56 protein-coding genes (2 of these 56 cut by a window edge) are annotated in these 55,184 nt (G+C 73.2%); 31 read left to right on the top strand and 25 right to left on the bottom strand.

Annotated elements, in window-relative coordinates; all coding sequences use genetic code 11:
- The 6 genes from AC0693_RS05170 to AC0693_RS05145 form a co-directional block, all read right to left on the bottom strand.
- Positions 1 to 1,516 carry the 5' portion of a P-loop NTPase family protein gene (locus AC0693_RS05170; protein WP_478800980.1) on the bottom strand. It extends 5 nt beyond the left edge of the window, so 1,516 of the gene's 1,521 nt are visible here — the first part of the coding sequence; it begins with the start codon at positions 1,514 to 1,516; the stop codon falls past the left edge of the window.
- 3 nt (positions 1,517 to 1,519) lie between these two features.
- Positions 1,520 to 2,944: an ATP-binding protein gene (locus AC0693_RS05165; protein WP_356413344.1), complete on the bottom strand. Its 1,425-nt coding sequence runs from the start codon at positions 2,942 to 2,944 to the stop codon at positions 1,520 to 1,522.
- 19 nt (positions 2,945 to 2,963) lie between these two features.
- On the bottom strand, positions 2,964 to 4,526 hold the full coding sequence (locus AC0693_RS05160) for an SCO6880 family protein (RefSeq protein ID WP_469318060.1): 1,563 nt from the start codon (positions 4,524 to 4,526) through the stop codon (positions 2,964 to 2,966).
- A complete protein-coding gene (locus AC0693_RS05155; protein ID WP_478800979.1) occupies positions 4,523 to 5,824 on the bottom strand; it encodes a hypothetical protein in 1,302 nt (433 codons plus the stop codon). Before AC0693_RS05155 ends, AC0693_RS05160 begins: the two co-directional genes overlap by 4 nt.
- 10 nt (positions 5,825 to 5,834) lie before the next feature.
- A complete protein-coding gene (locus tag AC0693_RS05150; RefSeq protein ID WP_356413338.1) occupies positions 5,835 to 6,674 on the bottom strand; it encodes a DUF8175 domain-containg protein in 840 nt (279 codons plus the stop codon).
- A 93-nt stretch (positions 6,675 to 6,767) separates the two neighbouring features.
- Positions 6,768 to 7,076: a hypothetical protein gene (locus AC0693_RS05145; RefSeq protein ID WP_008742356.1), complete on the bottom strand. Its 309-nt coding sequence runs from the start codon at positions 7,074 to 7,076 to the stop codon at positions 6,768 to 6,770.
- A 413-nt stretch (positions 7,077 to 7,489) separates the two neighbouring features.
- Between AC0693_RS05145 and AC0693_RS05140 the strand changes: the two genes are divergently transcribed.
- Positions 7,490 to 8,176 carry a hypothetical protein gene (locus AC0693_RS05140; RefSeq protein WP_356413336.1) on the top strand — a complete coding sequence of 229 codons (687 nt, stop codon included), beginning with the start codon at positions 7,490 to 7,492 and terminating at the stop codon, positions 8,174 to 8,176.
- Between the two features lie 120 nt (positions 8,177 to 8,296).
- Positions 8,297 to 9,448 carry an alpha/beta fold hydrolase gene (locus tag AC0693_RS05135; RefSeq protein WP_478740514.1) on the top strand — a complete coding sequence of 384 codons (1,152 nt, stop codon included), beginning with the start codon at positions 8,297 to 8,299 and terminating at the stop codon, positions 9,446 to 9,448.
- 122 nt (positions 9,449 to 9,570) lie between these two features.
- On the opposite strand, the gene AC0693_RS05130 is transcribed toward AC0693_RS05135, so the two are convergent.
- Positions 9,571 to 10,368 (bottom strand): pentapeptide repeat-containing protein, encoded by a 798-nt coding sequence (locus AC0693_RS05130; protein WP_356413352.1) that lies wholly within the window; start codon positions 10,366 to 10,368, stop codon positions 9,571 to 9,573.
- 176 nt (positions 10,369 to 10,544) lie between these two features.
- Between AC0693_RS05130 and AC0693_RS05125 the strand changes: the two genes are divergently transcribed.
- The 4 genes from AC0693_RS05125 to AC0693_RS05110 all read left to right on the top strand — a co-directional run bounded on the left by AC0693_RS05125 (position 10,545) and on the right by AC0693_RS05110 (position 15,328).
- Positions 10,545 to 11,411, top strand: a complete 867-nt coding sequence (locus AC0693_RS05125) for a thioesterase family protein (protein ID WP_469332665.1) — start codon at positions 10,545 to 10,547, stop codon at positions 11,409 to 11,411.
- Positions 11,412 to 11,432: 21 nt separating this feature from the next.
- Positions 11,433 to 13,262 (top strand): serine/threonine-protein kinase, encoded by a 1,830-nt coding sequence (locus AC0693_RS05120; protein WP_478800978.1) that lies wholly within the window; start codon positions 11,433 to 11,435, stop codon positions 13,260 to 13,262.
- An 85-nt stretch (positions 13,263 to 13,347) separates the two neighbouring features.
- Entirely contained in the window at positions 13,348 to 14,358 is a 1,011-nt protein-coding gene (locus tag AC0693_RS05115; RefSeq protein ID WP_469318075.1) for a C40 family peptidase, read from the top strand.
- A 265-nt stretch (positions 14,359 to 14,623) separates the two neighbouring features.
- A complete protein-coding gene (locus tag AC0693_RS05110; RefSeq protein ID WP_356413329.1) occupies positions 14,624 to 15,328 on the top strand; it encodes a phosphatase PAP2 family protein in 705 nt (234 codons plus the stop codon).
- 66 nt (positions 15,329 to 15,394) lie between these two features.
- On the opposite strand, the gene AC0693_RS05105 is transcribed toward AC0693_RS05110, so the two are convergent.
- The 3 genes from AC0693_RS05105 to AC0693_RS05095 all read right to left on the bottom strand — a co-directional run bounded on the left by AC0693_RS05105 (position 15,395) and on the right by AC0693_RS05095 (position 16,316).
- Entirely contained in the window at positions 15,395 to 15,526 is a 132-nt protein-coding gene (locus tag AC0693_RS05105; protein WP_478800977.1) for a hypothetical protein, read from the bottom strand.
- Entirely contained in the window at positions 15,523 to 15,828 is a 306-nt protein-coding gene (locus tag AC0693_RS05100; protein WP_478800976.1) for a hypothetical protein, read from the bottom strand. Before AC0693_RS05100 ends, AC0693_RS05105 begins: the two co-directional genes overlap by 4 nt.
- A 314-nt stretch (positions 15,829 to 16,142) precedes the next feature.
- On the bottom strand, positions 16,143 to 16,316 hold the full coding sequence (locus AC0693_RS05095; protein ID WP_356413326.1) for a hypothetical protein: 174 nt from the start codon (positions 16,314 to 16,316) through the stop codon (positions 16,143 to 16,145).
- Positions 16,317 to 16,448: 132 nt separating this feature from the next.
- Here AC0693_RS05095 and AC0693_RS05090 point away from each other — a divergent pair, with 132 nt between their 5' ends.
- Both AC0693_RS05090 and AC0693_RS05085 read left to right on the top strand, forming a co-directional pair.
- Positions 16,449 to 17,273: an SCO4651 family lipoprotein gene (locus AC0693_RS05090; RefSeq protein WP_469318051.1), complete on the top strand. Its 825-nt coding sequence runs from the start codon at positions 16,449 to 16,451 to the stop codon at positions 17,271 to 17,273.
- Between the two features lie 147 nt (positions 17,274 to 17,420).
- Positions 17,421 to 17,576, top strand: coding sequence for a hypothetical protein (locus AC0693_RS05085; RefSeq protein ID WP_356413354.1), 156 nt, complete (start codon positions 17,421 to 17,423; stop codon positions 17,574 to 17,576).
- A 15-nt stretch (positions 17,577 to 17,591) separates the two neighbouring features.
- On the opposite strand, the gene AC0693_RS05080 is transcribed toward AC0693_RS05085, so the two are convergent.
- The gene (locus AC0693_RS05080) at positions 17,592 to 17,936 is read right to left on the bottom strand and encodes a metal-sensitive transcriptional regulator (protein ID WP_356413322.1); all 345 of its coding nucleotides are present in this window, start codon (positions 17,934 to 17,936) and stop codon (positions 17,592 to 17,594) included.
- A 216-nt stretch (positions 17,937 to 18,152) separates the two neighbouring features.
- Here AC0693_RS05080 and AC0693_RS05075 point away from each other — a divergent pair, with 216 nt between their 5' ends.
- Complete coding sequence (locus tag AC0693_RS05075) at positions 18,153 to 18,773, top strand: DUF47 domain-containing protein (protein ID WP_330331691.1); 621 nt, start codon at positions 18,153 to 18,155, stop codon at positions 18,771 to 18,773.
- Between the two features lie 5 nt (positions 18,774 to 18,778).
- Positions 18,779 to 19,777, top strand: a complete 999-nt coding sequence (locus AC0693_RS05070; RefSeq protein ID WP_356413320.1) for an inorganic phosphate transporter — start codon at positions 18,779 to 18,781, stop codon at positions 19,775 to 19,777.
- Positions 19,778 to 19,895: 118 nt separating this feature from the next.
- Here the strand turns inward: AC0693_RS05070 and pstB are convergent, their stop codons facing one another.
- The 7 genes from pstB to mshD form a co-directional block, all read right to left on the bottom strand.
- Positions 19,896 to 20,672 carry a phosphate ABC transporter ATP-binding protein PstB gene (pstB, locus tag AC0693_RS05065; protein WP_356413318.1) on the bottom strand — a complete coding sequence of 259 codons (777 nt, stop codon included), beginning with the start codon at positions 20,670 to 20,672 and terminating at the stop codon, positions 19,896 to 19,898.
- Between the two features lie 29 nt (positions 20,673 to 20,701).
- Positions 20,702 to 21,784, bottom strand: a complete 1,083-nt coding sequence (pstA, locus tag AC0693_RS05060) for a phosphate ABC transporter permease PstA (RefSeq protein ID WP_356413316.1) — start codon at positions 21,782 to 21,784, stop codon at positions 20,702 to 20,704.
- Positions 21,784 to 22,773 (bottom strand): phosphate ABC transporter permease subunit PstC, encoded by a 990-nt coding sequence (pstC, locus tag AC0693_RS05055; protein WP_356413314.1) that lies wholly within the window; start codon positions 22,771 to 22,773, stop codon positions 21,784 to 21,786. The genes pstA and pstC overlap by 1 nt, the downstream gene beginning before the upstream one ends.
- A gap of 129 nt (positions 22,774 to 22,902) precedes the next feature.
- Complete coding sequence (gene pstS / locus AC0693_RS05050; RefSeq protein WP_469318050.1) at positions 22,903 to 24,045, bottom strand: phosphate ABC transporter substrate-binding protein PstS; 1,143 nt, start codon at positions 24,043 to 24,045, stop codon at positions 22,903 to 22,905.
- 692 nt (positions 24,046 to 24,737) lie between these two features.
- Positions 24,738 to 25,709 (bottom strand): CHAD domain-containing protein, encoded by a 972-nt coding sequence (locus AC0693_RS05045; RefSeq protein ID WP_469318049.1) that lies wholly within the window; start codon positions 25,707 to 25,709, stop codon positions 24,738 to 24,740.
- Positions 25,690 to 27,921 (bottom strand): RNA degradosome polyphosphate kinase, encoded by a 2,232-nt coding sequence (locus AC0693_RS05040; protein WP_469332676.1) that lies wholly within the window; start codon positions 27,919 to 27,921, stop codon positions 25,690 to 25,692. The genes AC0693_RS05045 and AC0693_RS05040 overlap by 20 nt, the downstream gene beginning before the upstream one ends.
- Before the next feature lie 207 nt (positions 27,922 to 28,128).
- Positions 28,129 to 29,058 carry a mycothiol synthase gene (gene mshD / locus AC0693_RS05035; protein WP_356413307.1) on the bottom strand — a complete coding sequence of 310 codons (930 nt, stop codon included), beginning with the start codon at positions 29,056 to 29,058 and terminating at the stop codon, positions 28,129 to 28,131.
- 196 nt (positions 29,059 to 29,254) lie between these two features.
- On the opposite strand from mshD, the gene AC0693_RS05030 reads away from it, so the two are divergent.
- Positions 29,255 to 31,072, top strand: coding sequence for a bifunctional metallophosphatase/5'-nucleotidase (locus AC0693_RS05030; protein WP_478800975.1), 1,818 nt, complete (start codon positions 29,255 to 29,257; stop codon positions 31,070 to 31,072).
- Between the two features lie 144 nt (positions 31,073 to 31,216).
- Positions 31,217 to 32,119 carry a phosphatidylinositol-specific phospholipase C gene (locus AC0693_RS05025; protein ID WP_469332678.1) on the top strand — a complete coding sequence of 301 codons (903 nt, stop codon included), beginning with the start codon at positions 31,217 to 31,219 and terminating at the stop codon, positions 32,117 to 32,119.
- Here the strand turns inward: AC0693_RS05025 and AC0693_RS05020 are convergent.
- From AC0693_RS05020 to AC0693_RS05000, 5 genes are all read right to left on the bottom strand, one after another.
- Positions 32,093 to 33,580 (bottom strand): sensor histidine kinase, encoded by a 1,488-nt coding sequence (locus AC0693_RS05020; RefSeq protein ID WP_478800974.1) that lies wholly within the window; start codon positions 33,578 to 33,580, stop codon positions 32,093 to 32,095. The genes AC0693_RS05025 and AC0693_RS05020 overlap by 27 nt on opposite strands.
- Entirely contained in the window at positions 33,577 to 34,320 is a 744-nt protein-coding gene (locus AC0693_RS05015) for a response regulator transcription factor (protein ID WP_478800973.1), read from the bottom strand. Before AC0693_RS05015 ends, AC0693_RS05020 begins: the two co-directional genes overlap by 4 nt.
- A 93-nt stretch (positions 34,321 to 34,413) precedes the next feature.
- Complete coding sequence (locus tag AC0693_RS05010; protein ID WP_478800972.1) at positions 34,414 to 35,628, bottom strand: S1C family serine protease; 1,215 nt, start codon at positions 35,626 to 35,628, stop codon at positions 34,414 to 34,416.
- Positions 35,629 to 35,750: 122 nt separating this feature from the next.
- Positions 35,751 to 36,773: a LacI family DNA-binding transcriptional regulator gene (locus AC0693_RS05005; protein ID WP_356413296.1), complete on the bottom strand. Its 1,023-nt coding sequence runs from the start codon at positions 36,771 to 36,773 to the stop codon at positions 35,751 to 35,753.
- A 24-nt stretch (positions 36,774 to 36,797) separates the two neighbouring features.
- Positions 36,798 to 37,625, bottom strand: a complete 828-nt coding sequence (locus AC0693_RS05000; protein WP_356413294.1) for a response regulator transcription factor — start codon at positions 37,623 to 37,625, stop codon at positions 36,798 to 36,800.
- A 482-nt stretch (positions 37,626 to 38,107) separates the two neighbouring features.
- Between AC0693_RS05000 and AC0693_RS04995 the strand changes: the two genes are divergently transcribed.
- From AC0693_RS04995 to ygfZ, 13 genes are all read left to right on the top strand, one after another.
- Positions 38,108 to 38,362, top strand: coding sequence for a MoaD/ThiS family protein (locus tag AC0693_RS04995; protein WP_356413292.1), 255 nt, complete (start codon positions 38,108 to 38,110; stop codon positions 38,360 to 38,362).
- A gap of 4 nt (positions 38,363 to 38,366) precedes the next feature.
- The gene (locus AC0693_RS04990; RefSeq protein WP_478800971.1) at positions 38,367 to 40,064 is read left to right on the top strand and encodes a hypothetical protein; all 1,698 of its coding nucleotides are present in this window, start codon (positions 38,367 to 38,369) and stop codon (positions 40,062 to 40,064) included.
- 64 nt (positions 40,065 to 40,128) lie between these two features.
- Positions 40,129 to 40,830, top strand: coding sequence for an LmeA family phospholipid-binding protein (locus AC0693_RS04985; RefSeq protein ID WP_356413288.1), 702 nt, complete (start codon positions 40,129 to 40,131; stop codon positions 40,828 to 40,830).
- A gap of 166 nt (positions 40,831 to 40,996) precedes the next feature.
- Positions 40,997 to 41,086: an Ms5788A family Cys-rich leader peptide gene (locus AC0693_RS04980; protein ID WP_356413286.1), complete on the top strand. Its 90-nt coding sequence runs from the start codon at positions 40,997 to 40,999 to the stop codon at positions 41,084 to 41,086.
- Positions 41,087 to 41,282: 196 nt separating this feature from the next.
- Entirely contained in the window at positions 41,283 to 42,128 is an 846-nt protein-coding gene (locus AC0693_RS04975; protein ID WP_356413284.1) for a sulfurtransferase, read from the top strand.
- Between the two features lie 57 nt (positions 42,129 to 42,185).
- Positions 42,186 to 42,476 carry a DUF1416 domain-containing protein gene (locus AC0693_RS04970; RefSeq protein ID WP_330331710.1) on the top strand — a complete coding sequence of 97 codons (291 nt, stop codon included), beginning with the start codon at positions 42,186 to 42,188 and terminating at the stop codon, positions 42,474 to 42,476.
- Between the two features lie 128 nt (positions 42,477 to 42,604).
- Positions 42,605 to 42,874: a DUF3099 domain-containing protein gene (locus AC0693_RS04965; RefSeq protein ID WP_356413282.1), complete on the top strand. Its 270-nt coding sequence runs from the start codon at positions 42,605 to 42,607 to the stop codon at positions 42,872 to 42,874.
- A 144-nt stretch (positions 42,875 to 43,018) separates the two neighbouring features.
- On the top strand, positions 43,019 to 43,855 hold the full coding sequence (locus AC0693_RS04960) for a hypothetical protein (protein WP_478800970.1): 837 nt from the start codon (positions 43,019 to 43,021) through the stop codon (positions 43,853 to 43,855).
- Positions 43,852 to 44,727: a hypothetical protein gene (locus tag AC0693_RS04955; protein WP_478800969.1), complete on the top strand. Its 876-nt coding sequence runs from the start codon at positions 43,852 to 43,854 to the stop codon at positions 44,725 to 44,727. Before AC0693_RS04960 ends, AC0693_RS04955 begins: the two co-directional genes overlap by 4 nt.
- Positions 44,724 to 45,596, top strand: a complete 873-nt coding sequence (locus AC0693_RS04950) for a hypothetical protein (RefSeq protein ID WP_478800968.1) — start codon at positions 44,724 to 44,726, stop codon at positions 45,594 to 45,596. The genes AC0693_RS04955 and AC0693_RS04950 overlap by 4 nt, the downstream gene beginning before the upstream one ends.
- A 287-nt stretch (positions 45,597 to 45,883) precedes the next feature.
- Positions 45,884 to 46,456 carry a heme-binding beta-barrel domain-containing protein gene (locus AC0693_RS04945; RefSeq protein ID WP_469318039.1) on the top strand — a complete coding sequence of 191 codons (573 nt, stop codon included), beginning with the start codon at positions 45,884 to 45,886 and terminating at the stop codon, positions 46,454 to 46,456.
- A gap of 94 nt (positions 46,457 to 46,550) precedes the next feature.
- Entirely contained in the window at positions 46,551 to 46,988 is a 438-nt protein-coding gene (locus AC0693_RS04940) for a Fur family transcriptional regulator (protein WP_356413274.1), read from the top strand.
- 22 nt (positions 46,989 to 47,010) lie between these two features.
- On the top strand, positions 47,011 to 47,976 hold the full coding sequence (ygfZ, locus tag AC0693_RS04935) for a CAF17-like 4Fe-4S cluster assembly/insertion protein YgfZ (RefSeq protein ID WP_478800967.1): 966 nt from the start codon (positions 47,011 to 47,013) through the stop codon (positions 47,974 to 47,976).
- Positions 47,977 to 48,039: 63 nt separating this feature from the next.
- Here ygfZ and dtd read toward each other — a convergent pair whose 3' ends face one another.
- Entirely contained in the window at positions 48,040 to 48,465 is a 426-nt protein-coding gene (gene dtd, locus AC0693_RS04930; RefSeq protein ID WP_356413270.1) for a D-aminoacyl-tRNA deacylase, read from the bottom strand.
- Between the two features lie 133 nt (positions 48,466 to 48,598).
- Between dtd and AC0693_RS04925 the strand changes: the two genes are divergently transcribed.
- The 4 genes from AC0693_RS04925 (at position 48,599) to AC0693_RS04910 (ending at position 52,411) form a co-directional block, all read left to right on the top strand.
- Positions 48,599 to 49,189: an RsiG family protein gene (locus tag AC0693_RS04925; protein ID WP_478800966.1), complete on the top strand. Its 591-nt coding sequence runs from the start codon at positions 48,599 to 48,601 to the stop codon at positions 49,187 to 49,189.
- Positions 49,190 to 49,277: 88 nt separating this feature from the next.
- Entirely contained in the window at positions 49,278 to 50,534 is a 1,257-nt protein-coding gene (locus tag AC0693_RS04920) for a GNAT family N-acetyltransferase (protein ID WP_469332696.1), read from the top strand.
- A gap of 67 nt (positions 50,535 to 50,601) precedes the next feature.
- A complete protein-coding gene (locus tag AC0693_RS04915; protein ID WP_469318035.1) occupies positions 50,602 to 51,549 on the top strand; it encodes a sigma-70 family RNA polymerase sigma factor in 948 nt (315 codons plus the stop codon).
- The gene (locus tag AC0693_RS04910; protein ID WP_478800965.1) at positions 51,527 to 52,411 is read left to right on the top strand and encodes a putative protein N(5)-glutamine methyltransferase; all 885 of its coding nucleotides are present in this window, start codon (positions 51,527 to 51,529) and stop codon (positions 52,409 to 52,411) included. The genes AC0693_RS04915 and AC0693_RS04910 overlap by 23 nt, the downstream gene beginning before the upstream one ends.
- A 22-nt stretch (positions 52,412 to 52,433) precedes the next feature.
- On the opposite strand, the gene AC0693_RS04905 is transcribed toward AC0693_RS04910, so the two are convergent.
- Positions 52,434 to 53,879 (bottom strand): MFS transporter, encoded by a 1,446-nt coding sequence (locus AC0693_RS04905; RefSeq protein WP_478800964.1) that lies wholly within the window; start codon positions 53,877 to 53,879, stop codon positions 52,434 to 52,436.
- Between the two features lie 124 nt (positions 53,880 to 54,003).
- On the opposite strand from AC0693_RS04905, the gene AC0693_RS04900 reads away from it, so the two are divergent.
- Both AC0693_RS04900 and AC0693_RS04895 read left to right on the top strand, forming a co-directional pair.
- Entirely contained in the window at positions 54,004 to 54,690 is a 687-nt protein-coding gene (locus AC0693_RS04900; RefSeq protein WP_478740498.1) for a helix-turn-helix domain-containing protein, read from the top strand.
- A gap of 110 nt (positions 54,691 to 54,800) precedes the next feature.
- A protein-coding gene (locus AC0693_RS04895; protein ID WP_356413258.1) for a serine hydrolase domain-containing protein crosses the window boundary here: on the top strand, positions 54,801 to 55,184 show its 5' portion. It continues 813 nt past the right edge of the window; the window shows 384 of its 1,197 coding nt (coding positions 1-384); its start codon is at positions 54,801 to 54,803; its stop codon lies off the right edge, out of view.

Raw genomic sequence — 55,184 nt, 5'->3', positions numbered from 1 at the left:
GCGCGGGCAGCGGCAGGTCGGCTTCGGGCCAGCGGGAGCGGGCCTGTTCGCGGCTGCGGCACAGGGCCAGGACCGGCAGACCGGTGGGATCGGCCAGCAGCTCGGGGAGCTGCGGGATCGGAGCCACGGCGGCGATGTCGTCCAGGATCAGCGCGAGTGGTGGGTCGAGCCGACCGTGGGATGACCGTGCGGCCATGCGGCGGCCGTGCTCGACCACGCTCGCGGTGAGTGCGGTGAGGAGGGGCATCGCACCCGGGTGGGTGCGCGGGTCCTCCAGGGGCTCGCCCACCACGTACAGGCTGCCCCCTTCGGTCAGGAACGATGCCAACGTGAGGGAATCCGTTCGGTTCGGAGTGCACGCTTCCCGGACGTTGATGGAAGACAGGCAGCTCAGGGCACGGCTCGTCAGGTGCTGCGCCTGCTCGCGGCGTTCGGGGTGGGCGGTGAGGGCGCTTTCGAGTTCGCCGGCCGCGCCGGGGGCCGCGTGCGGGTGGGTGCGCAGGATGCGGACCGGTTCCTGGGCGTTGGCGCCCTGGGCCCAGCGGTGGAGCTGTTTGAACGGGCGGCTGTCGAGGGCGAGGGCGTGCAGCCAGCTGCGCAGGAGCGTTTCCGCCGTATCGGCGACGGCCGCGTCCATGCGGGCCTGGGGGCGTACGGGCGCCAGCAGGGCGACGGCGCGGGCCGCGGCGGTGTCGCGCTCGGCGCAGCCCTCGGCAGGGTTCCAGTGCATGCGGGCCGGGGTGTCGCAGAGGTGGCCGGGGTCGTAGAGCAGGACGGGTCCGAGTTTGGCGCGGGCGTCCTTGGTCTCGGCCCACAGGGCGGGCGAGGAGGTCACGATGAGGGCGGCGCCCTCGGCCATGGCGATGCGGTCGGCCGCGGCGCGGTGGCGTGCGGCCGGGTCGGCGTACCGCAGGGCGGTGGGGGCCGAGGGTGCCGCGACCGGGGCGGCGGGCGCGGGCTGCGGTGCGGTGGCCGTCGGCGGGTAGCCGAATCCGTACCGGTAGGCCTCGTCTTTGGGGGACGTGGGCGCGGGCGCGGGCCGGGCCGGTTCGGGTTCCGGGGGCGGGGGCGCGTACCGCGGGGTGGGCTGGAGCGGGACCGTGGCCGGGGCCGGCTCGTGGTTCGCGGCCTGGCGGGCCAGGGCGCGGCGGGACTTGGTGCGGGCGATGACGCCGATCACGAAGACGGTGGCGACGAAGAGCACCAGCAGCTGGCTGATGAAGGTGCCCCAGAACAGGCCCCAGCCCGAGAGGGCGGCCGGATCGGTGTCCGGCCAGGCGCCCGCCAGGTCGTGCGGTTGCGCTATCAGGGCGCGGACCGCCGAGGGGGTGTGGCCGAAGGTCACGGTGTCGGGCCAGCTGCCGCGGGTGATCCAGGCGGCGAGGCCGGTGGCGGACCACACCAGGACGGCCAGGCCGAGGAGGAAGGCGAGCAGGGCGAGCAGCAGCCCGTCGGGGATGCCGCCGCGCTGCTGTCCGGTGGGGTGCTGGGGTTCCGTACGGCGCGGGTCGGCCATGGCTCAGGCCACCGTGGTCGCCGAGCCGGGGCCGTGGCCGCCGTTGCGGTGCCGTTCCATGAGCAGGGCGCGTTCCTCCGCTTCCAGTTCGGCCGCGAGCAGCTCGTCGGGGAGCTGGTGCGCTGCCGAGGATTCCGTCATGGCGCGGTCTGTGTAGACGAGGGGGCGTTCGGACTCGGTGATCAGGTGTTTGACCACCTGGACGTTGCCGTTGACGTCCCAGACCGCGATGCCGGGGGTGAGGGTGGGGATGATCTCGACGGCCCAGCGCGGCAGGCCGAGGACGCGGCCGGTGGCGCGTGCCTCGTCGGCCTTCTGGGCGTAGATGGTGCGGGTGGAGGCCATTTTGAGGATGGCGGCGGCTTCGCGCGCGGCCGCGCCGTCGACGACGTCCGAGAGGTGGTGGACGACGGCGACGAAGGACAGGCCGAGGCGGCGGCCGAACTTCAGGAGGCGCTGGAAGAGCTGGGCGACGAAGGGGGAGTTGATGATGTGCCAGGCCTCTTCGACCAGGAAGATGCGCTTCTTGCGGTCCGGGCGGATCCAGGTGTGTTCGAGCCAGACGCCCACGATGGCCATGAGGATGGGCATGGCGATGGAGTTGCGGTCGATGTGGGAGAGGTCGAAGACGATCAGGGGCGCGTCGAGGTCGATGCCGACGGAGGTGGGTCCGTCGAACATGCCGCGGAGGTCGCCGTCGACGAGGCGGTCCAGGACGAGGGCGACGTCCAGGCCCCAGGCGCGCACGTCGTCTATGCCGACGTTCATGGCCTGGGCGGATTCGGGTTCCGGGTGGCGCAGTTGCTCGACGATGTCCGTCAGTACGGGCTGCCGGTCGGTGATCGTGTCGTTGACGTAGGCGTGCGCGACCTTGAGGGCGAAGCCGGAGCGTTCGTCCAGGCCGTGCCCCATCGCGACCTCGATGATCGTGCGGAGCAGCGCGAGCTGGCCGGTGGTGGTGATCGCCGGGTCGAGCGGGTTGAGCCGGATGCCGCCGTCGAGCGCGGCCACCGGGTCGAGCCGGATGGGCATTATCCCGAGCTGCTGGGCGATCAGGTTCCACTCACCGACGCCGTCCTCGCCCTGGGCGTCGAGGACGACGACCTGCCGGTCGCGGAAGCGGAGCTGGCGCAGGACGTAGGTCTTCTCCAGGGCGGACTTGCCGTTGCCGGATTCGCCGAGGACCAGCCAATGGGGGGCGGGGAGCTGCTGGCCGTACAGCTGGAAGGGGTCGTAGATGTAGCCCTTGCCGCTGTAGACCTCGCGGCCGATGATCACGCCGGAGTCGCCGAGGCCGGGGGCGGCGGTGGGCAGGTACACGGCCTGGGCCTGGCCGGTGGAGGTGCGTACGGGGAGTCGGGTCGTCTCGACCTTTCCGAAGAGGAAGCTGGTGAAGGCGTCCGACATCGCGGACAGCGGATCTCGCATGGCGGCTTCTTCCCTCCGGCTAGCGTCGGATGCCGGTCGCGAACGGCAGTGTGTTCACAAAGGCGCGGTGGTGCTCGCGGTCGCACCACTCCAGCTTGAGGTAGGACTTGCCGGCCGAGGCGCGGATGGTGCGCTTGTCCCGGGCGAGGGCCTCGGGTGATCTGGAGGACACGGTGATGTACCCGACGAGGTTGACTCCGGCGGCGCCGCTGGCGAGGTCTTCGCCCCGCTGGTCGAGGCGGCCGTGGGCGGCGATGTCGCGGGGGTCGACCGTGCGGTTCATCTTGGCGGCGCGGCTGGCGTCGGCCTCGTCGTTGGTCTTCTCCGTGAGCATCCGTTCGATGGCGACCTCGGTGGGTTCGAGGTCCATGGTGACGGCGACGGTGCGGATGACGTCCGGGGTGTGGACGAGGAGGGGGGCGAGGAAGTTGACGCCGACGGGGGTCATCGGCCACTCCTTCACCCACGCGGTGGCGTGGCACCAGGGGGCGCGGGTGGAGGACTCGCGGGTCTTGGCCTGGAGGTAGGTGGGTTCCATCGCGTCGAGTTCGGCGGGCCAGGCGTTGCGCTTGGTCATGGCCTGGATGTGGTCGATGGGGTGGTCGGGGTCGTACATGGAGTGCACGAGGGAGGACAGGCGGCCCTGGCCCAGCGGCTGGCGCACGCGGATGTCGGCTTCGGCGAGGCGGGCGCAGATGTCGGTCAGTTCGCGGGCCATGACGATGGCGAGGCCGGCGTCGCGGTCGAGCTTGCGGCCCTTGTGGGGGGTGGCGGCGCGGGCGATGGTGACGGCCTCGGCGGCGAGTTCCCGGGTGAAGTGCATGCAGGCGACGAGGTACGCGCGGTGCTGCTCGGAGGAGGTCGACACCATCGACTGGAGCTGGTCGTAGGAGTCGCGGAGCCAGCCGGGGGCGGTGGTGTCGCCGCGCTGGGCGACGTCCTTGGCGTGGGCGTCGGGGTCCGCGGGCAGCGTGCGGGCGAGCATCTGGAGGCGGGTGACGAAGCCGTCGCCGTTGGCGACGTGCTTGAGGAGGGTGCCGAAGCGGTCGACGAGGGCTTCCTGGTCCTCGCTGTCGCGCAGGCCGACGCCGGGGCCCTCGATCTCGATGGCGGCGGTGACGGTGCGGCGGTCGGCGTGCAGGAGGACGGCGATCTCGTCGGGGCCGAAGGGGGCGGCGAGCCAGTTGATCCGGCCGATGCCGGGGGGCGGGCCGACCTCGACCTCGCGGCCGTCGGAGGCGCGGACGCCCGCTTCCATGGCGGCCGAGCGGTACGTCGTGCCGCGCCGCAGGGTCCGCTTGAAGCTGCGGTTGATCTCGAACCACTTGTAGAAGGTGCGGCCCTTGTAGGGGACGTACACGGCGGCGAGGGCGAGGACCGGGAAGCCGGCGAGCATGGCGATGCGCGGGGCGATGCCGGGGACGAGCAGTCCGCTCATCATGCCGAGGAACGCACCGGCGATGATCAGCGCGATCTCGCCGGTCTCGCGGTTCTTGCCGACGATCGCGTTCGGCCGGGCCCGGCCGATGAGATACGTGCGGCGGGGCGCGACCGGGTGGATCTGGTGGGACTGGGTCGTCAACGCCCGTCACCTCCTGTGTTCTTCGTGCTGCTCGTGCCGGTGCTCGTGCGGGGCGGTGGGGCGGCGGGTCCGCCGCCGGATCCGCCGGTGGGGCGGCTGCTGTGGGCGGCCACTCCTCCGGAGAGGGGGTTGGCGGGGCGGGGGGCGGCGCCGCCGCCCCCTCCGCCGTCGCCGGCGCGGTGGGAGCCGCGGCTGCTGTGCGTTTTGATGCCCTGGGAGACGAGCGAGGCCGGGGAGCTGATGACGGCGGCCGCCTGGGCGCCGTCGGTGGCCTTGCTGCGGTTGGTGCGGGCGGAGGCGATCTCGTCGCCGAAGCCGGGAACGAAACGGTAGATCATCGCGGACGCGAAGATCGCCAGGAGGATGATGGCGAGGCCGGAGACGACCGCGGAGAAGGCGTTCGGCCCCTTTTCGCCGGCGAGGGCTCCGGCGAGGCCGAGGACGATGACGATGACCGGCTTCACGAGGATGACGGCGATCATGATGCCCGCCCAGCGGCGGACGTGGCCCCACAGGTTCCGGTCGACGAGCCCGGCGTAGACGACGACGCCGAGGAGGGCGCCGACGTAGAGCAGGGCGGCCCGGATGACGAGTTCGAGGCAGAGCACGCCCGCGGCGAGGACGGTGACGAGAGCGACGACGATCAGCATGATCGGGCCGCCGCCGATGTCGTCACCCTTCTTGAGGGCTTCGGCGAAGGAGCCGAAGAAGACGTCGCTCTGACCGCCGGTCGCGGTGGCGATGACCTGGGTGACGCCGTCGGTGGCGGAGACGACGGTGTAGAGGATCAGGGGGGTGAAGGCGGAGGCGAGGACGGTGAGCCAGAGGAAGCCGATGGCTTCGGACATGGCGGTGGTGAAGGGGACGCCGCGGATGGCTCGCTTGGCGACGGCGAAGAGCCACAGGACGAGGGTGAGGATGGTGGAGGCGGCGAAGACGACGGCGTACTGCTTGAGGAAGGCCGCGTTGGTGAAGTCGACGTTCGCGGTGCCGTTGACGGCGTGGCTGAGCTTGCCGACGATCCAGGCGGCGGCGTCGGCGCAGCCCTTGGAGAGGGAGGCGAGGGGGTTCAGGGCGTCTGCGGGGTCGGTGGGGGAGAGGCCGCGGGGGGCTCCGCCGGATGCGCCGTCGCCTCGTTCGCAGAATTCCTTGGCGGGTCCCCGGATCAGGTCACAGGGGTTGTTGCTCGCGGACGGCGTCGGGGTCGGTGTGGGTGTCGGCGCGGGGGCGGCGGCCACGCGCGCGGCCAGCAGCATCGCCGCGGCCTGCAGGCCCGCGACCGCGGAGGAGATCGCCATGAGGCGGCGGCTAGCGCGCATAGGTGAAACCTCCGAACTGCGACACGGCCTTGGCCATCTCCTCCGCGGTGGCGGCGTTCTGGTCGCGGCCCACCGGTGCCGGGCCGTCCTTCTGCGTGAAGGTGGAAACCTTCCAGTCCCCGTTGACCCACCTGAGCTCGAAGGTGTTCGTGTACCAGCTCTCCGAGACGGGGTTGGTGGAACCCTCACCGGCCAGACCGAAGAGGGACGAGTACCAGACCGACACGGTCGCGCTGTCGGTCTCGAACTTCTCGACCTTGGTTCCCACCGGGCTGGTGCGGGAGACGAACGTCAATCCCTTGGGGGCCTTTCCGGCGGGGTCTAGTCCGATGCGCGTGAGGAATTCCTGGCCCGAGTAGACACGGTCGAGCTCGGCTTGGCGGGCAGCGGCCGCGTCGGGCGGATACACGGCCTCGACGATGGCCTTGCGGCGCACAGGGTCGAACATCCCGTCCGAACTCAAGGCCACCGCGAAGTTGGCCGCCGCCGACTGGGCGCCCTGTTCGTCGTGGGCGAAGCCGCGCGGGATCGTCCCGTTCTTGCCGTCCACCGGCGCGGTGCCCGTGGGGGCCGTGGCGGTGGTGGTGGGGGGTTTGGGGGAGGACTGGGGGGAGGTCGGGGGCTGGTTCTGGTTCGCGAACGCGATGGCGGCGATCAGGAGGACCACCACGCCGACGACCGTGATCAGGCCGCGGGAGGGGCGGGGGCCGCGGCGGGGGCCCGGGTAGGGGTCCGAGGGGGAGTCCGGGAGGCGGGTGCGGGTCTGGCCGGTGCCGCCGACTTCGCCGTGGCCCGTGCCCGTGCCGCCGTACTGGTCGTCGTGGCTCATTCCCTGTCCGCCCCCTCGGCGTCGTACGACGGTGCTGGTGGCCGCGCGGACGCGGTGTGGTGAGTCGTCATCGGTCGGGAGCCGGCGGCGTGGCTAGACGGCCATTCCGTAGACGATGGTGAACAGGGTGCCGAGGGAGCCGATGATGAACACTCCCGTCAGCCCGGCCACGATCAGGCCCTTGCCCTGCTCGGCGCTGAAGGTGTCGCGCAGGGCGGTCGCGCCGATGCGCTGCTTGGCCGCGCCCCAGATCGCGATGCCCAGGCAGAGCAGGATCGCCACGGCCATGACCACCTCGATCATGACCTTCGCTTCGTTGCCGAGACTGCCGAACGGGCCCCAGTTCGGGGCGATTCCGCCGATGATGGTGGTGATGTCGCCCTTTTCGGCTGCCAGGATCATGTAACTCACCGCCCCTGTATGGGTAGTTCCGCTTGTCCCCGTGCCCGATGGCAGGGGGCACGTCCTATCTTCGCTGATGAAATCGCCGTCGTATGTCGACTTGACGGCTCTCTTTACCCGATCTCCCGGTTCGGGCCCCTCCCCCGTCCGCTGACCTGGTCACTCTGTGTATCACGGGGGGTGACCCCGGGCAATGATTGTCGTCCCGGCGTACGCGAGGCGAGGTGCGGGTCTGCTCGGGTGGCCGCCGTTCGGCGCAGTGGGGCCGCGTGTCGTTGGCCCAACCCGCTGACATATGAACAGACTGACGGAATGTCGGACCGTCGTCACGTCGGGACGCGGGTCATGCTCCACCTGCTTCCGGCCGGAGCGCGCAACGTTCCACGATGAGAGACGACGCAAGGAGCAAACGGATGGGTTCCGTATCTCAGGCTGGTCGCCGCACGAGGCGGGCCGCTGGGCTCGTACTGCCGCTGGCGCTCGCGTTCGCGGGGATCTCGGGTCCGGCGGTGGCCGCCGTGCAGGACGTGACCTCGCCCGCTCCGGGGGGCAAGTGCCACGCGGACGCGCGCATGGACGCCGCGGCGGTGAAGGCCGCCAAGGGTGCCAAGACCGCGAAGGGTGCGAAGGGCGCGAAGGCCGGGAAGGGCGCTGCGGTGACGAAGGCCGCGCCCGCCGGGTACGGGTCCGGCTGCACGGGGCCGCGCGGCTCGGCGGGGCCCAGGGGGCCCAAGGGTGACCGGGGACCCAAGGGAGACCGCGGTCCGGCCGGTCCGGCCGGGAACTGCACCGATGTGGACACGGCGAAGGGCGTGAGCAACCTGGAGTTCAGTGCCGCCCTGGTCCGCGGGCGCACGTTCATCGGGGTGCGGAAGATGGCGCCGACCGTGGGCGCGTACTACTGGCGCGACCTGACCGGTCCGCTCAACCCGGGACACCCGCAGAACGCGTGCAGCGTGTCCGTCGAGACCGAGAACCCCAACAGCGTCTACCTGAAGGTGCTGACCACCACGGGCGCCGTGTACGAGAACTCCTGCACCTACACGCCGATGGGGACCCTCACCTGCCCGTCCGGCTGGACGGCGCTGGTCAAGCCCTGACGTCCCCTCCCCCCGCCCGTCGTCGGCGCCGCGGCCGGAAGCACGAGCCGGTGCGCGGGGCCGGCGGGGGCGGCGGGGGCGGCGGGGCCGATTGTCAGTGGGGTGCGGCAGCCTGGGGGCATGACGACGACACCTTGGACCCTCGCGGACATCGAGGCGGCCGTCCGGGCCGGCTGGTCGGCCGATCTGGCCTGCCCCTCGGACATCACGCGCATTCCCTGGTCGGCCGACAATCCGGCCTGGGGGCACTGTGACATCACGGCGCTGGTCGTCCAGGACATAGCGGGCGGGGACCTGATGGTGGGCGAGGTCTTCCTCGACGGCCGCCAGGAGGGCTACCACTGCTGGAACCGGCTGGCCGGGGGCCTGCGGATCGATCTGACCCGGGAGCAGTTCCGGCGCGGGGAGACGGTGACGCCGGGGCGGGTCGTGCGGCGCCCGACGGACCGGCGGACCCGGCGGTGGGCGGAGTACCAGCTGCTGCGGCAGCGGGTGATGGACAAGCTGGGGCCGCTGCCGGGGGTGGTGGAGGTGGCCGGCCGGCAGCTGCGGTACACGGACTTCGGCGGCCCGGGGGAGCCACTGCTCGCGCTGCACGCGCACTTCATGGAGGGGCGGACCTTCGCGCGCCTGGCCCGGGAGCTGGCGCCGCGGTGGCGGGTCATCGCGCTGGACCAGCGCGGGCACGGGGATTCGGACCGGGCGCCCGAGTACTCCCGGGAGGGTTACGTGGCGGACGCCGCGGCCGTACTGGACCACCTGATGGCGGGCCCCGCGGTGGTGCTGGGGCATTCGCTGGGCGGGGTGAACGCCTACCAGCTGGCCGCGCGGCGGCCGGATCTGGTGCGGGCGCTGGTGATCGAGGACGTCGGGGCGGTCGTGGAGGACGACCTGTCCTTCGTGCTCGACTGGCCGCGCCGGGCGCGCGGCCGCGAGGAGCTGCTGGCGGCGCTGGGGCGCGCGGCGGACTTCCTGACGGACTCGGTGCGGGAGTACGAGGACGGGTGGGGCCTGGCCTTCGAGGCGCAGGACATCTTGGCGTCCGGCGAGGCGATACAGGGGGACCACTGGGCGGACTGGCTGGCGGTGCGGCAGCCGACGCTGCTGGTGCGGGGGGACCGCAGCACGGTGCTGTCGGCGGGCCACGCGCGGGAGATGGCCGCCCGGCGGCCCGGGGTGCGGCTGGTCGAGCTGCCCGCCGGGCACGGGGTGCACACCGAGGACCCCGAGGGCTTCACCGTGGCGGTACGGGAGTTCCTCGCGCGGCTGTGACCCGCCCGCTCCCGGTCCCGGTCCCGTCGTTCCGGGGGCGGGCCCCGGGGTCCGGCCCGGCACGGGGGTGCGGGCCGGACCGGGGGTGCGGGCCGGACCGGGGGTGCGGGCCGCGGGGTGGCTCAGGACCAGTGGGGCGGGCGGGTCAGGGTGGGCGGGATGCGGGTGGCGGCGTCGCCGCGGGCCGCGTTCAGCTGGGCCTGGGTGAGGAAGATGGCGCCGGTGAGGTCGGCTCCGCCGAGGTTCGCGTCGCGCAGGTCCGCGCCGATCAGGTCGGCGGTGCGCAGGTCGGCGCGGCTGAGGTCGGCGGCGATCAGGTAGGCGCCGCGCAGGGTGGCGCCGCGCAGGTTCGCGCCGGAGAGGCGGGCGCCCATCAGGTCCGCGCCCCGGTGGTTCTTCTTGCGGCCGGGCACGGTGGCCCGTACCAGGTCGCTGGTCTTGAGCAGCAGGGTGTTCACGGCGGCGCGGCGGGCGCCGACGTCGGTGGCGGCCAGGGTCGCGGCGTCGGCGCGGGTCAGCTCCTCGGTCTCGGCCAGAGCGCGCCGCAGGTCGGCGTGGACCGGGCGGGCGGCCGGGAGGGTGAGGGCTTCGGCGAGGTAGAAGAGCAGCTCGTGGAGCTGGCGCATCACCGGGAAGACCTCGAACATCCGGCGCGAGGTGCCGGGGTGGGCGCGCCAGTCGCGGCCTTCGAAGGTGACCTGGGAGACCTGCTGGCCCGCGCCGAAGCAGTCGAAGACGGTGCAGCCCGGGAAGCCCTTGTCGCGCAGTTTCGTGTGGATGCCGCAGCGGAAGTCCTGCCGGAGGTTGGTGCACGGGGTGCCGGCGGGTTTGTTCACGGCGAAATCGGTGGACCGGGCGAAGGGCAGGGCGACGCAGCACAGGGCGAAGCAGTTCGCGCAGTCGGCCTGGAGCACGGGCAGCGCCGGACCGGTGCCGGGGCCGGTGGGGCTCGCAGGGCCGGCGGCTTCGGCCGGGCCGGTGGTGCCGGGGCCGGGCGCGGGATCGGGAGCGGGGTGAGAACGGGACACGGCTCCATTGTCCTCCGTCCCCGGCGGGGGCTGGTGCCCGCGGGTTACCTCTCGGTAGCGTGCGCGGCATGGACGACGCCGACGACCGTCACGCACGCGCCGCAGCGGACACCCGTGCCGCCGGAATCGAGGGGGCCGACGACGCCGCCGCGGTCGAGGGCTTCTACGAGCGGACCGGCGAGGGCCGGTTCCTGGCCTCCGCCTTCACGCGCGGCCCGTGGGACCGGCGCTCGCAGCACGCGGGACCGCCCGCAGCGCTGCTCGGGCGGGCCGTCGAGGAGCGCCCCGGGGCCCGCGAGGACATGCGGATCGCGCGCATCACGTACGAGATCCTGCGGCCGGTCCCGATCGGGCCCCTGGAGGTCACCACCTCGGTCCTGCGGGCCGGGCGCGGCACCGAGGTGGTCGAGGCGGCGCTCGCGCCCGCCGGGGCCGCGCCGGTGATGTTCGCCCGGGCGCTGCGGATCCGGGTGGCCGGGGAGTCCGTGCCGGCGGTGGCGCCGGGACCGGCCGTGCCGCCGCCCGGCGCGGTGGGGCGCACGCCGTTCTTCCCGGTGCCGTGGGCGACCGGCTACCACACGGCGATGGAGACCCGCTTCACCGAGGGCACCTTCGTGGAGCCCGGACCGGGGACCTGCTGGATGCGGATGCGGGTTCCGCTGATCGCCGGGGAGGAGGTCCGGCCGCTGGACCGGGTGCTGGTCGCGGCCGATTCCGGCAACGGCATCAGCGCGGTCATGGACTTCGCCAAGTACGTGTTCGTGAACGGGGATCTGACGGTCCACCTGCACCGCCATCCGGTGGGCGAGTGGGTGTGCGTGGAGGCGCGGACCAGTGTGGACGCGGCCGGGATCGGGCTCGCCGACGCGCGCCTGCACGACGAGGACGGGCCCATCGGGCGCGGTGCGCAGAGCCTGTACGTCGCTGCGCGCTGACGCTGTGACAGGCTCTCGCGCATGGACGCGCTGAGGGAGACCGATCCGACGCGGATCGGGGTGCACGTGCTGGTGGCCCGGCTGGGCGCCGGGGGGATGGGGCAGGTGTACCTGGGGCGCTCGCCCGGCGGGCGCCTGGTCGCCGTGAAGGTGGTCCGGGAGGAGATACTCGGCCACCCGCAGGCCCTGGCCCGCTTCCGGCGCGAGGCGAGCACCGTGCGGGAGGTGCGCTCCGCGTACACCGCGCGGCTGATCGACGCCTCGCTGGACGGGGCCCCGTACTGGCTGGCGACCGAGTACGTCGCCGGGCCCACCCTCGCGCACGCGGTGGGCGGCGGGGGCCCGTTGCCCGCGGACACCTGCCGGGCGCTGGGGGCGGCGCTGGCGGAGGGGCTGGCCGAGGTGCACGCGCAGGGGGTGACGCACCGGGACGTGAAGCCGCAGAACGTGATCCTGGGGGCGCAGGGCCCGCAGCTGATCGACTTCGGGATAGCGCGCGGGGTCGGGGTGACCGTGCTGACGCAGGAGGGGCAGGCGCCGGGGACGCCGGGGTTCACGGCGCCCGAGGTGCTGCTGGGCGCGCCGGGCGGGGCGGCGGCCGACGTCTTCGCCCTGGGCGCGACGCTGGCGTACGCGGCGACGGGGCGGCCTCCGTTCGGGTCCGGGGAGGCGGCGGGCGTCTGGTACCGGACGGTGCACGAGCCGGTGGACACGGCCGGGGTGGAGCCGCGGCTCGCGGCGCTGATCGAGGCGTGCGTGGCCAAGGACCCGGCGGCGCGGCCGGCCCCGGTGGAGGTGATCCGGCGGTGCGGGGTGGCGCGGGCGGTGGTGGACGACCCGGTGTACGCGCGGCTGTCGGCCCTGCGCGACGAGATCCCGGGCGCGGTACGGGAGCAGGTGCCGGAGGCGGTCCCGGGCGCGGTACGGGACGACGTCCCGGGCGGGGGACGGGACGCGGTACCGGCCGCGGAGCGCGAGGAGGTGCCGGGCGCGGGAACGGGCCCGCTCCCGGGCCCGGCCCCCGCGGCGCCCGACGCCGTCCCGGGCGCGGTGGAGCCCGTACGGATCCGGGTGCTGCCGGAGAAGGACACCGCGGAGTACGTCGCTCCCGCGTCCCCCCGGCGCGGCGGGCGGGCCGGGGTCCGGGTGGGCGTCGCGCTCGCGCTGGTGGTGGCGGGGTCGGTGGCCTCCTGGCAGTTCTCCCCGGACGGCGGGGGCGGGTCCGGCGGTTCCGGCGCGGCGGGGGCGGCGGGCGGCGGGGGCGCGACGGGCAGTGCGCCGCCGTCCGGGAGCCGGACGGGCGCCGCGGCTCCGGGCAAGGGCGGTCCGCCGGCCGGTCACATCGAGCAGAGCCGGACCTCGCGGGAGCGCTGGTCGCTCGACAAGGACCCGGCGATGGCGCAGTACGGCAGCGGGATGTGCAACGAGCTGGTGGGCGAGGAGTCGGCTCCGGGTAGCGGAATGGAGAGTTCCACGGTCTCCACGAACACCGACGGCGTGCCCGGCACGACCATGACGGTGAAGATGCGGGCCAAGGGCGCGGGCGACCCGGACCGGGGCCCCCGCCCGGCTCCCTACTACGTGTCGGTGGCCGTCAAACCGCCCGGGCAGGTGGCGGCCGGCGGGCTCGGGGCGACGAGCGTGCCCGTGGACCTCTACGGAACCTGGGACTCCGGTGAGTACCTGGACCTGAGCTATCCGGCGCAGTTCCGCACCTACCGGGACGGCAAGGGAACCGGGGCCCCGGCGCTGGGATCGGACCGGGGGGACTGGACGGTGGTCTTCTACCACGTCAAGGATGACCCGAAGAAGTACGCGCGTATCGCCTGTTCGGGCTTCCGGGTGGGATAACGGCCCGCGACACGGGGGAAACAGACGGAAACCGCCCCTGGAGGGGACCTGCATGGGGGAGGGTTGACGGGTGCGCAGATTCTGGATGGTGGGCGGGATCGGGGTCGGGGTGTGCCTGACCTTCGTCATGCTGCTCGTCGTGGGGACGTACTCCGCGGCCGCGGGACTGGGCGGGCTCGGGGGCGCGGGCGGCCGGGGGGTCGGGCTCGCGCCGGGCGCCGTGCCGGCGAAGTACCAGGAGCTGGTGCAGAAGTGGGGGAACCTGTGTGCGGCGATCAGTCCGCCGCTGCTGGCCGCCCAGCTGTACTCCGAGAGCGGCTGGAACCCGCAGGCGGTCAGCCCGGCGGACGCGCGGGGGATCGCGCAGTTCATCCCGGGGACCTGGGCGGGGCACGGGGTCGACGGGGACGGCGACGGGGACCGGGACATCTGGGACCCCAACGACGCCATTCCGTCGGCGGCTTCGTACGACTGCGAGCTGGCGAAGGACGTGGCGGGGGTGCCGGGCGACCCGGCGTCGAACATGCTGGCCGCCTACAACGCGGGGGCGTACGCGGTCATCAAGTACCAGGGCGTGCCGCCGTACAAGGAGACGCAGGGGTACGTGAAGACGATCACGACCCTGGCGCTGAGCTTCGCGAAGCCGGTGGGGCGGGTGGCGCCCTCGCAACAGGCAGCCGGGGCCATCTACTTCGCGCAGAAGCAGCTGGGCACGCCGTACCTGTGGGGCGGCAACGGCACGCCGGACCAGGACGGGCGGTTCGACTGCTCGGGGCTGACGGTGGCGGCGTACAAGACGGTGGGGATCGATCTGCCGCGCGTGGCGAACGACCAGTACAACGCGGGTCCGCACCCCTCTCGCGCGGAACTGCTCCCCGGTGACCTGGTCTTCTTCTCCAACGACCTGACGAACTCGCGGGAGATCCACCACGTCGGGCTGTACGTCGGCGGTGGGTACATGATCAACGCGCCGTACACCGGGGCCGTGATCCGCTTCGACAAGATCGACAGTCCGGACTACTTCGGCGCGACCCGCGTCACCAGGGACGGAGCGGCGGCGCTGCCGGTGCGGGACGGGGGCGCGAAGACCTCGTGAGGCGGGGGCTGATGTGCGGGATTCGACAAGTGGGAGTGGTGGGGCCCGGTCGCCGCTCTGTTGACGCTGCGTGAGGCCAAGGCCCTGAGCTGCGACGACGAGTCACTCTTGGGTAACGTTGGAGTGATCATTCGGTGGAGAGTGGAACGTAGCCGCCAGAACGGGCGTTCCATGGACACGGGGGGTTGACCGCGGGGGGTCGCGGGGCGCGCGCAGGGGTGCGTCCGGCGTTCTCAGGGAAACCGACGCAAGGGGCCGCATCGCCATGGCTGGACTCACGACCGGTGGGCCGAATGTGGATGTCAGCCTGCTCTACGACATCAACGGCCTGGCCCGGCGGGCCCCCGAGCCGGTCGACCGGCTCGTCGGTCTCGTCGGCGAGTACGGGCTGCCGATCGCCATGGTGCTGCTCGTGCTGTGGTGCTGGCGCGGGGCCCGCAGGCAGGACGGGCCGGGCGCGGCCGAGGCGTTCACCGCGCTGGTGTGGGCGCCGCTCGCGGCCGGGATCGCGCTGCTCGTGAACGTGCCGCTGCGTGAATTCGTCGGCCGGCCGCGGCCGTTCCGCCAGCACGAGGGGCTGGAGGTGCTCGTCTCCGGCAAGGGCGACTTCTCCTTCGTCAGCGATCACGCCACCCTGACGATGGCGCTTGCCGTCGGGGTCTTCATCGCCCACCGCCGGCTCGGGCTGGCCGGCATCGGGCTCGCCCTGGCCGAGGGCTTCTGCCGCGTGTACATGGGCGTCCACTACCCCACCGACGTCATCGGCGGCTTCGCGCTCGGCACGGCGGTGGTCCTGCTGCTCGCGCCGCTGGCGATGGCGCTGCTCGGGCCCGTGGTGCGGGCGGTGGCCGGGTCGGCGCGCGTCGGCTGGATCGTCCGCGCGAAGGGGTACGGCGTGCCGCGGCCGCTGGACCTGCCGCACGCGCAGACGCCTCCGGGTGGGCCGCGCGAGAGTGATCTGGCGGCCTGAGTACGGGCTGTCCGGGGTACGGGCCTGTGGGCCGGTGTGTGTGCGTGCTCGGCGGGGTGCGTGGGGTCAGCCCGGGGCGTACGAGTCCCAGAGCGTGAGCAGGACCGCCGAGAGCAGGCACAGGGCCGCCCCGGCGAAGCAGAGGCGGACCGCGGCGGGGCGCGTGCGGGGGCGGGGTCGGGGGCGTGAGCGGGTCACGGGGTGCCGCCGTCTTGGATCCGGGGGGCCGGGTCGGGCGTGTCCTCGGTGGCCCCGGGGGCTTCGGCTTCCGCGTTTCTGCGGCGGTGGCGTGAGCGGAGCCACAGGGCGGTGGCCGCGGCCGCCGTGGAGGTCGTTCCGATGGCCAGGGCCACGTCGCCGGGGCCGTCCGCCGTGCCGGTGGGCTTCGCGTGGGCCGGGGTGGGGGCCGAGGCGAGCAGGAGGGCCGCCGCCCAGGTCAGGGCCAGGGCGCGGGGGATCGTACGGCCGCGGGGTCGTCTGACCGGGGGGCTTCCGCGCACGGGGGCTCCGCTCTGGAGGGGGTTTCCCTCCAGGGCATCCGGTTGCGGGCCGGTCGGCCAGTGGGGGCGTCCGAACGGGGGACGCGGTGGGGGTGGCGGGTGGGGTGGGGGTGCCCTTGGGCTCCGCCCCGGGCCTTGGGCCCCGCGCCTCAAGCGCCGGCGGGGCTGGATTTGGCTTGGCGGGGCTGCATTTGGCCCCGCGCGGGCTGGATTCGGCGCCGTGTCTGGGTGGGTGCGGGTTCGTGATTCGGGGCTCCGCCCCGGACCCCGCGCCTCAAACGCCGGCGGGGCTGAATTTGGCTCGGGGCGGGGGGCTATGTCTTCAGGTGGGCGGTGGCGTCCTTGCGGGCCAGGTCGCGGGAGCGGCGGGCGGGGCCGCGCCAGCCGCAGGTGCATGCGGCCAGGCAGAACGAGCCGCGTTCGGATGTGGTGATGGTGTGCTCCGCGGGGGTGCGCGGGGCCGGGGGCGCCAAGGGGTGCGGGTCCACGGGACCACGGTACCCGGGCCGGGTGCCGGTGCGGGAGGGGCCGGGGCCGTGACGGGGGGCCCGGGATCTCGTTAAGCGGAGCGGGTGGGGGCCTCGGGCAAGCAGCGGTCATGCGTTGGGGGTTGGCAGGCGATGGTGGTGCACCAGCACAGGCGGCGCGGGGCGGCGGCCGCGGCCGTGGTGGCCGTGGTGACGCTCGCCGGGTGCGGCGGCCCGGAAGGGGCTTCCGCCGCGGCCGACGCGCGACCACCCGGCGATCCGGCGGCGGCCGTGCGCGGCGCCGCCGACGTACTGGCCCGCAGCGGCAGCGCCCAGGTCCGGACGGCGATGGAGATGGCCACCGGCGGCACCCGGGTCACGATCCGGGGCGAGGGCGGGGTCGATTTCGCGCAGCGGATGGGCCAGCTGCTGGTGATGCTCCCGGTCGACGTCACCGGCAAGCCGGGCCACCGCCCGATCACCGAGCTGCTCACGCCCGGCGCGCTGTACATGAAGAACCGGGGCGCGGGCGTGCCCGTCGACAAGTGGGTCCGGGTCGATACGACGACCCTCGCGGACGGGAACCTCGTCACCGGCGGGGCCACCGATCCGATCGTCGCCGCCGAGCTGCTGCGCGGGGCGCAGGGGGTCACGTACGTCGGCGAGACGGACCTGTCGGGGACGAAGGTGCGGCACTACCGGGGCACCACCGACATCGGGCGGGCCGCGCGGAGCGCGTCGCCGGACGTGCGCAAGGCGCTGGAGGCGGCGGCGAAAGGGTTCAGCAACGACGCCGTTCCGTTCGACGCGTACCTGGACCACGAGGGGCGGCTGCGCAAGGTCCGGCACCGCTTCAGCTACGTCAACAATGGCGTGATCGATGTCTCCTCGACCACGCTGCTCTACGGCTTCGGGACGCCGGTGACGGTCGTTCTCCCCGCAAGCGGGGACATTTTCGCCGGGAAGATCGCCGACTAGCCGGTGCGGGGGAGACGCACCGCGCGATCGGGTCATGGGCGGGTATCCGGAAATGGTCCATCCGTGTCATGCGCGCAGCGAGTCGCGCTCCCTACGCTGAGAGCGGAGCAGTCCGATGCCCGGTGACGGCAGACAGAGGTGACGCGCGTGACTCCCGCAGGCGGTACGACGGTGCAGGACCTCGTGGCGCTCGCCGAGATCGAGCTGTGCGGTGAGCTGATCATCGCGGCGTCCGCCGCCGCCGAGGAGCGGCTCAGCCAGGACCGGATCGACGAGGTGCTCGGCGCGATCTGCTGCCCGTAGGTCCGGGCGGCGGTGTCAGGTCCGCAGCAGGCGGGCGATGGCCTTCGTCGCTTCCTCCACCTTGGCGTCGATCTCGGTGCCGCCCTTGACGGCCGCGTCGGCGACGCAGTGGCGCAGGTGCTCTTCGAGCAGCTGGAGCGCGAAGGACTGGAGGGCCTTCGTGCTGGCCGAGACCTGGGTGAGTATGTCGATGCAGTAGACGTCCTCGTCGACGAGCCGTTGCAGGCCGCGGATCTGGCCCTCGATCCGGCGCAGGCGCTTGAGGTGCTCGTCCTTCTGGTGGTGGTAGCCGTGCACGGGGCCGGCGTCGGGGGCGTCGCCCCGCGCGGGGCCGGCCGCCGCTGCCTCGGTGGTCGTCATGCGTCCTCCCGTGGTCCGTGGTGGGGCTGCCGGTGTCTGCGCACCTGTCGGCATACCCCTCATGGGTATAGGATACCGGCCGCCGCGCGCGGTGGCAGGGGTCCGTCGCGCCTCACTCTGCCTGATGGAGCACACTGGGGAACCGCCGGTTAGCCGTGGCTGGAGGATGCGCCTAGCATCAGCCTGACCGAATCCAATGCACCCCGAGGACCTCACGTGCGATTTCGTCTGACCCCCAGGGAGACGAGCTTCTACGACATGTTCGCCGCCTCCGCGGACAACATCGTCACGGGCTCGAAGCTCCTGATGGAACTGCTCGGGGCGGATTCGTCCGCGCGGGCCGAGATCGCGGAGCGGATGCGGGCGGCCGAACACGCGGGGGACGATGCCACCCACGCGATCTTCCACCAGTTGAACTCCTCCTTCATCACGCCGTTCGACCGCGAGGACATCTACAACCTCGCGTCCTGCCTCGACGACATCATGGACTTCATGGAAGAGGCGGTCGACCTGGTCGTCCTCTACCAGGTCGAGGAGCTTCCCAAGGGCGTCGAGCAGCAGATCGAGGTCCTGGCGCGGGCGGCCGAGCTGACCGCCGAGGCCATGCCCCACCTGCGGACGATGGAGAACCTCACCGAGTACTGGATCGAGGTCAACCGGCTGGAGAACCAGGCCGACCAGATCCACCGCAAGCTGCTCGCCCACCTCTTCAACGGCAAGTACGACGCCATGGAGGTGCTCAAGCTCAAGCAGATCGTCGACGTGCTCGAAGAGGCCGCCGACGCGTTCGAGCACGTCGCGAACACGGTGGAGACCATCGCGGTCAAGGAGTCCTGAACCTCGTGGACACCTTTGCGCTGATCGTGACCATCGGTGTCGCGCTCGGCTTCACGTATACGAACGGTTTCCACGACTCCGCGAACGCGATCGCGACCTCGGTCTCGACCCGGGCGCTGACGCCGCGCGCCGCGCTGGCGATGGCCGCGGTGATGAACCTCGCCGGTGCGTTCCTCGGCAGCGGGGTCGCCAAGACGGTCAGCAAGGGGCTCATCGAGACCCCGCACGGCGACAAGGGGATGTGGATCCTCTTCTCCGCGCTGGTCGGCGCGATCGTCTGGAACCTGGTCACCTGGTACTTCGGCCTGCCCTCGTCCTCCTCGCACGCGCTGTTCGGCGGCATGGTGGGCGCGGCGCTGGCGGGCGGGATCGGCGTCATCTGGCACGGGGTGCTGGAGAAGGTCGTCATCCCGATGTTCCTCTCGCCGGTCGTCGGCCTGGTCGTGGGCTACCTGGTGATGGTCGCGATCATGTGGATGTTCCGCAGGTCCAACCCGCACAAGGCCAAACGCGGTTTCCGGATCGCCCAGACCGTCTCGGCGGCCGCCATGGCCCTCGGCCACGGTCTTCAGGACGCGCAGAAGACGATGGGCATCGTGGTGATGGCCCTGGTGATCGCCGATGTCCAGAGCGACGGTGACCCGATCCCGGTCTGGGTCAAGATCGCCTGTGCGGTGATGCTCTCGCTCGGTACGTACGCCGGTGGCTGGCGCATCATGCGCACCCTGGGCCGCAAGATCATCGAGCTCGACCCGCCGCAGGGCTTCGCGGCGGAGACGACGGGCGCGTCGATCATGTACACCGCGTCGTACCTGTACCAGGCGCCGATCTCCACCACCCACGTGATCACCTCGGCGATCATGGGCGTGGGCGCGACCAAGCGGGTCAACGCGGTCCGCTGGGGCGTCGCCAAGAACATCATCCTGGGCTGGTTCATCACCATGCCGGCCGCGGCGCTGGTCGCCGCGGTCAGCTTCTTCCTCGTGAACCTGGCCGTCGGCTAGCACGCGCGCGTACGAAAACGGGCCGGCTCCCCCCACCCAGGGGGAGCCAGCCCTTTCGCCGTGCGGTGGCACCGCCATGCAGCACCGCAGGACGCAGTGACATCCAGGGGCCTGCGGCTCAGCCGAAGCGGCCCGAGATGTAGTCCTCGGTGGCCTGGACGGACGGGTTGGAGAAGATCCGGTCCGTGTCGTCGATCTCGACGAGCTTGCCGGGCTGGCCGACCGCCGAGAGGTTGAAGAACGCGGTGCGGTCCGAGACGCGGGCCGCCTGCTGCATGTTGTGCGTCACGATGACGATCGTGAAGCGCTCCTTCAGCTCGCCGACCAGGTCCTCGATGGCGAGGGTGGAGATCGGGTCGAGGGCCGAGCAGGGCTCGTCCATCAGCAGGACCTCGGGCTCGACCGCGATGGCGCGGGCGATGCACAGGCGCTGCTGCTGGCCGCCGGAGAGGCCGGAGCCGGGCTTGTTCAGGCGGTCCTTGACCTCGTTCCAGAGGTTGGCGCCCTGGAGGGACTTCTCGACGATCTCGTTCAGCTCGGACTTCTTGAAGCTGCCGTTGAGCCGCAGGCCGGCCGCCACGTTGTCGAAGATCGACATGGTGGGGAAGGGGTTCGGGCGCTGGAAGACCATGCCGACCGTGCGGCGGACCGCGACCGGGTCGACGCCGGGGCCGTACAGGTTCTCGTCGTCCAGCAGCACCTTGCCCTCGACGCGGCCGCCGGGGGTGACCTCGTGCATGCGGTTCAGGGTGCGCAGGAAGGTGGACTTGCCGCAGCCGGAGGGGCCGATGAAGGCCGTCACGGAGCGGGGCTCGACGGTCATGGAGATGTCGTCGATGGCCTTGTGACCGCCGTAGAAGGCGGAGAGGCCGCTGACATCGATGCGCTTGGCCATGAGGGGTCACTTCGCTTTCATGAGTCGCGTCAGCGACCGGTCTTCGGGGCCTTCCAGCGGGCGATGCCGCGGGCCACCAGATTGAGGATCATGACGAAGGCGATCAGGACGAGGGCAGCGGCCCAGGCCCGGTCGTAGGAGGCTTCACTGCCGACCTTGTACTGCTCCCAGATGTAGAGGGGGAGCGAGGACTGGGCGCCTTCGAAGGGGTTGCCGTTGATCAGCTGCGAACCGAAGACCAGCAGCATGATCGGGGCGGTCTCGCCGGCGATGCGGGCCACGGCCAGCATGACACCGGTGGAGATGCCGCCGATGGCGGTGGGGAGGACCACCTTGAGGATCATGCGCCACTTCGGCACGCCGAGGGCCAGGGCGGCTTCGCGCAGCTCGTTCGGGACGAGCTTGAGCATCTCCTCGGTGGAGCGGACCACGACCGGCATCATCAGGATCGACAGGGCCATCGAACCGGCGAAGCCGGAGGGGCCGAAGCCGAGCATCAGGTTCCAGGTCGTCAGGATGAACAGGCCCGCGACGATGGAGGGGATGCCGGTCATGACGTCGACGAAGAAGGTCACGATCTTGGCGAGCGGGCCGCGGCCGTACTCGACCAGGTAGACCGCGGTCAGCAGGCCGACGGGGGCCGAGATCGCGGTGGCCAGGCCGACCTGCTCCATGGTGCCGAGCAGTGCGTGGTAGACGCCGCCGCCCTGCTCGAAGCTGGTCACGCCGTTCATCGAGTGGTTCAGGAAGTCCGCGTCGAGGGCCTTCATGCCGCGGGCGATCGTCGTCCACAGCAGGGAGACCAGCGGGACGACGGCGAGGACGAAGCAGACCCAGACGACGGAGGTCGCGATGCGGTCCTTGGCCTGGCGGCGGTTCTCGACGATCGCGCTGGCGGTGTACGTGATCACCACGAACAGCAGGGCCGCGAGCAGGCCCCACTGGGTCTTGCTGGTGAGCCCGAAGACGGCGCCGGCGGCGCAGCCGAGGACGACCGAGAGGAGCGCGATGCCGGCCGGGGCCCAGCGGGGCAGACCACCGCGGGTGAGGCCGGCGGGGGCGGCGGACTTGGCGGCCCGGGCGGGGCGCTGGTCCTGGAGTACGTGGCTCATCAGGCGTTCGCCCCCGAGAAGTCCTTGCGGCGGGCGATGATCAGCCGGGCCGCGCCGTTGACCAGCAGGGTCAGGAGGAAGAGCACGAGTCCGGAGGCGATCAGCGCGTCCCGGCCGAACTCGTTGGCCTCGCCGAACTTCGCGGCGATGTTCTGTGCGAACGTTCCGCCGCCGGGGTTCAGCAGGTGCCCGGAGATGAGGAAGCTCGGGGACAGTACGGTCGCCACGGCCATGGTCTCGCCGAGCGCGCGGCCGAGGCCCAGCATCGAGGCGGAGATGATGCCGGAGCGGCCGAAGGGCAGCACGGACATCCGGATGACCTCCCAGCGGGTCGCGCCGAGGGCCAGGGCGGCCTCCTCGTTCATGCGCGGGACCTGGAGGAAGACCTCGCGGCTGACGCTGGTCACGATCGGCAGGATCATGATCGCGAGCAGGATGCCGACGGTGAAGATCGAGCGGGCGACGCCGACCTGGGTCTTCTCGAAGACGTACGTCCAGCCGAAGTACTCGTCGAGCCAGAGGTTCAGTCCGCCGAGGTAGGGGACCAGGACGAGGGCGCCCCAGATGCCGTAGATGATCGACGGCACGGCGGCCAGCAGGTCGACCACGTAGGCGAGCGGCCCGGCCAGCTTGCGCGGCGCGTAGTGCGAGATGAAGAGGGCGATGCCGACGGCGATCGGGACCGCGATGGCCATCGCGATGACCGAGCTGACGACGGTGCCGAAGAGCAGGACGGCGATGCCGAAGACGGGGGGCGTGGCCGAGGGGTCCCAGTCGAAGGTGGTGAGGAAGTTGCCCTCGTTGTCCGACAGGGCGATCGACGCGCGGTAGGTGAGGAAGGCGGCTATCGACGCCATGATCACCAGGAGCAGGATGCCGGAGCCCTGGGAGAGCCCCGCGAAGATCTTGTCACCGGCGCGGCCGGTGGACCTCGCGCTCCTCGTGACCGGCGGAGCCGGTTCGTGCTGGACGGGTGTGGTGGAAGCCATGGTCTTTCCGGTCTGTGTGGGGGGCGGGCCCCCTGGCGGCGGTGCACCGGATTCCCCTGGGTGGAGGGGAGGGGCCCCGCGGCGCCGGCCGCCCCGGACGGGGGGAGGCCGGCGCCGCGGGGCGCGGCATCAGGCGAGCGACTTGATGACTTCGCGGACCTTGGTGTTGATCTCGGCCGGGATCGGGGCGTAGCCGTTGTCCGTGAGCAGCTTCTGGCCCGCGTCGGAGGCGGTGTAGTTCAGGAAGGACTGCACGGTCTTCAGCGTCGCGGGCTTGTTGCCCTTGTCGCAGACGATCTCGTAGGTGACCAGGACGATCGGGTAGGCACCCTCGGCCTTGGTCGCGTAGTCGAGCTTCAGCGACAGGTCGGCGCCGGTGCCGACGACCTTGGCGGCGGCGATGGCCTTGGAGGCGTTCTCACCGGTGGCCTTGACCGGGGCCGCGGCGCCCGTGTTCACGTCGACGGTCTTGATGCTCTGCGAGCTGGCGTAGGAGAGCTCGAAGTAGCCGATCGCGCCGTCGGCGGCCTTCACCTGGGCGGCGACGTCGGAGGAGCTGCCCGCGGCCTGGCCGCCGGGGGCGGCCCACTTCTTGGCGGGCTCGTAGCTCCAGGCGTCGGGCGCGGCGGTCTTCAGGTACTTGGTGAAGTTCTCGGTGGTGCCCGAGTCGTCGGAGCGGTGGAAGGCCTGGATGGCGGTGGAGGGAAGCGTGACGCCCGGGTTCAGCTTCTTGATCGCCTCGTCGTCCCACTTCTTGATCTTGTCGTTGAAGATCGCGGCGATGGTGGGGGCGTCCAGGGTGAGCTTGTCGACGCCGGCGACGTTGAAGCCGATGGCGATCGGGCCGCCGACCATGGGCAGGTTGATGCCCTGGCCGCCGGTGCAGACCTTCTTGGAGTCCTCGACCTGGGCGGGCTTCAGCGGCGAGTCCGAGCCGGCGAAACCGACGGTGCCCTGGTTGAAGGCGACGATGCCCTCACCGGAGGAGATCGACTTGTAGTTGACCTCGACGCCGGAGCAGGCGGCCATGTAGTTCTTCACCCACAGGTCGACCGCGTTCTTCTGGGCGGAGGAGCCGGAAGCGAGGAGCTGGCCCTTGGCGTCGTCGCACTTGACGTCGCCGGGGGCGGCGGCGGAGGGCTTCGCCGCACCGGAGCCGTTGTCCTTGGTGGTGTTGTCGTCCGAGCCGCACGCCGTGAGGACCAGGGCACCGGACACGACGAGCGCACCGAGCACGGAGGCACGGAGCCGGTTGTTGCGCTGAAGCTTCACTTTCGGGTGTTCCTTCCAGAAGCCGCCGGCCGCTTTCTGTGTCGGGGCGGCGTGCGAAGAGGACTGCGGGGTGGTGCGGGGCGCTGGGCCGCTGGGCCTGGGGTTGTCCCCGGGTCCTTCGGGCCGCGGTCCGCACCGTGTGGTTCCGAAATTAGGCAGATCAGGTGAAGCGGCCGACGGGGGTGGGTGAACGGACGGTGAACCGTGGCGGACGGCATGGGGTGGGGGGTGGTGTCGGGGGCGGGGGGTATCGGGCCGTTACCTTGCCGTTATTGTGCCGTGACGGTTTCGGGGGCGGGGGTGCGGGGCCCGTGGCCGGGGGTGGCCGGAAACCGCTGCTCCCGGGCGGGTGCCGCGGGTGTGGCTGCCGCCGCTTGGCGCGGGCATTTCCCGCCTTACCCGGGCTCGCGGGCGCGGCCGGTTCGCCGGGCATTCCAGCCTCGCCTGCATTCCAGCCTCGCCGGCGTTTGAGGCGCCCCCGGAGGGCGGGAGGGCTGCACCCGGACTCGGAGGACCGCTCGCCGTGGTGCGTGCCGCCGGTGGGGCGCTGCTGCTTGTGTGCCCTCCGGGGGCGCCTCAAACGCCGGCGGGGCTGATTTCGGGTCCCGCGGTCCGGCGGGGCTGGGATGGGCTGGGGTCCGGCGCGGCTGGGACTGGCTCCGGGGGCGCCTCAAACGCCGGCGGGGCCGGGGTTAGACCGGGGCTGGGAGCCAGAGGTGGTGGAAGGTGAAGCGGGCGGCTTCCACCTCGTGGCGCTGGTCGGCGTGGAGGACGCCCAGGGCGTAGGCCGTGGCGGGGGCGATGCGGGGGGTGCGGGCCGCGGCGGAGGAGGCGGCGGCGGCCTCGGCGGCGTCGCGGTGGCGGTCCAGGGCCTCGCAGGCCGCCGCGAGGCGGGTGACGTCCTCGCCGAGGGCCTCGCGCGCGTAGCGGTGCGCGCGCAGCAGGCGGCGCACCTCGTGCCAGGGCGCGTCCTGGTGGGAGTCGTCGATGAGCGCGTCGGCGTTGTACGGCCGGGCGGCCCGGGTCAGCGGCAGGGCGGTGACGGCCGCGGTGAGCCTGGACTCGGCCAGGGCCGCCAGCGGGACGAGGACCTCCTCGGCCCGGCCCCGCGCCGCCACCGGGCTCAGCGGCACCTCGGAGGCCAGTAAGGCCACCGCGTCGGCCAGCGCGTGGAAGCGCGACGAGCCCAGCGCCTGGAGGGTGGCCGAGTGGGCGCGCGTGCGCGCCAGGGTCAGCTGCCGTTCCAGCAGGGCGGCCGCGCGGGCCGCGCCCACGGTCAGCGCGCCGGAGCCGGCCGCACCGCGCGGCGCGGGGACGTCCGGGGCCCCCGAGAGCCGGTGCAGCGCGTCCAGCAGCCGGGTCAGCCGGGCCCCGTGGGCGTGTTCGTCGGCCAGGGTGGAGGACAGCCAGACCAGTTCGGTGCGCAGGCCGTCGGCCCAGGCGGATTCGGTGACCGGCCGGAAGGTGGCCAGGGTCCCCCCGAGCCGGCGCGCGGCCCCCCGCAGGCCGCGCGCCGCCTCGTTCCCGCCGTCCGCGGCGTCCCCGCCCGCCTCGTGCGGGCGCAGCCCGCGCAGGAAGGCGGTGGCCTGGGAGCGCAGGTAGGCGCCGAGCACGTCGCCCGCCGTCGCCGTACCCGCTGTCAGGTCATGGTTTTGCAGAGCCACGCCGGCGCCTCCGGGCGTCTATGAGCATCTCCTGTACGTGCCGCAGCGGCTGCCCCTCGGCATCCGTGCAGTGCCGGGTCCAGTCCCCGTCCGGGCCCAGGTGCCAGGAGGAGGTGGCATCGGACATGCCGGTCTCCAGCAGCCGGTCCAGGGCCGCGCGGTGGGCCGGGTCGGTGACCCGGACCAGGGCCTCGATGCGGCGGTCGAGGTTGCGGTGCATCATGTCGGCGCTGCCGATGAACACCTCGGGCTCGCCGCCGTTGGCGAAGGCGAAGACCCGGGAGTGTTCGAGGAAGCGGCCGAGGATGGAGCGGACCCGGATGTTCTCCGAGAGCCCGGTGACGCCGGGGCGCACGGCGCAGATGCCGCGCACCCAGATGTCGACCGGCACGCCCGCCTGCGAGGCCCGGTAGAGCGCGTCGATCAGTGCTTCGTCGACGATCGAGTTGAGCTTGAGCCGCACGTACGCCGGGCGGCCCGCCTTCTGGTGGGCGGTCTCCTTGTCGATCCGGGAGACGAGGCCGTCGCGCAGCGATTTGGGTGCGGTCAGCAGCCGGCGGTAGGTCTCGCGGCGCGAGTAGCCGGAGAGCCGGTTGAAGAGGTCGGAGAGGTCCGCGCCGACCTGCGGGTCCGCGGTGAGCAGGCCGAGGTCCTCGTAGAGCCGGGCGGTCTTGGGGTGGTAGTTGCCGGTGCCGACGTGCGCGTAGCGGCGCAGCGTCTCGCCTTCCTGGCGGACCACGAGGGAGAGCTTGCAGTGCGTCTTGAGGCCGACCAGGCCGTAGACGACGTGGCAGCCGGACTCCTCCAGCTTGCGCGCCCACTTGATGTTGGCCTGCTCGTCGAAGCGGGCCTTGATCTCGACGAGCACGAGGACCTGCTTGCCGGATTCGGCGGCGTCTATGAGGGCGTCGACGATGGGGGAGTCGCCCGAGGTCCGGTAGAGCGTCTGCTTGATCGCGAGGACGTCCGGGTCGGCGGCGGCCTGTTCCAGGAAGGCCTGGACCGAGGTGGAGAACGAGTCGTAAGGGTGGTGCAGGAGCACGTCGCGTTCGCGCAGCGCCGCGAAGATGTCCGGGGCGGAGGCCGATTCGACCTCGGCGAGGTCGCGGTGGGTCCCGGCGATGAACTTGGGGTACTTCAGCTCGGGCCGGTCCAGGGAGGCCACGCCGAAGAGCCCGGTCAGGTCGAGCGGGCCGGGCAGCGGGTAGACCTCGGCCGCGGAGATCTTCAGCTCCTGGACGAGCAGGTCCAGGACGCCGGCGTCGATGGACTCCTCGACCTCCAGGCGCACGGGCGGCCCGAAGCGGCGCCGCATGAGCTCCTTCTCCAGGGCCTGGAGGAGGTTCTCGGCGTCGTCCTCCTCCACTTCGAGGTCCTCGTTGCGGGTCACCCGGAACTTGTGCTGCGCCAGCACCTCCATGCCGGGGAACAGCTCCTCCAGGTGCGCGGCGATGACGTCCTCCAGCGGGACGTAGCGCTGCGGGGAGGCCTCCAGGAAGCGGGAGAGCAGCGGCGGGATCTTGACGCGCGCGAAGTGGCGGTGGCCGCTGACGGGGTTGCGGACGACGACGGCGAGGTTGAGCGAGAGCCCGGAGATGTACGGGAAGGGGTGCGCGGGGTCCACGGCCAGCGGGGTGAGCACCGGGAAGATCTGGTTGCGGAACAGGGTGAAGAGGCGCGCCTGCTCCTTCTCGGTGAGGTCGTGCCAGCGGATGAGGTGGATGCCCTCTTCGGCGAGCTGGGGGGCCACGTCCTGCTGGTAGCAGGCGGCGTGGCGGGCCATGAGCTCGCGCGAGCGGGTCCAGATCAGGTCGAGGACCTCGCGGGGCTGCAGGCCCGAGGCCGAACGGGTGGCGACGCCGGTGGCGATGCGCCGTTTGAGGCCGGCCACCCGGACCATGAAGAACTCGTCGAGGTTGCTCGCGAAGATCGCGAGGAAGTTGGCGCGCTCCAGGAGCGGGGTGGCCGGGTCCTCGGCGAGTTCCAGCACCCGTTCGTTGAAGGCGAGCCAGCTGCGCTCGCGGTCGAGGAAGCGGTTGGCGGGCAGCTCGCCGTCGTCCTTGAACTCGTACGCGTCGAGATCCGCGTCGAGGTCGGGTTCGAGGTCCACGTGCGGGCGGTGCGCGGCTATGGACCCCAGCCGGGCGTGCCGCTCGGCCTGGGAGTGCTGGACGGGAACCTCGGTGGGGCTGACGCCGGGCTTGTGGCTCATGACTCCATTCTTCCGCGCACGCGGAAGGACAGGCGCGTCGGAAGCGTCCGCGGGGGGTGGAAGTCCAGGCTGCATGTCCGGAGAGTCGCAAGCGTGTCTGAATGGCCGGTGAATGGCGTGTGGCATCCAGGGTGCGGCTGGTGCGGCAGGGGGTGCGGGGGGTGCCGGGGCGCGCGCGGGCGCGCCCCGGACGTCCTCGCGGGCCGCTCAGCTCTCGGTGCGGTACATCAGGTCGACCTCGTGGGTGACGAAGCCGAGGCCCTCGTAGACGGCGAGGGCGGCCGGGTTGTCGGCGTCCACGTAGAGCATGGCGGTGGGGAGGCCGGATGCGGCCAGATGGCGCAGTCCGACGGCGGTCAGCGCCTTGCCGAGGCCGCCGCCCTGGGCGCCGGGCAGGACGCCGACGACGTAGACCTCGCCGAGCCCCTGCTCGGCGTGGACCTTGGTCCAGTGGAAGCCGACGAGCTTGCCGTCGCGTTCGGCGAGGAAGAAGCCCGCGGGGTCGAACCAGGGCTGCGCGATCCGGTCGTCGAGGTCCCGCTGGTCCAGCGAGCCCTGTTCGGGATGGTGCGCGAAGGCCGCCGCGTTCGCCGCGAGCCAGGCCGCGTCGTCGGCGCCGGGCACGAAGGTGCGTACGGTCACGCCCTCGGGCAGGACCGGCTCGGGGAGCGGGGCCGCGTCCGGGCCGAGCGGGCGGCGCAGCTGGCGCAGCTCGCGGAAGAGGGTCAGGCCGAGGACCTGCGCGAGGTGGCGGGCGGCGGAGCGGCCGCCGTGCGCCCACATCCGGATCCGCTTGCCGGAGGCGGCGAGCAGGGCCTGGCCCAGCGCCCGGCCGTGGCCGCGGCCGCGCAGCGCGGGGTGCACGACGAGTTCGGCGGCGGGTGCCTCCACCGGGTCGGTGTCCTCCAGTTGCGCGTATCCGGCGAGCCGGCCGTCGGCGGTCAGCAGCAGGTGCCGGACCCCGGCGCGGCGGCCGCCGCGCAGCTGGAGCCGTCCCTGCTCCGAGACGGCGGTGGTGCCGTCGGTACGGGCCGCTTCCCCGATCAGCTCCAGTACCGCGTCGGCCTGTTGCTCCGTCAGTTGGTCGAGGGTCTCGATCTGCCGTCCCGGTTCACGGGCCGCTGCTGCGTCAGTCATGTGACGAGCCTACGACCGCGGCCCCGCCCGCAGGTGCCCCGCGGGCCCTCGCCGCGGTGGTCCGGGTGAGCGAAACCACACCGGATACGCCCGCGCGTAACCGGCTCGCAACCCGTTACCCCCTGTCGTGCTACGCGCGTTGACCATAGGCTGCGGCTCACCTCCCAGTCCGTACCGCTGTCCAAAAGGGGACTACATGTCAGCGACGCCGCAACGGCACCGCCGAGCCCGCCGGTTGACCCTCGCCGCCCTCGCCCTCACCGCGGGAGCCGGGGCCATGGTCGCCGCCGCCCTCCCGGCCGGGGCCGCCAGTGGCGGCGGTGCCGGCCCGGGCCGCACCGTCGACGTGCAGATGCTGTCCTTCAACGATTTCCACGGCACCCTGGAAGCGCCGCAGGGCTCCTCCGGCAGCGTGAGCGAGCGTCAGGCCGACGGCACCACCAAGTCCATACCGGCGGGCGGTGTCGAGTACCTCGCCACCAGCCTGCGCGAGGCCCGCAAGGGGCACGAGTACTCCGTCACCGCCGCCGCCGGTGACATGATCGGCGCCAGCCCGCTGCTGTCGGGGCTCTTCCACGACGAGCCGACCATCGAGGCGATGAACAAGCTCGGCCTCGACGTCACGAGCGTCGGCAACCACGAGTTCGACGAGGGGAAGACCGAACTGCGCCGCATGGCGTACGGCGGCTGCCACCCGGTCGACGGCTGCTACGAGTACGGCAAGACCTTCACCGGGGCGCGGTTCCCGTACCTCGCGGCGAACGTGACGGACGAGAAGACGAAGCGTCCGCTGATGTCGCCCACCTTCATCTGGAAGAAGGGGGACGTGAAGATCGGTTTCATCGGCGTCACCCTGGAGGGCACCCCGGACGTCGTGACCGCCGAGGGCGTCAAGGGCCTGAAGTTCGGTGACGAGGTCGAGACGATCAACAAGTACGCCGAGGAGCTGAACCGGCAGGGCGTCAAGTCGATCGTCGCGCTGGTCCACGAGGGCGGCCTGCCCGCCAGTGGCGCGTACAACTACGACTGCGACGCGCCGGGCGCGGGCGCCGGGATCTCCGGCGCGATCGTGGACATCGCCAAGAACGTGGACCCGAAGGTCGACGCCCTGGTGACCGGCCACACGCACCAGGCCTACGCCTGCACCATCCCCGACCCGGCGGGCAACCCGCGCATGGTCACCTCCGCCGCGTCCTACGGCCGGGTGTTCACGGACACCACGCTGACCTACGACCGGCAGACCAAGGACATCGTCCGCACGCCGCTCAGCGCGCCGAAGCCGCTCAACAAGGTCGTCACCCGCGACCAGGCCAAGGCCGCGGACATGAGCGAGCTGATCCAGCGCTGGAACACCCTCGCGGCGCCCATCGCGAGCCGTCCGCAGGGGTTCATCGCGGCGGACATCGCGGGCCGCGGCTCCGCCGCCTTCGAGAAGCCGCTCGGTGACGTGATCGCGGACGCGCAGCTGGAGGCGCTGGCCCCGGCGGACAAGGGCGGCGCGCAGCTGGCCGTCATGAACCCGGGCGGCATCCGCGCGGACCTGGCCTACAAGGCCGCGGGCGCCGAGGGCGACGGGGTCGTGACCTACGGCGAGTCGTACACGGTGCAGCCCTTCACCAACATGATGAACGTCGTGGACCTGACCGGCGCGCAGCTCATCACCGCGCTCCAGCAGCAGGTCAGCGGCCCGGTGAACGGCGCGAACCCGAAGATCCTCCAGGTGTCGAAGGGCTTCACCTACACCCTGGACACGACGAAGACGGGCGCGGACCGGATCGTCGTGGACTCGGTGAAGCTGAACGGCGCGGCCATCGACCCGGCGAAGACCTACCGGGTCGCGATGAACGAGTTCCTCGCGGGCGGCGGTGACGGCTTCACCGTCCTGAAGGAGCACAAGAACAAGCTGGTGGGCGCGTCCGACCTGGACTGCTTCAACGCCTACCTGGCGCAGCACGCGACCCAGGAGGCGCCGCTGGCGCCGCCGGCGGCCGACCGGATCACGGTCGTCCAGTAGGTCGTGCGGGCAACTCGCGCGGGGCGGCGGGCCGTTGGGCTCGCCGCCCCTTCGCGTTTCCGTGCTTACCCGTGGGTAGCAATGCCGGGCTCCGCAGGCCATAATCCGGGCCACCACTGGGTCGGCGAAGGGGCGGGCATGGGCATGGGCGAGGCAGCGGGAACGGACCGGCGCAGGTTCCTGGCCGGGGCGGCGGCGGTGGCGGCGGGCATGACGCTCACCGGGCTCCTCGGACCGGCGGCCACCGCCTCGGCGGCGGCCCTCGCAACGCAGGACTGGATGGCCGGGGTGCCCGATGCCACCCCGCTCCAGCGGATGACGGTCCCCGGTACGCACGACTCCGGCGCCCGGCAGGGCGGCCTGTACGTCGCCTGCCAGAACACCTCCATAGCCGAGCAGCTCGACTCCGGGATCCGCTTCCTCGACGTGCGCTGCCGGGTCACCGGGGGCTCCTTCGCCATCCACCACGGCGCGTTCTTCCAGAACCTGATGTTCGGCGACGTGCTGGTGGCCTGCTGGAACTTCCTCGCCGCGCACCCCACCGAGACGGTGCTGATGCGGGTCAAGCAGGAGTACTCCGAGGAGAGCGACGCGACCTTCCGCGCCGTCTTCGACGACTACCTCGACCACCGGGGCTGGCGACCCCTGTTCCGGATCGCCGACGCGCTGCCCACCTCGCTCGGGCAGGCCCGCGGCAAGGTGGTGCTGCTCGCCGACAACGGCGGGCTGCCGGGCCTGCGCTACGGCGACGGCGCGGTCTTCGACATCCAGGACGACTACCAGGCCGAGCCGTTCGCCAAGCGCACCCGGATCGAGACGCAGTTCCGCAGGTCGGTGCAGCAGCCCGGCAAGCTCTTCATGAACTACACCAGCACCGCCGCGGGCCTGCCGCCGCGCTGGAACTCCGACCGGCTGAATCCCCAGGTGCAGTCCTTCGTGGACGGCGGGGAACCGGCCGGGCGGACCGGGCTGGGGATCGTGCCCATGGACTTCCCGAACACCCGCTCCGGGCTGGTCGCCTCACTGATCCGGCACAACCCCGCCTGAGCCGTCCGCGCCCCCGTCGGCGCCCGCCTCCGCGTCCCCGGCCGCCGGGAAGCGCGGCGGCGGGGCCGGGGCGCCCGGGAAGCGCAGGACCGCCTCCGTGCCCGGGCCGCCGCCGGGCGCCGCCCGCAGCTCGGCGGTGCCGCCGGTGCGCTGCACCGTACGGGCCACGATGGACAGGCCCAGCCCGCTGCCGGGCAGGGCGCGGGCCGAGGGGGAGCGCCAGAACCGGTCGAAGACGTGCGGGAGGTCCTCGTCGGGGATGCCGGGCCCGTGGTCCCGTACGGTCAGCTCGCCCGCCCGCAGCGTGATCGCGACGGCGCCGCCGGGCGGGCTGAACTTGACCGCGTTGTCCAGGATGTTGACCAGCGCCCGCTCCAGGGCGGGGGCCTCGCCGCGGACGTACCAGGGCTCCAGGTCGGCGGTGAAGGTCAGCTCGGGGCCGCGCAGCCGCGCCCGCGACAGGGCGTTTCCCGCGATGTCGTGCAGGGCGACGACCTGGAGCGGGCCGGGGGACGCGGCGTCGGGTCGGGACAGCTCCTGGAGGTCCCCGATGAGCGAGGCCAGTTCGGTCATCTGCGCCTTCACCGAGGCGAGCAGCTCCTTGCGGTCCTGCGGCGGGATGGCCCGGCCGGTGTCCTCGCTGCGCACGAGCAGCTCGATGTTGGTGCGCAGCGAGGTGAGCGGGGTGCGCAGTTCGTGGCCCGCGTCGGCGATCAGCTGGGCCTGCCGGTCGCGGGAGGAGGCCAGGGCGCTGGTCATCGAGTTGAAGGAGCGCGAGAGCCGGGCGATCTCGTCGTCGCCGGTGTCGGGGATGCGGACGGTGAGGTCCTCGGTGCGGGCGATGTGCTCGACGGCGCCGGTCAGTTCGTCGACGGGCCGCAGGCCGGTACGGGCCACCCACAGCCCGGCCGCGCCCGCGCCGACCACGCCGACGCCGGCGACGAGCAGCAGCACCCAGGCCAGGGTGGACAGCGGCTTGTCGATGTCGGCGAGCGGTTTGGCGACGGAGACGGCGAAGGAGGGTCCGCCGGGGTTGCTCTGCATCGTGTAGACGCGCATGCCCACGCCGTCCGGGGTGGTCACGTCGTGCAGGATGGGCCGGGCCCCCACGTCGCCCGCGACCGCGCGGTCGGCCTTGGTGACCGGGAGGTTGGCCAGCCCGCCGATCCAGCACCGGGTGCCGTCGGCGAGGACGATCTGCACGGTCGCGTTCAGGTTCCCCGCGATCTGCTGCGCGGGCTCCGGCGGCCGCAGCACGCAGCCTTCGCGCAGCGACCGGACCACCTGCCCGCTGACGTTGGTGGACATCAGGGAGCGGTCGAGCTGGTCGCTGAGCTGGGTGCGGACCATCACCCAGGACACGCCCGCGACCGCCGCCACGGCGAGGGCCACGGCGACGGCGACGAGCAGGGCCAGGCGCGAGCGCAGCGGCAGCCCGCGGAATCTGGCGGCCGGACTCATTCGGGCCCGCCGCTGTCGCCGGAGACGGTGGCGCGCAGTACGTAGCCGACCCCGCGGACGGTGTGCACCAGGCGCGGCTCGCCGCCCGCCTCGGTCTTGCGGCGCAGGTACATCACGTACACGTCCAGGGAGTTGGAGCTGGGTTCGAAGTCGAAGCCCCAGACGGCCTTCAGGATCTGCTCGCGGGTGAGGACCTGGCGCGGGTGCGCCAGGAACATCTCCAGCAGGGTGAACTCGGTGCGGGTCAGCTCGACGGCGCGCCCGGCCCGGGTCACCTCGCGGGTGGCCAGGTCCATGCGCAGGTCGCCGAAGGTCAGGACGTCCTCGGCGGCGGCCGGGGAGTCGGCGGCCGCGGCGTAGGAGCTGCGGCGCAGCAGCGCGCGGACCCGGGCGAAGAGCTCGTCCAGCTCGAAGGGCTTGACCAGGTAGTCGTCGGCGCCCGCGTCCAGGCCGGTGACCCGGTCGCCGACGGTGTCGCGGGCGGTCAGCATGAGGATCGGGGTGACCGAGCCGGCGGCGCGCAGCCGCCGGGCCGCCGTCAGGCCGTCCATGCGGGGCATCTGGATGTCCAGGACGATCAGGTCAGGGGTGTACGCGGCGGCCTTCTCCAGGGCGTCGAGCCCGTCGACGGCGGTCTCGGTGCCGTACCCCTCGAAGGCGAGGCTGCGGCGCAGGGCCTCGCGGACGGCCGGTTCGTCGTCCACGACGAGTACGCGCGCTTCGCCTTCGGCGGGATTCATCGTGGGGCTCCCCAAGTCGTCGTTCGGTGGTGCGGCGGCCGGCTCCAGCCTGCCACGGCGGCCGGCGCGGGCGGGGCCGGTGCGCGGGCGCGGTCAGTAGGAGGTGCCGAAGCCGTCGGCCGCGCCGTCGGTGGCGGTCCCGTTGCCGCCGTCGGCGCTTCCGGCGCCGCCGGGGCCGCCCTTGCGCAGGGAGTCCAGGTCGGCCTTGACGGTGTTGCCGGGGATGGCGAAGCCGAGGCCGACGCTGCCCGCGCCGGAGCTGTCACTGGACGGCGAGTAGATCGCGGAGGGCATGCCGACGATCTCGCCGTTCATGTTGACGAGCGCGCCGCCGGAGTTGCCGGGGTTGAGCGAGGCGTCGGTCTGGATGGCCTTGTACGAGGTGGTGTTCTGGCCGGTGGTGCCGTTGAACTGGCGGCCGCCGTAGGAGAACGGCCAGCTGCCGCCGCCGCCCTGCCCGCGCTGGCCCTGCGGGGCCTGCTGCTCCGACTTGGGCACGTTGACCTCGCGGTTCAGCGCCGAGACGATGCCGCTGGTGACGGTGCCGGTGAGCCGGTCGGGGGAGCCGATCGCGACGACCTGGTCGCCGACCCGGACGGCGTCGGAGTTGGCGAACCGGGCGGGCTTGAGGCCGCTCGCGCCGTTCAGCTTGATCAGCGCGAGGTCCTTGTCGGGGTCGGTGCCGAGGACCTTCGCCCGGTACTTCTTGCCGTCGCTCATCGTCACCTGGACCTCGGTGGCGCCGCTGACGACGTGGTTGTTGGTGACGATCTCGCCGTCGGCGGTGACGACGACGCCGGAGCCGGTGCCCTGGCCCGCCGCGGTCGTCGTGTCGATCCGCACGACCGAGGGGCTGACCTGCTCGGCGACGCCCGCGACGGTGCCGATGGTGGACTGCGAGACGGGGGAGCCGTTGACGGCGCTCTGCGCGCCGTCGCGGTGGCTCAGGTACTGCTGGATCCCGGCGGAGGTGCCGCCGCCGACGAGCGCCGCCACCAGGGCGACCGCGGTGAGCAGGGCGAAGGGGCGGCGGGGACGGGCGTGGCCGGCGGCCGCGGGGCCCGCGGCGTGCGCGTGCCCGGGGAGCGGGGGCTGCGGCTCGTGCGCCTCGAACCAGCCGGGCGCGGGGGCAGCGTACGGGGCTCCGGGGGCGGCCGGGGGGTGGACGGGCGGCGGCGGGTACGCGCCGGCGTCCCGGGCGCCGTGCGCCGGTCGGTCGTGACCCTGCTGCCGGGACTCGCCGAAGGGCGCGTCCTGGTGGGGGCCGTTCTCCTGCGGGTCGCCTTCGCGGCGGAAGCTGTCGGTCATGGAGACGACTCTGCGCCGGGATCATGAGAGCTTCCTGAGTCTCCGCTGAGAAGCCCGACAGAACCGTGTATGCCCGATATAAGGCCGACGGCCGTACGGCGCCGGGAGGGGGTGCGCCGGGGTCAGCGGCAGCCGCAGGAGCGGCGGATGACCAGGGCCGAGGGGAACTGCTTCAGCCGCTCCCGCCGGGACCCCGCGACGCGCAAGGCGTCGTCCAGGACCAGGTCCACCGCGGCCCGGGCCATCGCCGGGCGGTCCGAGGCGACCGTGGTCAGCGGCGGGTCCGTCAGCCCGGCTTCCTTCACGTCGTCGAAGCCGGCCACGGCCAGCTCCCCGGGCACGTCGATCCGCAGCTCGCGCGCGGCCCGCAGCACCCCGATGGCCTGGTCGTCGGTGGCGCAGAAGATCGCCGGAGGGCGCTGCGGCCCGGCCAGGATCTCCAGCGCGACCCGGTAGGCGTCGTAGCGGTTGTACGGGGCCTGGAACAGCCGGCCCTCGGTCGGTCGCCCGGATTCCCGCATGGCCCGCCGCCAGCCCTCGACGTGGTCCGCGACCGGGTCGCCGACCTCGGGGGTGTTCTCGACGCCGCCGAGGCAGGCGACGTACGCGTGGCCGTGCTCCAGCAGGTGCCGCGTGGCGAGCTGGGCGCCGCCGATGTCGTCGGTGACGACGGCGACGTCGTCGATCGCCTCGGGGCGCTCGTGCAGCAGCACCACCCGCGCGTCCCAGGCCTCGATCTCGGCGGCGGCGCGCTCGCTGGGCCCCTGGCTGACCAGGATCAGCCCGGAGACCCGCATGCCGAGGAACGCGCGCAGGTAGTGCACCTCGCGCTCGTCCCGGTAGTCGGAGTTGCCGACCAGGACCATCTTTCCGCGCTCGGCCGCGGCCTGTTCGACCGCGTGCGCCATCTCCGCGAAGAACGGCTGCCGGGCATCGGGGACGATCATGCCTATGAGGTCGGTCCGCCGGGACGCCATGGCCTGTGCGACCCGGTCCGGGCGGTAGCCCAGCTCCTTGATGGCGGCGAGGACACGCTCGCGCGTGGCCGGGGCGACCGGCCGGGGTCCGTTGTTGATGACGTAGCTCACGACCGCGGTAGACGTTCCCGCAAGTCGTGCCACATCGTCCCGCGTCACCTTGGCCACGCGGGGGAGTCTACGCGGGGTGACCTAGCCGTGGGCAGGGCGGCCGGGGGTCCGGGTGTGCGGACCGGTGTCGGCCATCCGGGGGACCTCCCGCTCGGTCGCGGCGGCCACGGCGGCGGCCGCCTGGGCGAGGGCCTTCTGCCGGGCCTCCTCGGCGGCCCGCTCGTTGGCCCGCTCGACCTTCTCCGGGGTCACGAAGCGGTAGCCGACGTTGCGGACGGTGCCGATCAGCGACTCGTGCTCGGGGCCGAGCTTGGCCCGCAGGCGCCGTACGTGGACGTCGACCGTCCGGGTGCCGCCGAAGTAGTCGTAGCCCCAGACCTCCTGGAGCAGCTGGGCGCGGGTGAAGACCCGGCCGGGATGCTGCGCGAGGTACTTGAGCAGCTCGAACTCCTTGAAGGTGAGGTCCAGCACCCGGCCCTTGAGCTTGGCGGAGTACGTCGCCTCGTCGACCGACAGGTCGCCGTTGCGGATCTCCATCGGCGAGTCGTCCGAGCCGAGCTGCTGGCGGCCCGTGGCGAGGCGCAGCCGCGCCTCGACCTCGGCCGGACCGGCGGTGTCGAGGAGGACGTCGTCGATGCCCCAGTCGGCGGTGACGGCCGCGAGGCCGCCCTCGGTGACGACGAGGATCAGCGGACAGCCCGGGCCGGTGGAGCGCAGGAGCTGGCAGAGCGAGCGGACCTGGGGCAGGTCGCGGCGCCCGTCGACGAGGATGACGTCGGCGCCCGGGGTGTCCACGAGGGCGGGGCCCTCCGCGGGCGCCACCCGGACGCTGTGCAGCAGCAGGCCGAGGGCGGGCAGCACCTCGGTGGACGGCTGGAGGGCGTTGGTCAGCAGCAGCAGTGAACTCATCGCCGCCACCCCCCTGCCGGGGTCTGGCGGTGTCGCCGGTGGTGCACGGTTCGCTGGGCCATCACGTCGGTTCCTCCTCGGTCCCGTCGAGGACATGCGGCACTGCTTCGTACGTCGTACTGCCGGCGGCCCGGTCCCCGCGCCCTGAGGACCGCGTGCCGCCACTGTTCCCGCTGTGTTCTCGTGCTGTGTTCGCGCGCTGTTCAACGTGCTGAAAGCACAAAAGGACCCGGGGGCTACGTTGCCCGGATCCTCTGCGATGCCACCATAGCCCACCCGTCCGTCCGGGGCAGCGGCTTCGGCATGCCCGGATCCTGTGGTCCCCGCCACCCTCCGCCGCTGGTTGCGCCGGGTTTCACCGGATCGGTGGACCCCCGCGGGGCCGCCCGGGCGCATCCGGGGCGCGCGGGGGCACGCCGGGGTTGCGGGCGGGAGGGGCCATCATGGAGCCCGACGGTACGGAGCCGACGATAGGAGCTGCAGTGGCAACCGGAACCATCCGCTACTGGGCCGCGGCCAAGTCCGCGGCCAAGACGGCGGAGGAGGCGTACTCGGCGCGGACCCTGGCCGAGGCGCTCGACGCCGTGCGGGAACGCCACCCCGGGGAGCTGGCCCGGGTGCTGCAGCGCTGCTCCTTCCTGGTGGACGAGCGGCCCGTGGGCCTGCGCCCGCACGAGTCCGTCGAGCTGACCGAAGGCGGCACCGTAGAGGTGCTGCCGCCGTTCGCGGGCGGGTGATCCGATGACCACGCCCACGCCCGAGGAGCAGCGGCCCGAGCAGCCGCAGGATCCCTTCGCGGATCCGTACGGAACCCAGACCTGGCAGTCCGAGACCTGGGACACGAGTTACATGCCGGTGCAGCCGAACGCCGCCGCGCCGCGGCCGCCCGAGCAGCCGGAATGGGCGCAGCCGCCCGCGCCGCAGCAGCAGGCCTACCCGCAGCCCGCCGCGGAGCCGGTGGCTCCGGAGGGCTGGTTCCGGGACGAGGCCCCGCAGCCGCAGCAGCACCAGCCTCCGCAGCATGCCCATCAGCCGCAGCAGCCTCCGCAGCCGCAGCGCCGGGGCCAGCACCGGGCGCCCGACCCCGCGCCCGCGCCCTCCCCGGACTGGTCGGGGGGCGCCGCCCAGGGCGGTGTGCCGTGGCCGGACGGTTCCGGGGCGGGCGCCGCCGCCGAGACGGCGTACCTCCCGCCGTACGGGGAGGAGCCGGTGGCGTCCGCGGCGGAGACGGCGTACCTGCCGCCGTACCGCGAGGAGCCGGTGGCTTCCGCCGCGGAGACCGCGTACCTCCCGCCGTACCGGGAAGAGGACCACCCGGTCCAGCGGCCGCAGCGGCAGAGCCACCGGGCCCCGGGCCCGGCCCAGTCGGCCGACCAGGCGGCCCACCCCGCGCAGCAGCCCCCGCACCAGGTCCGGCCCCAGGGCCAGCACCGCGCGCCCGACCCGGCCCCCGACTGGTCGCAGGGCGCGCAGGGCATGCAGGGCCACCAGGAGCCCGGCGCGGGCGCCTCCTGGCCCGGCGGGGCCGGGCCGGCCGCCGCCGAGGGCGCGGCGGAGCGGACCGCCTACCTCCCGCCCTTCCCCGGGGACGCGGACGCCGGGGCGGCCGCCACGGGCGCGGAGCCCCCCGCGCCGACCGGGTCCGCCGCGTACTCCCCGCCCACCCTCGGCGGCAGCACCCGCGTCGTGGACCCCGCCCAGGCCCGCGCCGAGGGGCGCTCGCCGATCATCGATCCGGGTCCGCAGGCGGCCGTGCTGACCGCCGCGCTCGGGCTGCTGCTGGCCGGGGCCGCCGCCGTCGGCCGCTTCGGGCTGGTGGTCCCGCTCGTCGCGCTCCAGGCGCTCACCGCCGCGGGCTGGTTCCGGCTGAACGGCATGTGGCCCGCCCGCCAGGGCATCGCCCTGGCCTTCGCCGGAGCGCTGGCGGCGGACGCCGCCGTCCTCGCGCTGGGGCGCCCGGACGGGCCGGGCGCGATCATCGGGACGCTGGGCGCGTGGGTGCTGCTGACCCTCGTGCTCCAGCTGCGCAGCCACGCCGACCCGGACGAGCGGATGTACGGGCTGATGGCCTCGGTGGCCTCGGCCGCCCTCGCGATCGTCTGCGCCGGGTACCTGGCCGCCGATCCGGCGGCCGTCAGCGTGGGCGCGGCCGCGGTCGCGGTGGCCGTCTTCGCGCGGGCCCTGCCGCTGCCCACCACGCCCTCCGTGGTGGTCTCGCTGGTTGCCGCGGCCGGCGCCGGCATCGCGGTCGGCGGGCTGACCGCGATCGGCGCCGGAGGCGCCCTGCTGGGCCTGGCCGCCGGGGCGTGCGCGCTGGTCGGGCTGCGGGTGGCGGCGTACGACTACCCGTCGAAGTTCGTCCACATGACGGCCGGTGTCGCGCTGCCGCTGGCCGCCGCGGCGCCCGCGGTCTACCTGATCGGGCGGGTGGTCGGCTGAGCCCGGCCGGACCCGGCCGTGGTCAACTAGAACGCACGTACCGATTAGTAGGGGGAGTGGGAGCGTGCGTTTCCTGCGGACGATTGTGATCATCGCGGTGGTGCTGGGCGGGCTCCTCGCGGGCGCCGACCGGCTGGCGGTCGGCTACGCCGAGGACGAGCTGGCCGCCAAGGTGCAGGCGGGCCGCGGCCTGGCCGGGGAGACGGACGTGGACATCCACGGCTTCCCGTTCCTGACCCAGGCGCTGGACTACCGCCTGGAGCAGGTGGACGTGAAGCTGCGCGGGGTCTCGGCCCCGGGCCCCGACGGCCGCAAGGTCCGGATATCCGAACTGGCCGCGCGCTTCCACGACGTGAAGCTGAACAGCGGTTACACCGGCGGCAAGGCGGCGCGCGCCGACGGCTCCGCGCTGATCACCTACGCGGACCTGACCGAGGCCTCGCAGAACGGGGTCACCGTCGCCTACGGCGGGGCCCCGGGCAAGGTGAAGGTGACCGCCTCCGTCGAGGTGCTGGGCCGGACCCTCACGCGCAGCGTGGTCTCCACGATCAGCCTGGTGGACGGCACGACGGTGCGGGTGCACGCCGACGAGGTGCCCGGCGAGGGCATCCCCGGCGTGGAGTCCCTGGTCCGCAAGCGGACCGACTTCGACCGCCGGCTGGACAGCGGTCTGCCGGCCGGGCTGAAGCTCTCCGCGCTGACCTCCGACGCGAGCGGCGTGCACCTCACGGTGGACGGCTCGGACGTGGTGCTGGCCGGATCGTGAGACGGGAAGGTCCGGTCCGCGGCGGATCGGGCCTTCCGCGCTGCTCCGAAGGGGTCCCGGGGCCCTCCAGGAGGGGGTGCGCAGGATTCGTATCCCACTATGCGGACGATCCTGTCTCGACATATGACACGCCGGTGACAGGGCGGCCGATTCGTCCCTACGATCCATGGCTATGAAGCATCAGCAGGCGGACCTCACGAAGCGACGGGCAGTTGACCTGTGTCGCGTCGCCGCCATGCTCTGTCGCCCTTTCTGAGCGACCCGCTCCCCTCCGGCCGGACGACGGCCCTCCCGGCGTGACCGCACCTGCCTCCCGTTCCCCCGCCTCCCCGCGCGGGACGTCCGAGCGCACCCGGACCCGCGCCGAAGCGCCACCGCACCGGCCGACGCAGCGCCACCGCACCCCGCAGCACCCGCACCGCCCCGCCGCACACTGCCCGGAGGAGAACACCATGAGCCGCAGCGACGTCCTCGTAGACGCCGACTGGGTCGAGGCCCACCTGAACGACGCGAACGTCGTCGTCGTCGAGGTGGACGAGGACACGTCCGCCTACGACAAGAACCACATCACGAACGCCGTCCGCATCGACTGGCAGCGCGACCTCCAGGACCCGGTGCGCCGCGACTTCGTGGACCAGGAGGGCTTCGAGAAGCTCCTCTCGGCCAAGGGCATCGCCAACGGCGACACGGTCGTCCTCTACGGCGGCAACAACAACTGGTTCGCTTCCTACGCCTACTGGTACTTCAAGCTCTACGGCCACGAGGACGTCCGCCTGCTCGACGGCGGCCGCAAGAAGTGGGAGCTGGACTCCCGCGACCTGGTCGACGGCTCCGAGGTCCCGCAGCGCCCGGCCACCCAGTACAAGGCCAAGCCGCAGGACTCCTCGATCCGCGCCTTCCGCGACGACGTCGTGGCGGCGATCGGCTCGAAGAACCTGGTCGACGTGCGCTCGCCCGACGAGTTCAGCGGCAAGCTGCTCGCCCCGGCGCACCTCCCGCAGGAGCAGTCGCAGCGCCCCGGCCACGTACCGAGCGCCCGCAACATCCCGTGGTCGAAGAACGCCAACGACGACGGCACCTTCAAGTCGGACGAGGAGCTGACGGCCCTCTACCAGGCCGAGCAGGTCGACCTGGCGAAGGACACCATCGCGTACTGCCGCATCGGTGAGCGCTCCGCTCTCACCTGGTTCGTGCTGCACGAGCTGCTGGGCCAGGAGAACGTCAAGAACTACGACGGCTCGTGGACCGAGTACGGCTCGCTGGTCGGCGTGCCGATCGAGCTGGGCGCCAACAAGTAATCCCGTACGGCCGCAGCACGGACGCGCGTACGACCTCTCTAGGACAGGACAGAGAACATGTGTGGAGCACAGATCGGCGGGCCCTCCCTCGACACGCTCAAGCCGGGCGAGACGGCCATCCAGGGCCAGATCACCCAGGGCGGCGAGCCGGTGTCCGGCTACGTCCGCCTGCTGGACTCGACCGGTGAGTTCACCGCCGAGGTGCCGACCTCGGCGACCGGCCAGTTCCGCTTCTACGCCGCCGAAGGCACCTGGACCCTGCGGGCGCTGGTCCCGGGCGCCAAGGCGGACCGCACGGTCGTCGTCGCCGAGACCGGTGGCGTGACGGACGTGGCCATCGCGGTCTGAGCACCGCGTACCGCATGACCGGCCGGAGGGCCGCACCCCAGGGGGTTGGACGCCACTGGAACGGGGTGCGGCCCTCCGTGCCGTCCGGAGCACTGGGCGGCCCCCGGATCCGGTCCTATCCTTGGGGCATGTACGCCCGGCGCCGGCGCGGCTACTTCCTCCTCATGGGCGGATGCCTGTTCCTGTTCGTGTCCGCCTGGTCGTGGGTGCGCCTGTTCTCGGTGCCCGCGGCCGTGGCGCTGTGCGTGGTGGCCATGCTGATCCCGCCGGTCGCGGCGATGACGGCGAACCGGCGCGGCCCGGACGACCGCTGGTGGGACGACCCCTCGGGCGACCCGAAGTCCGACGAGTGGTGGGACGAGCTGGACGGCAAGCGGCGGCCCCGCGACGAGCCCTGAGGGGCCGGGCCGCCGGGGAGGCGGCGAGGGGTTCCCCGCTACCGAACCGTAATAACGGTGCGTACAACTCCACCCCTGAGATACAAGTCCTCCCTGTGCACAGGTAACGCAACCTGTGGCGAAGTCCTGTGGGGGGACCCTCTTTTGAAAGACGAACAGACCATCCCCGAGCTGAGGAAAGAGGGCGAGAACGCCCCGGATCCGGACAGCTCGCAATTTCCGGCCGCAAACGCCCCGGCCGCTACGCTCGGTGATGCGCGTCCGCGCCGCCGCCGCGGCCGCACGACGCTCCTGATCGCGGTCGCCGCGGTGCTCGGTTCGGGGTCCGGCCTGGCCGCTGGGTACGGCGTCCAGTACCAGCGCCCGGCCACGCCGCTGGCCCCGCTGGCGCAGCAGAAGCTGGTCACGCCCAAGCCGATCGCGGCGGACGGGTCGACCACCTTCCGCTCGGTCAACGCGAACCGCTGGGACAAGAGCGACGACGACCTGACCAAGATGCTGCTGGAGGCGCCCAAGGGCGCGGAGCAGGTGTCCCGGAGCTACGAGTCCGTCGGCGACTGGTCGGCAGAGTGGTTCGACAACCCCGCGCGCGGTTTCCGCTCGGTCGCCTCGACCGACGTCCGGCGGATCGCGGTGTCCCACTGGTACGCGGGGGACCGGGTCACGGTGGTGATCACCCTGCTGCAGTTCCGCGACCGCCTCGGCGCGGAGACGTACACGAGGGAGCAGTCCGGCTACATGCCGGGCGACAAGGGCGCCGGGAACCTGGGCGTGCCGCTGCCGGACGGGCCCAGGGGCTTCGGCCACGCGTGGGTGTACTCCACGCCGCACCAGAAGCCCGGGTACATGCCGGTCCACGAGGCCCGGGCGATCGCCCGCGTCGGCAACATCGCCATGTACATGGAGTACCTCGACAACACGGGGACGGTGTCCGAGAAGGACATCGTGGACCTGGCCGAGCGACAGGTGGAGCAGCTGTGACCGAGCCGCAGACCCCGGCCCCGGGCACGGCCCTCTCCGGGATCACCCTGGACGAGCCGACGGGCGCGACGGGGCCGGACGCCCCGTCCGAGCTCCTCGCCACCGCCCGTCCGCCGCGCGCGGTCAACCGCAGGGCGGCGGCCGCCGTCGGCGCAGCGCTGGCCCTCGCGGCCGCCGCCGGCTTCGGCGTGTGGGCGAACGGCTGGATCGCCGACGCCGACCGCACCGCCCCCACCGTGTACTGGCAGGCGAAGGACCCGGCTCCGGCCGCGGCCTCGCCCACCCCGCCCGCCGTCTCGCTCGGCGAGCTCGGCGACCGGCTGATCCCGGTGCCGGAGCACTACCGGCCGGGCCCGGACCAGGGCGAGCACGGCAACTACTTCACCGTGCCGGGCGCCAAGGCCGCCGGGCAGATGAAGGAGAACAACCGCAGCCTGCCCGCCGACCGGCGCGCGGAGAGCGACAGGATGGTCGACCAGCTCAAGCTCAAGGGGCTGGCGGGCCGCACCTTCCGCGACGACAGCGGCGACGAGATCGTCGAGATCGCGATCACGCAGGCGGACCCGCAGGCGGTCAAGACCTTCGGCGAGTTCACCAAGAAGCTGATGGAGATCATCGGCGACGGCCGGCAGGCGCCCAAGGTCGACGGGTACCCCGAGGCCAAGTGCGCGCTGCGGTCCGTGGGCGAAGGGGGGACCGACGAGGACGGCGAGAAGAAGGAACCCCTGGAGTCGGTGCTGTGCGCGGCCTCCCAGGGCGACTTCCTGATCACCTTCCACGCCTACGGCACCAAGCCGTTCGACATCGACGCGCAGGTCAAGCTGTTCCGCACGCAGCTCGACCGCGTGAAGTCCCCGGGGGAGTCCGCGTGACCGACCAGAGCGCCACCGCCACCGAGCCCGGGACCGCACCTGCTAACCCGTTCGCCGCGCCGGACCTCACCGGGATCCCGGTCCCCCCGGCCGCCCCGAAGGACCACCGCGCGCTCTTCGCCGCCCTGCGCTGGACGGCGGCCGCGCTGGTCTTCGCCGTCGCCGCCGCGGGGACGGCGTACGCGGTGATCACGCCCGAGCGGACCCGGATCCCGGGCCTGGCCACCGAGAACGACGGCCGCTGGACGTACCCCGTGATCGCCAAGCCGGTGCTGCCGGTGGGCGCCGCGCTGCCCTTCGCCCCGGACAACGAGGAGGGCATCCACTACGCGGCGCTGAGCCAGCTCCTGCTGCCCGCCCCGCAGGGCTCCCGGCCCGACGAGAGCCTGAAGGCGGACAAGGACGGCATGGTCACCCGGGACCGCTTCCTCCAGGAGTACTCCGAGAAGTTCCGGGACCGCCTGCGCCGGGGCATGGACGAGGACGCCGGGCTGCGCCAGATCGCGGGCCGCGGCTGGAGCACCCCCGACGGCACCGCCACCCGCGTCTACCTGCTGCGCTTCCACTCGTCCGGCTTCGCGGGCGAGTTCGAGGGCTGCAAGTCCGGGATGGCGCTGAGCGGCGCGGACTCCTTCGACCTCGACTCCGCGTGGGACAAGGCGCAGACCGGCCAGGCCACGGCGGGCCGGATGGCGCACACCGCCGTCACCACCTACGCCGAGGAGAAGCCGTACGGCCCCGAGCAGACCAAGGTCGGCTGCATCCAGGCCGGTGACCTGGTGGGCATGGTCGTCCAGACGCACCGGGACGCCGTCGCCGACGTCCCCCTGCACCAGGCGGTGATCCTCCAGGACCAGCTCCTGGAGTAGCGGGCGGGGCCGGGCCGCGGCCCTACGGCCTACCTCACACGGTGCGCCGGGGTCCGGGCCAGTAGGCTTGGGCCCCGGCCCGTATCGCCCACCGAAACCCCATCGAACCTTCCGAGGAGCACCCCGTGCTTGAGGCAGTCTTCACCTCCCTGCTGATCCTGGTCTGCGTCGGCGTCCTCGCCTTCAGCGGCCTGGCCGTGAAGAAGCTGTACCAGGGCCAGCGCTGATCTCCTGATCGGCCTGTCCTCCGGAACCCCTCCTCCCACAGATCGCCTGAGCAGCCATTCATGATCCAGATCCCGTCCGACCTGAACCCGGACCTCCTGCCCCTCGCCTTCCTCCTCGGCACCTGGGAGGGCGCGGGCGTCTTCGACTACCCCGGTGAAGAGAAGTGCAACTTCGGCCAGGAGGTCGTCTTCGGCCACGACGGCCGGGACTTCCTGGAGTACTCCTCGCACACGTGGGTCCTCGACGCCGACGGCAAGAAGGTCCGCCCGCTGGAGTCCGAGAAGGGCTACTGGCGCATCGACAAGCAGCGCAAGGTCGAGGTCGTCATGGTCCGCGACCAGGGCGTCGTGGAGATCTGGTACGGCGACCTGGCCGACCAGAAGCCCCAGATCGACCTGATCACCGACGCGGTCGCGCGCACCGCGGGCTCCCGCCCGCACAGCGGCGGCAAGCGGCTCTACGGCTACGTCAAGGGCGACCTGATGTGGGTCGGGGAGAAGACGACCCCCGAGGTCGCGCTCCGCCCGTACATGTCGGCCCAGCTCAAGAAGGTCGTCACGCCCGAGGAGGTCGCCGAGATGGCGCGCAACCTCCCGGACATGCCGGACGACGGCATCGCCTTCTTCCGCTGAGCCGCGGCGGGCCACGACGGCTCCGGCGGCCACGCACGGTGAAAGGGGATCGCGGACCCTCCGCGATCCCCTTCCGCACGCCTACACTGGGCCCGTGGTGAGCACCGACTGGAAGAGTGACCTGCGGCAGCGCGGATACCGCCTGACCCCGCAGCGCCAGCTCGTGCTGGAAGCGGTGGACGTCCTCGAACACGCCACCCCCGACGAGCTGCTCGTACACGTCCGCAAGACCGCCTCCGGGGTCAACATCTCCACCGTCTACCGGACCCTGGAGCTGCTGGAGGAGCTGGGCCTGGTCTCGCACGCCCACCTCGGGCACGGCGCGCCGACGTACCACCTCGCCGACCGGCACCACCACATCCACCTGGTGTGCCGGGACTGCACCGAGGTCATCGAGGCGGACGTGGACGTGGCGGCCGACTTCACGGCCAAGCTGCGCGCCGACTTCGGCTTCGACACCGACATGAAGCACTTCGCGATCTTCGGGCGCTGCCGCGACTGCACCGCCAAGGCGGCGTCGGCACAGCCGTAGGCGCAGTCGTAGGCTGGGGTCCATGACCAGCCCTTTGCTCAATCTTCCCGGTGCGGTGGCGGCAGAAGGCCGTGACGAAGGCGTAGCAGCCCACTACGGAGAGCTGTACGGCGAACAGCGCGCCCTCGCCGACGGCCGCGGCTTCGTGGACCTCTCGCACCGCGGTGTGCTCACCGTCACCGGTCCCGAACGGCTGTCCTGGCTGCACCTGCTGCTCACCCAGCACCTGACCGAACTGCCGCCCGGCCAGGCGACCGAGGCGCTGATCCTCTCCGCGAACGGGCACATCGAGCACGCCCTCTACCTGGTCGACGACGGCGAGACGGTCTGGGCGCACGTCGAACCCGGCACCCGGGAGGCGCTGCTCGGCTACCTGGAGTCGATGAAGTTCTTCTACCGCGTCGACATCGCCGACCGCACCGGCGACATCGCCGTGGTCCACCTCCCGGCCGGCTCGACCGCCGAGCTGCCGAAGGAGTACGCCGTACGGGAGACCGCCCACGGCCGGGACGTCTTCCTGCCGCGCGAGGCCCTGGAGGCCTTCGCCGCGGAGCACGGCCCGGCCGCCGGGCTGGACGCCTACGAGGCGCTGCGCGTCGAGGCCCACCGGCCGCGGCTCGGCGCCGAGACCGACCACCGCACCATCCCGCACGAGCTGGGCTGGATCGGCTCCGCCGTGCACCTGCAGAAGGGCTGCTACCGCGGTCAGGAGACGGTCGCCCGCGTCCACAACCTGGGGAAGCCGCCGCGCCGCCTGGTCTTCCTGCACCTGGACGGCTCGGACGTGCTGCTGCCGCCGCACGGGACGCCCGTACGGCTGGCCGCCGACGGCGCGGAGGGCCGCCAGCTCGGCTTCGTCACCACCGCGGTCCGCCACCACGAGCTGGGGCCGATCGCCCTCGCCCTGGTGAAGCGGAACGTTCCGGTGGACGCGCAGCTGCTGGCGGGCACGATCGCGGCCGCGCAGGAGGTCGTCGTCGCGCCGTGACCGGCGGCCCTGCGGGGCCCGGTCGGCTCGCCCGCCGGGTCCCGGTCCGCCGGCCCGCCGGGCTCAGATGTCGATGACGACGGTGAACGGGCCGTGGTTGGTGAGCGAGACGCGCATGTCCGCCCCGAACCGGCCCGTCGCCACCGTCGCGCCCAGCGCCCGCAGCTGCGCGACGACCTCGTCCACCAGCGGCTCGGCGACCGGCCCGGGAGCGGCCGCATTCCAGGTGGGGCGGCGCCCCTTGCGCGCGTCGCCGTAGAGCGTGAACTGGGAGACCACCAGCAGCGGCGCGTTCACGTCGCTGCACGACTTCTCCGCTTCCAGGATCCGCACGGACCACAGCTTGCGCGCCAGCAGCGCCGCCTTCTCCGGAGTGTCGTCGTGGGTCACCCCCACCAGCACGCACAGTCCCTCGCCGACGATCTCGCCGACCGTCTCGCCCGCCACGACGACGCTCGCGCCGTCCACCCTCTGCACCACTGCTCGCATACGACCTGTGTACCAGGCGTGCACCCGTCCGGGGCCGATCGGGTGGAGGAGGACTGCATCCGCACCACGGAGAGTGGCACGATGCTCGCAGGCGGTGCTGCCATGCACCGGTCGAGGGGACGGACATGAACGCATGAACACTTCTGGCACCGGCACCGGCACCACCGGCTTGGGCACCGAGGTCCCGTCGGCGTCCACGGCCGCAGCGGCGCGGCCGCCCGCACAGCGCACGGGCACCGCCGACGCCGAGCCGTCCACCGGCTCGCTCGGCCTGCCCGAACTGCGCGCCCTGCGCCGCGACGCGCAGCGCGACGAGGCCGACCTGAGCTACGTCCGCAGGATCCTGCAGGGCCGCATCGACATCCTGCGCGCCGAACTGGCCCGCCGCACCGACCCCGAGTCGCCCGTCGTCGACCGGCTCTCCGAAATCCTCGCCGACGCCCCGTCCCGCCGCAGCGCCTCCGCGCGCCACGTCACGCTCGGCACCCCGCACAGCGAGGAGTACCGGCTGCTGGCGGCGGAGATGCTGGCCGACGTGGAACTCTCGGACCTGGGGGCCCGTACGGACGCCGAACTGCACGAGGGCATGGCCAAGTTGATCGGCTACGAGCAGCAGGTCTCGCGCCGCCGGCAGCAGTTGCAGCGCACCGCGGACGACTGCACCGCCGAGATCACCCGGCGCTACCGCGAGGGCGAGGCGCAAGTGGACGACCTGCTCGTCTGAAGCGACGGGCCGGAGCACCGGGCCGGAGCACCTGGCCCGCGGAAAATCAGGCGACCCGGTGGCGGGGGCGCGGTTAGCGTGGCCGGTCATGAGTACTGACGTCCGGACCATCGCCGAATCCGAACTGCCCGAGTGGCTCAACGCCGTGGCGACCGGCTTCCTGACCGCTTCGGCGGCCACCGAGTCGGACATCGTCCAGCGCGCCAAGTACACCGATCTCGCCCGCACCCAGGGCGCCTTCGACGCGGACACCGGCCGCTGCGTCGGCACCTTCCGCTCGTTCGCCCAGGAACTGACCGTGCCGGGCGGCGCCCAACTGCCCGTCAGCGCGGTCTCCAACGTCACCGTCTCGCCCACGCACCGCCGCCGCGGCCTCCTCAGCCGGATGATGCGCGCCGACCTGAGCGCCGCCAAGGAGCGCGGCGACGTCCTGTCGACGCTGATCGCCGCCGAGTACCCGATCTACGGCCGGTACGGCTACGGGCCCGCCGCGGCCGTCTCGGCATGGGAGATAGACGTCCCGCGCACCGGACTGGACCCCCGCTGGTCGGCGCCCGCCGACGGCGGCCGGATCGACCTGGTGGACGCCGCCGAGGTGCGCCGGGTGGGCCCCGCCCTGCACGAGCGGCTGCGGGCCGCCACGCACGGCGCGGTCAACCGCACCGAACGCTGGTGGAACCTGGCCACCGGCCTGGAGGAGATCTCCGTCAATCCCTACACGCCCCGCTTCTTCGCCGTGTACCGCTCGGCGGCCGGAGAGGTGGAGGGCCTGGTCTCCTACGGCGCCGACGACCACTGGACGGACGCGAAGGTCCCGCTCAACACCGTCTCGGTCAAGGACCTCATCGCGGTCACCGTGGCGGCGCAGCGGGCGCTGTGGCACTACCTGTGCTCCATCGACTGGGTGATGAAGGTCCGTACGGGCCTGCGCGCCCCCGACGACCTCGCCCCGCTGCTGCTCCCGGACCCGCGCGCCGCCCGGACGCTGACCAGCGCCGACTACCTGTGGGTGCGGCTGCTGGACGTGGCGGCCGCGCTCGGCGCGCGGACGTACGCCGTGCCCGCGACCCTCGTCCTGGAGGTGACCGACCCGGACGGGCTCGCCGGGGGCCGCTTCCGGCTGGACACGGCGGCCGGGGCGGGCCCGGCGCGGTGCGCGCCGACCGGGGAGCCCGCGGACCTGCGCCTGGACGTGGCGCGGCTCGGCTCCCTCTACCTCGGCGACGAGTCCGCGGTGCGGCTCGCCGCCCTGGGCGGGATCGAGGAACTGCGGCCGGGCGCGCTGGCGCTGGCGGACGCGGTCCTGCGCACCGCGCGGCGCCCGTGGTGCCCGGACGTCTTCTGAACCGGTGGGCCCGCCGGTCACACCGGCGGCCGCGCGTGCGTCAGGGTGGGGACGAAGGGAGCACGGGATGAACGGGGACGACGGCGTGAGCGGGGACGGGAACGACGGCGCGGGCGGGGGCGACGGCGGGAGCGCCCGCGGGAGCGAGGGCCTCGCGGCGCGGTTCGAGGAGCAGCGGCCGCACCTGCGGGCCGTCGCCTACCGGATGCTCGGCTCCCTCGCGGAGGCCGAGGACGCGGTGCAGGAGGCCTGGATCCGGCTCGACCGCTCCGACACGAGCGGGGTCGCCAACCTGGGCGGCTGGCTCACCACGGTCGTCGCCCGCGTCTGCCTGGACCAGCTGCGGTCCCGCAAGACCCGCCGCGAGGAGTCCCTGGAGGACCGGATCCACGTACCGGACCCGATCCTGAGCCGCCCCGAGGGGCTCGACCCGGAGCAGGAGGTGCTGCTCGCGGACTCGGTCGGGCTGGCGCTGCTCGTCGTACTGGAGCAGCTCGCACCCGCCGAGCGGCTGTCGTTCGTCCTGCACGACATGTTCGGGGTCCCCTTCGACGCGATCGCCCCGCTGGTGGACCGCACCCCGGCCGCCGCCCGGCAGCTCGCCAGCCGGGCCCGGCGCCGGGTCCAGGGCGGTGCGCCCGCCCCCGATCCGGACCTGGGGCGCCAGCGGGAGGTCGTCGGGGCCTTCCTCGCGGCCTCGCGCGGCGGCAGCTTCGAGGACCTGATCGCGGTCCTGGACCCGGAGGTCGTGCTCCGCGTTGACCTCGGGGCGGTGGCGGGCGGGCTGGTGCGCGGCGCGGAGGCGGTCGCCCGGCAGGCGCTCATGTTCCGGCGGATGTCGCCCTTCGCCCGGCCCGCGCTGGTCAACGGCGTGCCCGGCGTGGTCTCGATGCCCGACGGCAAGCCGGCCTCGGTCATGGCCTTCACGGTCCGCGGCGGCCGCATCGTCGCGATCGACGTCATGGCGGACCCGGACCGCCTCGCACACCTCGATGTCACCGTCCTGGAGGACTGAGCCCTTGTCTGCGACGCCCCGGTCCACGCCCGAGCCCGCCCCCGCCCCCGCCCCCGCTCCGGCGGCGGTGGACGCCCTCGTCGCCACCCTGCGCACGGCGGGCTGCGTCTTCGCCGAGGAGGAGGCGGAGCTGCTGCTGGCCGCCGCAGCGGAGGGCGCCGGTGGCGGCCTGGCCGCGATGGTGGAGCGCCGGGTCGCCGGGCATCCGCTGGAACACGTGGTGGGGTGGGCCGAGTTCTGCGGGCTGCGGATGGCGGTGGGGGCGGGGGTCTTCGTCCCGCGCCGCCGCAGCGAGTTCCTGGTGCGCGAGGCCGCGGCCGGGGCGCGGGCGGGCGCGGTGGTGCTGGACCTGTGCTGCGGGGTGGGCGCGGTCGGCGCGGCCGTGGCCGAGGAGCTGGGCGCGCGCGGGGGCGGCGGCGCTCCGGTGGAGCTGCACGCCGCCGACATCGATCCGGTGGCCGTCTCGTACGCCGCGCGCAACGTGGCGCCGTACGGCGGCCGGGTCCACCTGGGCGACCTGTACGGCCCGCTGCCCGCCCGGCTGCTGGGCCGGGTCGACGTCCTGGTCGCGAACGCGCCGTACGTTCCCACCGGCGAGATCGCGCTGCTGCCGCCGGAGGCCCGCGAGCACGAGCCGCTGACCACCCTGGACGGCGGCGCGGACGGCGTCGCCGTGCAGCGCCGGGTCGCGGCGGGGGCCCTGCCGTGGCTCGCGCCGGGCGGGCGCCTGCTGATCGAGACGAGCGGGCGCCAGGCGCAGTGGACCGCCGGGGCACTGACGACGGCCGGGTTCGGGGAGGTCGCCGTGGTGTCCTCGGAGGAGCTCGACGCGACCGTGGTCACCGGTACGGCCGCGTCGTAGGCGCCGCGGCGGATCCCGCCGGTCAGGGGGCGGGGCGGCGGCTCCCCCGGGCGAGGGCGGCGGCGAGGGCGAGGGCCACGGCGACCAGGGCCGCGGCGACACCGAAGGTGACCCGCGTGCCGGTGGCCACGGCGCCCGGCGCCGCGGTGGTGAGATCGGGCGCGGCCACGGCGAGCGCGAACACCGCGCCCAGGACGGAGGCGCCCGTGATCAGACCGAGGTTGCGCGACAGGGTGAGCAGGCCCGATACGACTCCCCGCCGGTCCGGCGGCAGGGCGGCCATGACGGCGGTGTTGTTGGCCGTCTGGAAGAGCGCGTAGCCGGTGGTGACGACGACGAGCGGGACGGCGTAACCGGCGGCGCCGAGCGCCCTCGGCGCCGCCGCCAGGGCGCAGCAGCCCGCCGCCATCGCGGCCAGACCCGCCACGATCGCCCGCGGGGCGCCGTACCGGTCCACGATCCGCCCGGCCGGTACGCCGGTCAGGGCGGCCACCAGCGGACCGGCCGCCAGGACCAGCCCGGCCGCGGCGGCCGGCAGCCCGAGGGCCCGGGACAGGTGGAACGGGCCGACCACCAGCGTCGCCATCATCACCGTCGCGACCAGCGCGCTCATGGCCAGGCTCGCGCCCAGCGCCCGGTCGCGGAAGAGCGCGAGCCGGACCAGCGGCGCGGGCGCCCGGGCCTCGGCGCGGACGAAGAGGGCGGCGCCGAGGGCGGCGAGCGCGAGCAGCCCCAGGTTCAGCGGGCCGAACCGGCCGCGCCCGAGGGTCATCGCGAGCGCGTACGCCGCGAGGGTCAGGGCGAGCAGCAGCGTGCCCGCGTGGTCGAAGCGGGGGCGGACGGCGGTTGTCCCGCGGGGGTCGGCGGGCAGGTGGCGGCGGGCCAGGAGGAAGGCGGCGACGCCCAGCGGCAGGTTGACCAGGAAGAGCGCCCGCCAGCCCGGCCCGGCGATCAGCACACCGCCGAGCGGGGGCCCGAGCGCGGTGCCCACGGCGGACATGGTGCCGAGCAGGCCCATGGCGCTGCCGGTGCGCTCCTTCGGCACCGCCGCGCCGACGAACGCCATGGTCAGCGCCATCATGACGGCCGCGCCGAGGCCCTGCGCCGCGCGGGCCGCGATCAGCACCCGCAGGGCGGGCGCGAGGCCGCACAGCACCGATGACCCGGTGAAGAGAAGGATCCCGGCGAGCAGCAGCCGCCGGCGGCCCACGAGGTCGCCGAGCCGTCCGGCGCCGACGACCAGGGTCGTGATGGCGAGCAGGTAGGCGAGGACGATCCACTGGACCTGCTGGAACGGGGCGTCGAACGCCCGGGCCAGGGTCGGCAGGCCGACGTTGGCGATGCTGGTGCCGAGCGAGGACAGCAGCATGGACAGGGACAGTCCGGCGAGCAGCCACCGGACCGGGGGCGTGCGGGTCGTACCTGGTGGGGCGGCCGGGGCGGGCCCCGTCCGGGACGTCTTCACCATGAACTCCGTTCTGCGCTGCGGTGCCGCCTCCGGCGAGGGGGCGGGTGTGCCCGGAGCGTGCGCCCGGGGACGCGCGGCGCCAACCTTTGTTGCCGGTTCCGGGACGAGGAGGTGGAATGCGCGCATGAGCAACCCGCATGACGCGCAGTCGGACCCCGGGGAAGCCGGGCCGGGAGGGCATGACCGGGGGCGCGGCGCCGCGCCCTCGCGGCACCGGGCGGTCCTCGACGGGGTCGGCCCGCGGCTGAGGCGGCTGCGCGCCGGCCGCGGCCTGACCCTGGCGGCGCTCTCCGGGACCACCGGCATCTCCAAGAGCACGCTGTCCCGGCTGGAGTCCGGGCAGCGCCGCCCCAGCCTGGAACTGCTGCTGCCGCTCGCGGAGGCGTACCGGGTGCCGCTGGACGACCTGGTCGGCGCCCCGGAGGTGGGGGACCCGCGGGTCCGGCTGACCCCGCGCAGTCTGCCGCACGGGGGCACGTCGGTCGCCCTGTCCCGCGGCCCCGGCCCCCTCCAGGCGTTCAAGATGGTCATCGCCGACCGGGGCGCCGAACCGGACCCGCGCACGCACGAGGGCTACGAGTGGCTGTACGTCCTGGAGGGCCGGCTGCGCCTGGTCCTCGCCGACCACGACCTGGTCCTCGGGCCGGGCGAGGTGGCCGAGTTCGACACGCGCCTGCCCCACTGGTTCACCAGCGCCGACGGCCGCCCGGTCGAACTCCTCAGCCTCTTCGGGCGGCAGGGGGAGCGCATGCACGTCCGCGCGAAGCCCCGCCAGGATCCGGGGCCGCCCGCCGGCGCCGCCGGGGGTTAGCCCCACCACGAGTCGGCGGGTAGCCGGGTCGTCCGGGCAGCGGGGCCCGGACATGCTGGGGTCTTCGGCCCATGTCACTGGATGGCCCCACATTTCCCGGGAGTTGGCACGTGCGCACGCAGGCTTGGCAGAAGTTCCGTTCCTCCGGACGGCGAACGGCGGGAGCGGCGCTGGCCGTCGGCGTCATGGCGGTGTCCGCGCTGACGGCGCCCGCGGCGTTCGCCGCCCCGGACCCCGGCCCGGCGGCGCGGCCGGACGCGGCGCACCCGGCGCCCGCCCGCCCGGACACGCTCCAGCAGGGCCTGGACGCGCTGGTGCGGGACGACGGCATGCCCGCGGCGCTGGCGAGCGTCCGGGACCGCGACGGCCGCACCCGCACCTACACGGCGGGCGTCGGCGACGTGGCCACCGGTGCGGCGGTGCCGCGGGACGGCCAGGTGCGGATCGGCAGCAACACCAAGGCGTTCACGGCGGCGGTCGTGCTGCAACTGGTC

It is taken from the genome of Streptomyces sp. NPDC043876, from assembly GCF_056435825.1.
The sequence above is the reverse complement of the archived record's forward strand: the minus strand, read 5'-3'. Positions and strand labels throughout refer to the sequence as shown.

Bases quoted from the DNA above. Each gene is read 5' to 3' on its own strand.
- mshD (WP_356413307.1), bottom strand. From the start codon at position 29,058: ATGACTGACGCAGCAGCGGCCCGTGAACCGGGACGGCAGATCGAGACC.
- pstB (WP_356413318.1), bottom strand. From the start codon at position 20,672: ATGGCCAAGCGCATCGATGTCAGCGGCCTCTCCGCCTTCTACGGCGGT.
- AC0693_RS04945 (WP_469318039.1), top strand. From the start codon at position 45,884: ATGATCCAGATCCCGTCCGACCTGAACCCGGACCTCCTGCCCCTCGCC.
- AC0693_RS05115 (WP_469318075.1), top strand. From the start codon at position 13,348: ATGGTGGGCGGGATCGGGGTCGGGGTGTGCCTGACCTTCGTCATGCTG.
- AC0693_RS05020 (WP_478800974.1), bottom strand. From the start codon at position 33,580: ATGAGTCCGGCCGCCAGATTCCGCGGGCTGCCGCTGCGCTCGCGCCTG.
- pstC (WP_356413314.1), bottom strand. From the start codon at position 22,773: ATGGCTTCCACCACACCCGTCCAGCACGAACCGGCTCCGCCGGTCACG.
- AC0693_RS05010 (WP_478800972.1), bottom strand. From the start codon at position 35,628: ATGACCGACAGCTTCCGCCGCGAAGGCGACCCGCAGGAGAACGGCCCC.
- AC0693_RS04980 (WP_356413286.1), top strand. From the start codon at position 40,997: ATGGCTATGAAGCATCAGCAGGCGGACCTCACGAAGCGACGGGCAGTT.
- AC0693_RS05145 (WP_008742356.1), bottom strand. From the start codon at position 7,076: ATGATCCTGGCAGCCGAAAAGGGCGACATCACCACCATCATCGGCGGA.
- AC0693_RS05090 (WP_469318051.1), top strand. From the start codon at position 16,449: ATGGTGGTGCACCAGCACAGGCGGCGCGGGGCGGCGGCCGCGGCCGTG.
- AC0693_RS04920 (WP_469332696.1), top strand. From the start codon at position 49,278: ATGAGTACTGACGTCCGGACCATCGCCGAATCCGAACTGCCCGAGTGG.
- AC0693_RS05140 (WP_356413336.1), top strand. From the start codon at position 7,490: ATGGGTTCCGTATCTCAGGCTGGTCGCCGCACGAGGCGGGCCGCTGGG.
- AC0693_RS04965 (WP_356413282.1), top strand. From the start codon at position 42,605: ATGTACGCCCGGCGCCGGCGCGGCTACTTCCTCCTCATGGGCGGATGC.
- AC0693_RS05125 (WP_469332665.1), top strand. From the start codon at position 10,545: ATGGACGACGCCGACGACCGTCACGCACGCGCCGCAGCGGACACCCGT.
- AC0693_RS05155 (WP_478800979.1), bottom strand. From the start codon at position 5,824: ATGGCGATCTCCTCCGCGGTCGCGGGCCTGCAGGCCGCGGCGATGCTG.
- AC0693_RS04925 (WP_478800966.1), top strand. From the start codon at position 48,599: ATGAACACTTCTGGCACCGGCACCGGCACCACCGGCTTGGGCACCGAG.
- AC0693_RS04970 (WP_330331710.1), top strand. From the start codon at position 42,186: ATGTGTGGAGCACAGATCGGCGGGCCCTCCCTCGACACGCTCAAGCCG.
- AC0693_RS04900 (WP_478740498.1), top strand. From the start codon at position 54,004: ATGAGCAACCCGCATGACGCGCAGTCGGACCCCGGGGAAGCCGGGCCG.
- AC0693_RS05165 (WP_356413344.1), bottom strand. From the start codon at position 2,944: ATGCGAGATCCGCTGTCCGCGATGTCGGACGCCTTCACCAGCTTCCTC.
- AC0693_RS05135 (WP_478740514.1), top strand. From the start codon at position 8,297: ATGACGACGACACCTTGGACCCTCGCGGACATCGAGGCGGCCGTCCGG.
- AC0693_RS04975 (WP_356413284.1), top strand. From the start codon at position 41,283: ATGAGCCGCAGCGACGTCCTCGTAGACGCCGACTGGGTCGAGGCCCAC.
- AC0693_RS04905 (WP_478800964.1), bottom strand. From the start codon at position 53,879: ATGGTGAAGACGTCCCGGACGGGGCCCGCCCCGGCCGCCCCACCAGGT.
- AC0693_RS05040 (WP_469332676.1), bottom strand. From the start codon at position 27,921: ATGAGCCACAAGCCCGGCGTCAGCCCCACCGAGGTTCCCGTCCAGCAC.
- AC0693_RS04915 (WP_469318035.1), top strand. From the start codon at position 50,602: ATGAACGGGGACGACGGCGTGAGCGGGGACGGGAACGACGGCGCGGGC.
- AC0693_RS05000 (WP_356413294.1), bottom strand. From the start codon at position 37,625: ATGAGTTCACTGCTGCTGCTGACCAACGCCCTCCAGCCGTCCACCGAG.
- AC0693_RS05015 (WP_478800973.1), bottom strand. From the start codon at position 34,320: ATGAATCCCGCCGAAGGCGAAGCGCGCGTACTCGTCGTGGACGACGAA.
- AC0693_RS04990 (WP_478800971.1), top strand. From the start codon at position 38,367: ATGACCACGCCCACGCCCGAGGAGCAGCGGCCCGAGCAGCCGCAGGAT.
- AC0693_RS05025 (WP_469332678.1), top strand. From the start codon at position 31,217: ATGGGCGAGGCAGCGGGAACGGACCGGCGCAGGTTCCTGGCCGGGGCG.
- AC0693_RS05120 (WP_478800978.1), top strand. From the start codon at position 11,433: ATGGACGCGCTGAGGGAGACCGATCCGACGCGGATCGGGGTGCACGTG.
- AC0693_RS05110 (WP_356413329.1), top strand. From the start codon at position 14,624: ATGGCTGGACTCACGACCGGTGGGCCGAATGTGGATGTCAGCCTGCTC.
- AC0693_RS05150 (WP_356413338.1), bottom strand. From the start codon at position 6,674: ATGAGCCACGACGACCAGTACGGCGGCACGGGCACGGGCCACGGCGAA.
- dtd (WP_356413270.1), bottom strand. From the start codon at position 48,465: ATGCGAGCAGTGGTGCAGAGGGTGGACGGCGCGAGCGTCGTCGTGGCG.
- ygfZ (WP_478800967.1), top strand. From the start codon at position 47,011: ATGACCAGCCCTTTGCTCAATCTTCCCGGTGCGGTGGCGGCAGAAGGC.
- AC0693_RS05080 (WP_356413322.1), bottom strand. From the start codon at position 17,936: ATGACGACCACCGAGGCAGCGGCGGCCGGCCCCGCGCGGGGCGACGCC.
- pstA (WP_356413316.1), bottom strand. From the start codon at position 21,784: ATGAGCCACGTACTCCAGGACCAGCGCCCCGCCCGGGCCGCCAAGTCC.
- AC0693_RS05030 (WP_478800975.1), top strand. From the start codon at position 29,255: ATGTCAGCGACGCCGCAACGGCACCGCCGAGCCCGCCGGTTGACCCTC.
- AC0693_RS04910 (WP_478800965.1), top strand. From the start codon at position 51,527: ATGTCACCGTCCTGGAGGACTGAGCCCTTGTCTGCGACGCCCCGGTCC.